At 42.0% G+C, this 57,671-nt stretch carries 45 protein-coding genes, 1 tRNA gene and 3 pseudogenes (1 of these 49 running past the window's edge); 21 read left to right on the forward strand and 28 right to left on the reverse strand.

The features are described 5' to 3' along the window. The first annotated feature begins 447 nt into the window (after positions 1-447). The 4 genes from HXY43_RS01170 (at position 448) to HXY43_RS01185 (ending at position 2,850) form a co-directional block, all read left to right on the forward strand. Positions 448-762 carry a 2Fe-2S iron-sulfur cluster-binding protein gene (locus tag HXY43_RS01170; protein WP_026734661.1) on the forward strand — a complete coding sequence of 105 codons (315 nt, stop codon included), beginning with the start codon at positions 448-450 and terminating at the stop codon, positions 760-762. Positions 763-853: 91 nt separating this feature from the next. Beyond that, positions 854-1,033 (forward strand): hypothetical protein, encoded by a 180-nt coding sequence (locus HXY43_RS01175; RefSeq protein ID WP_290878924.1) that lies wholly within the window; start codon positions 854-856, stop codon positions 1,031-1,033. Positions 1,034-1,112: 79 nt separating this feature from the next. Next, positions 1,113-2,174, forward strand: a complete 1,062-nt coding sequence (locus tag HXY43_RS01180) for a DUF3326 domain-containing protein (protein WP_290878925.1) — start codon at positions 1,113-1,115, stop codon at positions 2,172-2,174. 94 nt (positions 2,175-2,268) lie between these two features. After that, a complete protein-coding gene (locus tag HXY43_RS01185) occupies positions 2,269-2,850 on the forward strand; it encodes a CPBP family intramembrane glutamic endopeptidase (protein ID WP_290878928.1) in 582 nt (193 codons plus the stop codon). Between the two features lie 56 nt (positions 2,851-2,906). On the opposite strand, the gene HXY43_RS01190 is transcribed toward HXY43_RS01185, so the two are convergent. The 3 genes from HXY43_RS01190 to HXY43_RS01200 all read right to left on the reverse strand — a co-directional run bounded on the left by HXY43_RS01190 (position 2,907) and on the right by HXY43_RS01200 (position 6,640). Further along, positions 2,907-3,962, reverse strand: a complete 1,056-nt coding sequence (locus tag HXY43_RS01190) for a trypsin-like peptidase domain-containing protein (RefSeq protein ID WP_290878931.1) — start codon at positions 3,960-3,962, stop codon at positions 2,907-2,909. Between the two features lie 331 nt (positions 3,963-4,293). After that, on the reverse strand, positions 4,294-4,818 hold the full coding sequence (locus HXY43_RS01195; protein ID WP_290878934.1) for a DUF937 domain-containing protein: 525 nt from the start codon (positions 4,816-4,818) through the stop codon (positions 4,294-4,296). A gap of 97 nt (positions 4,819-4,915) precedes the next feature. Next, positions 4,916-6,640: an ATP-binding protein gene (locus HXY43_RS01200; RefSeq protein WP_290878937.1), complete on the reverse strand. Its 1,725-nt coding sequence runs from the start codon at positions 6,638-6,640 to the stop codon at positions 4,916-4,918. Positions 6,641-6,836: 196 nt separating this feature from the next. On the opposite strand from HXY43_RS01200, the gene HXY43_RS01205 reads away from it, so the two are divergent. Together HXY43_RS01205 and HXY43_RS01210 are read left to right on the forward strand one after the other, a co-directional pair. Then, complete coding sequence (locus tag HXY43_RS01205; protein ID WP_290878940.1) at positions 6,837-8,402, forward strand: YcjF family protein; 1,566 nt, start codon at positions 6,837-6,839, stop codon at positions 8,400-8,402. A gap of 441 nt (positions 8,403-8,843) precedes the next feature. Then, positions 8,844-10,622: a serine/threonine-protein kinase gene (locus HXY43_RS01210; protein ID WP_290878942.1), complete on the forward strand. Its 1,779-nt coding sequence runs from the start codon at positions 8,844-8,846 to the stop codon at positions 10,620-10,622. Positions 10,623-10,891: 269 nt separating this feature from the next. On the opposite strand, the gene HXY43_RS01215 is transcribed toward HXY43_RS01210, so the two are convergent. The 3 genes from HXY43_RS01215 to HXY43_RS01225 all read right to left on the reverse strand — a co-directional run bounded on the left by HXY43_RS01215 (position 10,892) and on the right by HXY43_RS01225 (position 14,633). Further along, positions 10,892-12,349, reverse strand: coding sequence for a YdiU family protein (locus tag HXY43_RS01215; protein ID WP_290878945.1), 1,458 nt, complete (start codon positions 12,347-12,349; stop codon positions 10,892-10,894). Positions 12,350-12,419: 70 nt separating this feature from the next. Beyond that, positions 12,420-12,989, reverse strand: coding sequence for a ribosomal protein S5-alanine N-acetyltransferase (gene rimJ, locus HXY43_RS01220; RefSeq protein ID WP_290878947.1), 570 nt, complete (start codon positions 12,987-12,989; stop codon positions 12,420-12,422). 69 nt (positions 12,990-13,058) lie between these two features. Next, on the reverse strand, positions 13,059-14,633 hold the full coding sequence (locus HXY43_RS01225) for a TAXI family TRAP transporter solute-binding subunit (protein WP_290878949.1): 1,575 nt from the start codon (positions 14,631-14,633) through the stop codon (positions 13,059-13,061). 278 nt (positions 14,634-14,911) lie between these two features. Between HXY43_RS01225 and bioB the strand changes: the two genes are divergently transcribed. Beyond that, positions 14,912-15,904, forward strand: coding sequence for a biotin synthase BioB (bioB, locus tag HXY43_RS01230; protein ID WP_290878951.1), 993 nt, complete (start codon positions 14,912-14,914; stop codon positions 15,902-15,904). Between the two features lie 57 nt (positions 15,905-15,961). Here bioB and petL read toward each other — a convergent pair whose 3' ends face one another. Continuing rightward, on the reverse strand, positions 15,962-16,057 hold the full coding sequence (gene petL, locus HXY43_RS01235; protein ID WP_072032410.1) for a cytochrome b6-f complex subunit PetL: 96 nt from the start codon (positions 16,055-16,057) through the stop codon (positions 15,962-15,964). Positions 16,058-16,321: 264 nt separating this feature from the next. On the opposite strand from petL, the gene aroB reads away from it, so the two are divergent. Beyond that, positions 16,322-17,482 carry a 3-dehydroquinate synthase gene (gene aroB, locus HXY43_RS01240; protein ID WP_290878954.1) on the forward strand — a complete coding sequence of 387 codons (1,161 nt, stop codon included), beginning with the start codon at positions 16,322-16,324 and terminating at the stop codon, positions 17,480-17,482. 689 nt (positions 17,483-18,171) lie between these two features. Here the strand turns inward: aroB and HXY43_RS01245 are convergent. Both HXY43_RS01245 and HXY43_RS01250 read right to left on the reverse strand, forming a co-directional pair. Next, a pseudogene (locus HXY43_RS01245) lies at positions 18,172-18,765 on the reverse strand (tyrosine-protein kinase family protein); the annotation flags it as partial. A 77-nt stretch (positions 18,766-18,842) separates the two neighbouring features. After that, a complete protein-coding gene (locus HXY43_RS01250) occupies positions 18,843-19,808 on the reverse strand; it encodes a ribonuclease Z (RefSeq protein WP_026734679.1) in 966 nt (321 codons plus the stop codon). A 714-nt stretch (positions 19,809-20,522) separates the two neighbouring features. Here HXY43_RS01250 and HXY43_RS01255 point away from each other — a divergent pair. Then, on the forward strand, positions 20,523-23,165 hold the full coding sequence (locus HXY43_RS01255; protein ID WP_290878957.1) for a CHAT domain-containing protein: 2,643 nt from the start codon (positions 20,523-20,525) through the stop codon (positions 23,163-23,165). Between the two features lie 184 nt (positions 23,166-23,349). Here the strand turns inward: HXY43_RS01255 and HXY43_RS01260 are convergent, their stop codons facing one another. The 10 genes from HXY43_RS01260 to cobU form a co-directional block, all read right to left on the reverse strand. Continuing rightward, the gene (locus HXY43_RS01260) at positions 23,350-24,090 is read right to left on the reverse strand and encodes a DUF928 domain-containing protein (protein WP_290878959.1); all 741 of its coding nucleotides are present in this window, start codon (positions 24,088-24,090) and stop codon (positions 23,350-23,352) included. 905 nt (positions 24,091-24,995) lie between these two features. After that, positions 24,996-26,882 carry a CHASE2 domain-containing protein gene (locus HXY43_RS01265; protein WP_290878962.1) on the reverse strand — a complete coding sequence of 629 codons (1,887 nt, stop codon included), beginning with the start codon at positions 26,880-26,882 and terminating at the stop codon, positions 24,996-24,998. A 136-nt stretch (positions 26,883-27,018) separates the two neighbouring features. Beyond that, entirely contained in the window at positions 27,019-27,696 is a 678-nt protein-coding gene (locus HXY43_RS01270; protein ID WP_026734683.1) for a response regulator transcription factor, read from the reverse strand. A gap of 142 nt (positions 27,697-27,838) precedes the next feature. Continuing rightward, complete coding sequence (locus tag HXY43_RS01275) at positions 27,839-28,546, reverse strand: hypothetical protein (RefSeq protein ID WP_290878967.1); 708 nt, start codon at positions 28,544-28,546, stop codon at positions 27,839-27,841. Between the two features lie 311 nt (positions 28,547-28,857). Beyond that, positions 28,858-30,270 (reverse strand): HlyD family efflux transporter periplasmic adaptor subunit, encoded by a 1,413-nt coding sequence (locus HXY43_RS01280; protein ID WP_290878969.1) that lies wholly within the window; start codon positions 30,268-30,270, stop codon positions 28,858-28,860. Between the two features lie 190 nt (positions 30,271-30,460). Then, the gene (locus HXY43_RS01285; RefSeq protein WP_290878972.1) at positions 30,461-32,611 is read right to left on the reverse strand and encodes a peptidase domain-containing ABC transporter; all 2,151 of its coding nucleotides are present in this window, start codon (positions 32,609-32,611) and stop codon (positions 30,461-30,463) included. A gap of 84 nt (positions 32,612-32,695) precedes the next feature. Then, positions 32,696-33,010 (reverse strand): hypothetical protein, encoded by a 315-nt coding sequence (locus HXY43_RS01290; RefSeq protein WP_290878974.1) that lies wholly within the window; start codon positions 33,008-33,010, stop codon positions 32,696-32,698. A 409-nt stretch (positions 33,011-33,419) separates the two neighbouring features. Then, on the reverse strand, positions 33,420-33,701 hold the full coding sequence (locus HXY43_RS01295; protein WP_290878977.1) for a CTB family bacteriocin: 282 nt from the start codon (positions 33,699-33,701) through the stop codon (positions 33,420-33,422). A 470-nt stretch (positions 33,702-34,171) separates the two neighbouring features. Beyond that, positions 34,172-34,603: a hypothetical protein gene (locus tag HXY43_RS01300; RefSeq protein WP_290878980.1), complete on the reverse strand. Its 432-nt coding sequence runs from the start codon at positions 34,601-34,603 to the stop codon at positions 34,172-34,174. Between the two features lie 203 nt (positions 34,604-34,806). Next, on the reverse strand, positions 34,807-35,373 hold the full coding sequence (gene cobU / locus HXY43_RS01305) for a bifunctional adenosylcobinamide kinase/adenosylcobinamide-phosphate guanylyltransferase (protein ID WP_290878982.1): 567 nt from the start codon (positions 35,371-35,373) through the stop codon (positions 34,807-34,809). Positions 35,374-35,716: 343 nt separating this feature from the next. Between cobU and HXY43_RS01310 the strand changes: the two genes are divergently transcribed. The 6 genes from HXY43_RS01310 (at position 35,717) to clpB (ending at position 44,909) form a co-directional block, all read left to right on the forward strand. Further along, complete coding sequence (locus HXY43_RS01310) at positions 35,717-36,484, forward strand: hypothetical protein (protein WP_026734690.1); 768 nt, start codon at positions 35,717-35,719, stop codon at positions 36,482-36,484. 405 nt (positions 36,485-36,889) lie between these two features. Continuing rightward, the gene (locus tag HXY43_RS01315; RefSeq protein WP_290878986.1) at positions 36,890-37,837 is read left to right on the forward strand and encodes a glycosyltransferase family 2 protein; all 948 of its coding nucleotides are present in this window, start codon (positions 36,890-36,892) and stop codon (positions 37,835-37,837) included. A 94-nt stretch (positions 37,838-37,931) separates the two neighbouring features. Further along, positions 37,932-38,876 (forward strand): glycosyltransferase family 2 protein, encoded by a 945-nt coding sequence (locus tag HXY43_RS01320; protein ID WP_290878988.1) that lies wholly within the window; start codon positions 37,932-37,934, stop codon positions 38,874-38,876. A 178-nt stretch (positions 38,877-39,054) separates the two neighbouring features. Beyond that, positions 39,055-39,645 (forward strand): hormogonium polysaccharide biosynthesis acetyltransferase HpsU, encoded by a 591-nt coding sequence (gene hpsU / locus HXY43_RS01325; RefSeq protein ID WP_290878990.1) that lies wholly within the window; start codon positions 39,055-39,057, stop codon positions 39,643-39,645. A 279-nt stretch (positions 39,646-39,924) separates the two neighbouring features. Then, complete coding sequence (gene ilvB, locus HXY43_RS01330; RefSeq protein WP_290878993.1) at positions 39,925-41,817, forward strand: biosynthetic-type acetolactate synthase large subunit; 1,893 nt, start codon at positions 39,925-39,927, stop codon at positions 41,815-41,817. Between the two features lie 473 nt (positions 41,818-42,290). Next, positions 42,291-44,909 carry an ATP-dependent chaperone ClpB gene (gene clpB / locus HXY43_RS01335; RefSeq protein ID WP_026734695.1) on the forward strand — a complete coding sequence of 873 codons (2,619 nt, stop codon included), beginning with the start codon at positions 42,291-42,293 and terminating at the stop codon, positions 44,907-44,909. A gap of 391 nt (positions 44,910-45,300) precedes the next feature. Here the strand turns inward: clpB and HXY43_RS01340 are convergent. The 3 genes and pseudogenes from HXY43_RS01340 to HXY43_RS01350 all read right to left on the reverse strand — a co-directional run. Next, positions 45,301-45,993, reverse strand: a pseudogene (locus tag HXY43_RS01340) (cyclase family protein); the annotation flags it as partial. 556 nt (positions 45,994-46,549) lie between these two features. Further along, positions 46,550-47,134 (reverse strand): annotated as a pseudogene (locus tag HXY43_RS01345) (sensor histidine kinase); the annotation flags it as partial. A 30-nt stretch (positions 47,135-47,164) separates the two neighbouring features. Continuing rightward, a complete protein-coding gene (locus HXY43_RS01350; RefSeq protein WP_290878996.1) occupies positions 47,165-48,046 on the reverse strand; it encodes a universal stress protein in 882 nt (293 codons plus the stop codon). Positions 48,047-48,170: 124 nt separating this feature from the next. Between HXY43_RS01350 and HXY43_RS01355 the strand changes: the two genes are divergently transcribed. Next, positions 48,171-48,698, forward strand: coding sequence for a hypothetical protein (locus HXY43_RS01355; RefSeq protein ID WP_290878999.1), 528 nt, complete (start codon positions 48,171-48,173; stop codon positions 48,696-48,698). A gap of 154 nt (positions 48,699-48,852) precedes the next feature. On the opposite strand, the gene ureG is transcribed toward HXY43_RS01355, so the two are convergent. Continuing rightward, the gene (ureG, locus tag HXY43_RS01360; RefSeq protein WP_290879000.1) at positions 48,853-49,449 is read right to left on the reverse strand and encodes an urease accessory protein UreG; all 597 of its coding nucleotides are present in this window, start codon (positions 49,447-49,449) and stop codon (positions 48,853-48,855) included. Between the two features lie 164 nt (positions 49,450-49,613). Here ureG and HXY43_RS01365 point away from each other — a divergent pair, with 164 nt between their 5' ends. The 3 genes from HXY43_RS01365 (at position 49,614) to HXY43_RS01375 (ending at position 52,959) form a co-directional block, all read left to right on the forward strand. Beyond that, positions 49,614-50,426 carry an inositol monophosphatase family protein gene (locus HXY43_RS01365; RefSeq protein ID WP_290879002.1) on the forward strand — a complete coding sequence of 271 codons (813 nt, stop codon included), beginning with the start codon at positions 49,614-49,616 and terminating at the stop codon, positions 50,424-50,426. 359 nt (positions 50,427-50,785) lie between these two features. Continuing rightward, positions 50,786-51,748, forward strand: coding sequence for a J domain-containing protein (locus HXY43_RS01370; RefSeq protein ID WP_290879004.1), 963 nt, complete (start codon positions 50,786-50,788; stop codon positions 51,746-51,748). Next, positions 51,748-52,959: an ATP phosphoribosyltransferase regulatory subunit gene (locus HXY43_RS01375; protein WP_290879006.1), complete on the forward strand. Its 1,212-nt coding sequence runs from the start codon at positions 51,748-51,750 to the stop codon at positions 52,957-52,959. The genes HXY43_RS01370 and HXY43_RS01375 overlap by 1 nt, the downstream gene beginning before the upstream one ends. Before the next feature lie 94 nt (positions 52,960-53,053). Here HXY43_RS01375 and HXY43_RS01380 read toward each other — a convergent pair whose 3' ends face one another. The 4 genes from HXY43_RS01380 to csaB all read right to left on the reverse strand — a co-directional run bounded on the left by HXY43_RS01380 (position 53,054) and on the right by csaB (position 56,763). Further along, positions 53,054-53,842 carry a YgcG family protein gene (locus tag HXY43_RS01380; protein ID WP_290879008.1) on the reverse strand — a complete coding sequence of 263 codons (789 nt, stop codon included), beginning with the start codon at positions 53,840-53,842 and terminating at the stop codon, positions 53,054-53,056. 396 nt (positions 53,843-54,238) lie between these two features. After that, positions 54,239-54,547, reverse strand: a complete 309-nt coding sequence (locus HXY43_RS01385) for a threonine dehydratase (RefSeq protein ID WP_290879010.1) — start codon at positions 54,545-54,547, stop codon at positions 54,239-54,241. A gap of 296 nt (positions 54,548-54,843) precedes the next feature. Next, the gene (locus tag HXY43_RS01390; protein ID WP_026734709.1) at positions 54,844-55,233 is read right to left on the reverse strand and encodes an SCO5389 family protein; all 390 of its coding nucleotides are present in this window, start codon (positions 55,231-55,233) and stop codon (positions 54,844-54,846) included. Positions 55,234-55,716: 483 nt separating this feature from the next. Beyond that, a complete protein-coding gene (csaB, locus tag HXY43_RS01395) occupies positions 55,717-56,763 on the reverse strand; it encodes a polysaccharide pyruvyl transferase CsaB (protein WP_290879026.1) in 1,047 nt (348 codons plus the stop codon). Between the two features lie 193 nt (positions 56,764-56,956). Here csaB and HXY43_RS01400 point away from each other — a divergent pair. Beyond that, positions 56,957-57,029 (forward strand) — tRNA-Ala (locus HXY43_RS01400). 9 nt (positions 57,030-57,038) lie between these two features. After that, positions 57,039-57,332: a hypothetical protein gene (locus tag HXY43_RS01405; protein ID WP_290879013.1), complete on the forward strand. Its 294-nt coding sequence runs from the start codon at positions 57,039-57,041 to the stop codon at positions 57,330-57,332. Between the two features lie 233 nt (positions 57,333-57,565). Here HXY43_RS01405 and HXY43_RS01410 read toward each other — a convergent pair whose 3' ends face one another. Continuing rightward, positions 57,566-57,671, reverse strand: the 3' portion of a protein-coding gene (locus tag HXY43_RS01410) for a hypothetical protein (RefSeq protein WP_290879015.1). It continues 95 nt past the right edge of the window; only the last 106 of its 201 coding nucleotides appear in the window; the start codon falls outside the window, past its right edge; the stop codon is at positions 57,566-57,568.

A 57,671-nucleotide genomic window follows, 5' to 3' on the forward strand; every position in this document is an offset into this window, starting at 1 on the left:
ATGAATTTACAATTCACGGGTATGTAGAGACGTAGCATTGCTACGTCTCTACAATGATTTGGCATCGAACTACAAAAATGTATGCACACATAATTCATGACCAAATTCAGCAACGCCAATTTTCTTGTGTTTGTTATCACTCCCCTAATCTCACAGACGGGGGAGGTGGGGAGGTTGGGAGGTGGAGAGAGTTTAATTCTACATTCTCCCCATCACCCTATCTCCCCATCACATAAACCCCATCCCCCACCAATCCCTCAAAGTTGAGGTGATATACTACTAGTTTTTGTCTGGTCAGGATTTATAATTATCCCTGTATAGTTACTATTGCATATATAATTCTGACTAGAGAATATTTATTTAGTTTGTGTTGATTGATTTGGAAGTTAGTCTATTTTTAATATAAAATATTTGATTTGTTTGTTGCATTACACCCCTTAATTGTATATGTCCAAAACATACACTGTTGAAATTCACCATCAAGGTAAAATTCATACCTTGCAGGTTCCCGAAAATGAAACAATCCTATCAGTTGCCGATGCTGCTGGTTTAGAATTACCGAGTTCCTGTCATGCAGGTGTTTGCACAACTTGTGCTGGTCAAATTAAGTCTGGGACAGTAGATCAAACGGATGGCATGGGCGTCAGCCCAGAACTGCAAAAACAAGGTTATGTATTGCTGTGTGTTGCCTATCCTCGCTCTGATTTAAAAATTGAAACAGAAAAAGAAGAGCTTGTTTATCAACTACAATTTGGTAAATAAGGTTAGTAGTTAATAGTTAGTAGTTATATGTTTTATACTATCCATTAACCACTAACAACTAACCACCAACAAACAACAAACAACAAATACAATGACAACTCATTTTATTACCGCAGAAATTAACCTCCAAGAAACCCCCACTGAACTACAAAAAACAATTGAGGCAGAACTCAAAAAACAGGGAGAACCATTGCGTTGGGCGATCGCTTCCGTGGACATTACACAACAAAAAGCAACCGTAGAAGCTGTTGTCACTAAACAAGAGAGTTAGTAGTTAGTGGTTAGTGGTTAGTGGGAAAAACTAACTATTATCTACTATCTACTATCTACTAACCAGAGTGAAGCGACTCATGCGTCCATACACAGCTATTTTAATTGTACCTACTGGCATTGGGGCAGCAATTGGAGGTTATGCAGGAGATGCATTGCCAGTTGCCAAAGCGATCGCCCAGGTTTGCGATCGCCTCATAACTCACCCCAATGTCCTTAATGGTGCTATTTTGTATTGGAATCTGCCCAACGCTTTCTATGTAGAAGGTTATGGGCTAGACAAATTTGCGGCTGGATGCTGGGGATTGCGCCCTGTACATCAAAATCGCATAGGTTTGATTTTAGACCAGGGAATTGAACCAGAACTGCGGCTGCGACAGTTGCAAGCAGCAGATGCAGCTAGAGCCACCTTGGGATTGTCTTTAACCGATTATGTAATTACGGATGCACCTTTAAACGTAGAATTGCGTACAACTGCATCCGGTACGAGTTGGGGAACGATAGGCAACCCAGATAGTTTACTGCGGGCAGCAGACGTATTAATTAACAAAGCAGGGGCGGAGGCGATCGCAGTTATTGCCCGTTTTCCCGATGATATCGATGAACAAGCAGATCAAAACTACCGCCACGGCAAAGGAGTCGATCCTATTGGTGGGGCAGAAGCTGTAATTAGTCATTTAGTAGTACGACAGTTTCAAGTACCCTGCGCCCATTCTCCCGCCTTTTTGCCTCCATCCCCAGATCCAGATTTATCTCCTCGTTCCGCTGCCGAAGAATTGGGCTATACTTTTTTACCAAGCGTACTTGTCGGTTTAAGTCGCGCACCCCAGTTTATTGTTGGGGAATCCCATGAAATGCCCGAACCCATCGATATTTGGTCAAATCAAGTAGATGCAGCGATCGTGCCGGCAACAGCTTGTGGCAGTAGTGCCTTACTGAGTTTAAGCCAAAAGCGATGCCTCATCGTTACAGTCAATGAAAATCAAACTCAAGTGCAAGTTCCTCCCCAGCCATTAGGGATAAAATCAATACAGGTCAACTCATATTTAGAGGCAGTAGGTGTATTGGTTGCTCACAAAGCAGGCATTAATCCATCTGCCCTCAGCCCCAATATCTCGTTGTTGCATTGTTTAGGTCAATAGTCATTAGTCATTAGTCATTAGTCATTAGTTATTTTTCTACTCTCCCACTCCCCACTCCCCCACTCTTCCTTTAAACCCTAACCTTCTAAACTCCGTGACTCAACAGCAAAAACAAGAGCCAGAAATGCCATATTTGACACGCACCCAAGTGCTGGTGGCGATGGCAGTTACTGCCGTAGTTTTGTGGATTATCGCCAAGCTGTGGTTGTATTTTGGCAATTTTTCCCTCATGCCTTTGCTTTGGAAAGAAAGAGATTTACTGTTGGGATTAGGTTTGGGGTTAAGTATCACTGGTTTGAGTGGTTTAGCTTATCAACTCTGTCCTCCCTATCGTAAAAGTGCTAATTATTACTTAGAAATAGTACTCAAGCCCTTGGCTTTACCAGACTTAATTTGGTTAGGATTACTACCAGGGTTGAGTGAAGAATTGTTATTTCGCGGTGTGATGCTACCAGCCTTTGGATTGGATGATGCTGCTGCGATCGTATCAAGTCTTTGCTTTGGTGTCTTGCATTTAAGCGGTTCTCAACAATGGCCTTATGTGATTTGGGCTGCTATTGTTGGTCTAATACTGGCATATAGCGCCCTTCTTAGCAGTAACTTGTTAGTGCCAATAGTTGCTCATGTGATTACGAATATGGTTTCTAGTTATTTGTGGAAAGTAGGGCGATATTGAAAAGGGGAATGGGGAATATGGAATAGGGAGATGGGGAGACTACTAACTACTAACCACTAACCACTTACTGAAGAACTTGATTCTTCTGGCACAATACCTACCACTAACTTGCGATTTTTACGCAAAATGGTTAGTTGCGATCGCACACCAATTGATTCAGGTGTTAGAAGTTTTTGCAAGTCTTCGATACTGCGAAGCGGTCGATTATTGAAACCAACAATCACATCTCCTTCTTGCAAACCTGCTTTTGCTGCGGGGCTGTTTGCTTCCACGTACATGACAAAAATTCCGGTATCCACAGCTAATTCATGGGATAACATAAGGCGGCGGGAAATCCGCACATTTTGTCCGCCGATACCGATGTAACCGCGCCGAATTTGACCATATCTCATCAACGCCGGAATCACCATTTTGGCAGTGTTAATGGGTACGGCAAAGCAGATTCCTTGTGCCGCCATGACAATGGCAGTATTAATGCCGATGACTTCCGCATGGGAAGTAACCAGCGGGCCGCCAGAATTGCCAGGATTCAAAGCAGCATCAGTTTGGATAATATTTTCAATCACCTTACCAGAACGAGATTGAAAAGAACGTCCTAAGGCACTAATTACCCCAGTTGTAACTGTAGTTTGAAAGCCGTAGGGATGACCAATCGCGATCGCCAACTGACCGACTCGCAATGACTGCGAATCTCCCAAACGTGCCGCGATCAAATTTGGCGCATGAATTCTAATCACTGCCAAATCTGTATCTGGATCGTCGCCGATCATTTCTGCATCATAACTGCGACCATCTGAGAGTGTCACCTGAATTTTGGACGCATCGTGCACCACATGGCTATTTGTAAGGATGTAACCATCCTGTGTGAAAATAAATCCAGAACCATTACCACGTACTTCTTGAGCAAGAGGCAGATAATTGCGGCTACGTCCTGTTAAGAATTTTTGTACGTCGATATTAACAACCGTAGGGCTGACTTTTTCCACTACATTGATAACAGCTTGGGAATAAGCATCAAGCAATTGTTCATCAGTTTTTGGGTTGTTTTTGGGCATTCCTGCATTCTTAGAAGCGAAATTATCGTTTGATACCCAGCCCAAATTTATTTTCATGTCTGCTTTCCTATCGTCTCACGGCGAGGGGATATAAGGGGGAGATGGGGAGAACCGAAGGTGGGGGGAGTGGGGGAGTAGGGGGAGTGTGGGGAGAGGGGGAATGAGGAATAAGGAAATTATCAACAACCACCAACCACCAACCAACAACTAACAACCAACAACCACTAACCACTAACCACTAACCACTAACCCTTCCCATTCCCTTATTTCCCGATTCTGACAAAAATTCCGCGATTTCGACAAGTAGGCACTTAATGTCTGTTTGTTATTTGCTGAAGATTAGCAATTATTCCAACCACCAACCATCAAACAACAAACAACAAATTCATCACCTTCCCAAATACCGACTTGCCATCTGTATGGCATCAACAATATCAATATCGCCGTCGCGATCGCTATCAAGGAAGGAATTCAGCACGGAATTTCCACCAGCTTGAGAATTTTGGGCATTCGCACCGGTTCGCAGTAAATTCAGTACCAAAGGAACCAATATTGGTAGCAGTTGTTGAATCATACCAGCATTCAAACCTGTGCGTTGGGCAACAGCCTCAGCTACCTGCTGTTGCATCCCGTAAGAGAACAAGGAGTTTACAGCTTGGGGATTAGGAGAAGTGCCGCTATATTGATTGACTACAGCTTGCGCTTCTTGATTGCCATAGTTAGCTTGCTTTTCTTGTAAGGCAGAACGCACATAGTTACCCACGATACCTACAACTGATTGCATAGTTGCAGGATTTGTACCCGTGCTATTGCTCAGTTGCTGTACAGTATTGAGGATATCACCCAACTGTCCTGTACTGCCTTGTTGGCTGGGATTGTCGATCGCATTAATAATTTGGTCAAAGAGTCCCATAAGCTTTTTTCCTTTATATTAATACCAACAAAACCAACATTGTTACATTTTGGTTGCTAATTGCCTCTAGCTATTAATAACAAATAAAGTTTTTTCATTAATCAGCGCTTCTAGCAATTGGTAGAGCGATCGCAAACTCTGTGCCTAAATCTAATTCTGAGTTACAAGTAATTTTGCCGCCGTGTTTGTCGACTATAATTTGGTGGGAAATTGCTAGTCCTAAACCAGTACCAATACCTCGCGGTTTTGTAGTGAAGAAAGTTTCAAATATTCTATCTTGATTTTCTTTTGCAATACCTGGCCCATTGTCGGCAATTCGTACCATTACCCAATCATCGTCACTGTGTGCTGTGCTGATGGTAATTGCAGGTGAAAAGTCAGGATTGCTGGCAGATTTTTCCTCTAAAGCATCAATGGCATTGATTAACAGGTTCATAAACACCTGATAGAGTAAGCCTGTATAACCAGCAATGGTTGGAATATCTCCATAATTGCAGACAACATTTATGCCATGTTTCAAACGATTTTGCAGAATCAATAGCGTGCTGTCAATACAAGCGTGTAAACTTACTGATTGAGCTTCACATCCATCTAGACGGGAGAAATCTTTTAAACTCCGGACAATTTCTCGCGTCCGTTCAGCCCCAAATTCCATTGATTTTAAGAGTTTTGGCAAATCCTCTTCAATAAACTTTAAGTCTATCTCTTCTTCTTTTGCTTGTATTGCTGCGGAAGAATTGGGAAATTCGGCTTTATATGTTTGCAGTAAGTCAAACAGGTCGTTAATGTAGGTTTTCGCGCTGCCTATGTTGCCATAGATAAAATTGACAGGATTATTAATTTCATGGGCAATACCGGCAATCATCCTTCCTAAGCTAGATAGTTTTTCGCTTTGAATGAGTCTTGCTTGGACTTCGGTTTGTTGTTCTGCTAAAAGATACTTTACTTGGTGGATTAGTTGGTTCAGGGAATCAGCTAAAGTACCAACTTCATCTGTTGTCGTTACGGGTGCTTGGAGGTCAAAATTACCTTCTTTGGTAACTTTTTGGGCAACATGCGTGAGCGTCTGGAGTGGACGGACAATTAAAGTACTGGTGTAAATAGCGAGGATAGCAGCGATCGCAGTCGATAGCAGAATGCTACTAATAATAATTAGAGCTTGCAGTGCTGCGGCCCGACTTTGAGCCTCATCAGCTTCCTCTTGGCGATCGCGAACTGTTTTCGCCAATTTGGTTAACTCATGGTTAAATTTATAAAAATCCAGTGCTGTTGGACTTTGGCTAAATTGCTGCGTTAATACCTGAGTCTTTGGCACTTCCTGTGGCTTTGAGGTCAGTGACGAAATCTGCTCTAAAATAGTGTTGAGTTGCTCAAAATAGACCCTGATTGTACTGTCATACTTTTTGAATAGCACTTGTAAATCTGCTTGCGATGTACCTTGACTAAATTCTTGCAACTCGGCAATCAATGCTTTGGCTTCTGCTTGATTTGTCTTTAACTTAGAAGTGTACTGTTGCAACTGTTGCGGTTGATTCAATAAAGACACAATTTCTTGCTGATTGGACTGAATTTCCAATAGTTCTCCTTGGAGACTGCTAAACAAGTGACTTTCTTCATCTGCCATCATCATCTGATGTCTGGCTTGTTGGAAGTATTTATTGCCAATTACCAAACCAGTCGCTGTTCCTAAAACTGCAACTCCCAACGACAGGCCGTATCCCAAGATAATTTTTTGTCGAATACTCAGCCGATGGAAGACTCGTTTAACAAAGTTTTTATAGTAATACTCTGGCAATTGTTTTAATTCAGATGGCGGGGTCATGATTTAGTTAGGTGTTGCAGTTTTCCATCTGGTAGGTTTTCAGCAAGAACAATCCAACCAGCAGCGAAACCATGAATGCAATGCAAAAATTGTTCTCAGTTTATCAAAACATACTTCTTTCTACCCTGGTCAATAACACTGAAACTATTAATATTAGAAGCATGTGCGTAAGTAATACCACTATCCTGTGCCATCCATGCCTCTGTCGCGCATTGTTACGCTAATTATTGGTCTGATTCTGATTTTGGGACTAAGCCTTTGGCTGATTGACTCTCTGTCACGGCTGTACTGGCAATTGTCCTACTCTCCCCTATTGGGCAATTTGCTGCTGTTGTTGTTAGTTGTCCTGATTGGTGCTTTAATTGCCGCCTTTGTCTATTACGTACTGGTAATTCGGTCTGGCGAACAGCGATCGCGCCGCAAGAGACAACAACGCAAACAAGTGCAAATCCCAGCTGTTAAATCAGAAGCAGCTTCTTCTACCCTGCAAGCTGTTAAGCAACAAGTCGCGCAAATTCAAGATGAAGTTGCCCGACAAGCTTTACTGAGTAAATCGCGGGAAATAGAAGCTAACCTAGCACGTGGCGAAATTCAAGTTGTGATCTTTGGCACCGGGAGTGCTGGCAAAACCTCTTTGGTGAATGCGATTATGGGACGCATGGTCGGCAGGGTAGATGCGCCGATGGGAACCACCACAGTAGGAGAAACCTATTGTATGCGTTTGAAGGGCTTAGAGCGCAAGATTTTAATTACCGATACGCCAGGAATTTTAGAAGCGGGGATAGCCGGAACCGAGAGAGAACAACTAGCACGAGAACTAGCAACATCCGCAGATCTACTGTTGTTTGTGGTCGATAATGACTTAAGGCAGTCAGAATACGAGCCATTGCGGGCATTGGCAGAAATCGGTAAGCGCTCTTTGCTTGTGTTAAATAAAACAGACCTATATACAGAAGAGGATAAAGAGGCGATTTTAGCCAGATTGCGGCAAAGAGTGCGAGGATTTATTGCTGCTAGTGATGTGGTGGCAGTTTCTGCCAATCCCCAATCTGTACAACTAGAAAATAGCGAAATTTTCCAACCAGAACCGGAGATTATACCATTACTGCGACGGATGGCGGCAATTTTGCGGGCAGAAGGTGAAGATTTGGTAGCAGATAACATTCTCCTGCAATCGCTGCGACTGGGAGAAGAAGCGCGAAAACTCATCGATGCCCAGCGTCGCCGTCAAGCTGACAAAATTGTGGAACGGTTTCAATGGATTGGTGCGGGTGTGGTGTCGGTAACGCCACTGCCAATGGTCGATTTACTGGCAACAGCTGCTGTTAACGCCCAAATGGTCGTAGAAATTGGCAGAGTTTATGGCTGTGAATTAAATATGGAACGGGGGCGCGAACTAGCGCTATCTTTAGCAAAGACAATTGCTGGTTTGGGGATTGTTAAAGGCGCGTTGCAGTTACTTTCTACCGCTTTGCAACTGAATGTAGGTACTTTTATTATTGGTAGGGCAATTCAAGGTGTGACAGCTGCGTATCTGACACGCATTGCTGGTAAAAGCTTTATCGAGTATTTTCGTAATGACCAAGATTGGGGCGATGGTGGGATGACAGAAGTAGTACAGCGTCAGTTTCAATTAAATCGCCGCGATGAATTTATCAAGGACTTTGTTCAGGAAGCGATCGCACGGGTAGTTAGGCCGTTAACAGAAAGAGCTGAATTAGTGGAAGAAGACCAGGAAAGGAGACTAGGGACTGGGGATTAGGGTGTTAGTCTTGTTCAACGCACATAGACGCTCGTAGGGCAAATTCCTGCAATGTAAATACTAGGTAAGAATATTTTTAATTTTTTAAAAAATAAAAACAAAATTAAGCCGTAAAATAAATTTTTGGCTGTTGTTTAGAGACGTGTGCGCTGCAGGTGTGCTCACAGGGTGATTTTGCCTCTCTACAGCAAATAGCTAGCTTTTAGCTTTTAGCTTACTCCAACTTTCGTTGAGACTAGATAATTATGCTCACAATGTATAATACCTATACTTTTTTTAGTCATCTAGTGTGCTATATGTTAATCTGAAGCATCCGTAAATTTCACTATATCCGAGTGATTGGTGAATAGCAGTTTATACTATCTTGCTCAGTCAAGAATTCCGGAAACAGGGGGCATTTTCCGAAAAACTAAATATAGCGAGTGACCAAGTAACCAGCTAATGACCCACCAAATGATCGGTAAAGTATTACAAGGGCGTTACCAAATCGTTCAACATTTGGGTGCAGGTGTGTTTGGACAAACATACATTGCTATAGATATAGAACAACCAGATCACCCAAAATGCGTTATTAAAAAGCTAAAGGTTTCCTGTTCCCAACCTAGCTACTTACAAACCCTGAGGTTACACTTTCTCACTGAAACCGAAACCCTCAGATATTTGGGACACCATGACCAAATTCCTCAACTCATTGCCTGTTTTGAAGAAAACGAACGCTTTTTCTTGGTGCAAGAGTTTATTGAAGGACATGCGCTGACTGCTGAATTACCAATCAATCAACGTCGCAGCTATCTCTGGAGTGAAAGCGAAGTTGTCAGTTTTTTATATGATGTATTAGGTATTCTCGAATTTATTCACTCTCAAGGTGTAATTCACTGCGATCTTAAGCCAGAAAACTTAATTAGACGGGCTTATGATGGCAAGTTAGTCCTCATTGATTTTGGTTCCATCCAACCGATTGATTTTGGCACAGATTCAGTATTGCCAATCTACAAAGTCCCCGTCACTTCATTGGGGTATATTCCGCCAGAACAATTTATCGATCAAACACAAGCCAACAGTGATATTTATGCTTTAGGCATGATTGCCATTCAAGCACTAACTGGGCTTTCTCCATTGCAATTAGAAATAGATCCTAGTAGCAATGAATTTATTTGGCGTTCTCCACAAACCCTAGTTAGTGATTATCTTGCTGCGATCCTCAGCCAAATGATCCGCTACGACTACAAAGATCGTTTTAAGTCAGCGAGTGAGGTACTGCGGGCACTTAAGCAAATGCCTGTAGATAATTGGCATCCGCAAACAATACAACCAGAGTATAGCGTAGTAGATTCTGCCGAAAATAGTGATGATTTTGCTCAGCATTTTGCATCCCCCAAATCACCTCCTCTATTGACAGGAATGAGATTAGGTTTGGCGGCTAATTCCTTGGTGATGGGATTTGGAGTATATTCTTTAATGAATAGTTCTCCAGCTTACTCAGAAACAGAGACTTTATATAAAGCAACAGAAGAATATCAATCTGGAGATTTAGAAGAGGCGATCGCGCTGGCTAAATCTATTCCCTCAAACAGCAATGTTTATCCAGAAGCTCAAGCGACGGTTGAAGAATGGCAAAACCAATGGCAAGTTGCAACTGAACAATATTTAGTTGCTCAAACAGCTTTGCGTGAAGGTCGATTGTCAGAGGTACTGCATGCAGCTTCTCAAGTTCCTGATATTTTGTATTGGCAGTTAAAAACAGACAAAATAGTTGAGAAAGCAAAAGCCAAAATCGAGACGCAGACAAGCGATTTATTAACAAAAGCCTATGAAAAAGCCGCAGCTAAAGATTTCAGCACTGCTTTAACTTATCTCGATCAAATTCCTAAAGAAACTTCTGCCAACGCTGTAGTGAAACAGAAGTTAGATGAGTACAAAAAAAAGCAGCAAGTTCGGGCGATTTATTTGTTACAGCAAGCTTACAATCAGGCAGCAGTAGGCGAATTTAATACTGCTGTGAATTTTCTCCAACAGGTTCCCAAAAATACTACTGTATATAAAGTCGCTCAAGACAAGTTAATAGAATACACTCAAAAGCAGCGTATACAAGCTGAAGGTCGCAAGATACCGACATCCAAAGTAGCTACTGCAACTCATGAAGAGACATCGAAGCGGCACTCTTTTGAGCCAGGAAACCAGATGCAAGAGGTAAATATTACACCCATTTCAAATTTATAACAACTTTTTGTTCTAGTGAATTTCAAATTTAGCGACTGCTTAACAGATTTCAGGACACGGTACAAACGTGTCCTTAATAATTTTATCTGCTTTCGGTTGTTGGAACTGATTGAGCACAAATCCTGCACGATTGTGCCTCACCAAAAGTATTCTAGTAAGTAGAAAGGCATAAATAAGCTAAAAACGGGGTGGGCATCCTGCCCGCCCGTATCAAATACAAGATATTTTACGTTTAATTATGTTGACCCACTTAGCTGCGATCGCATTAACTAATTCCCAGACTGAATCTGTTGAATTAATTCATAAAAAGGTTGCCAATTATCTTCTTGAACTATTGGTTCCCAAATCGATTCAATTACAGGTCTTAATATCATGGTTTTGGGATTATGTCGAGCTAGGGTTTGGGCTACTTTTTCTATTTCTTCCGGTGTCAAATCACTTAAAATCCGATGATATATTCCCGACCAGTTTAAAAATAATTCAGATGTCCCTAAAGATTGCCCAATTTCTGAGTCTCTCAAAATCGAACTAGCATCATCTCTCCATTTACTTGAAAAGGTAGTTGCCATGTCTGCAAAAAAGTGGTGATAGCTAACTGGATAATGTTTTAAAAATTCAATAGTTGCTTTTAAAAGCTCATCTGCTTGTGGTTGTGATAGTTGCTCAAAACCTAATTTTTTCAACATTAAAGAGCGATACTCAGCCAGATAATATTCATCAAAACTGGCTAATCCAGCTTCCATATCAGTTTGAGGAATAACAGCTTTTAATGCTTCCTGAAGTGCTTCTAAATTCCACTTGCAAATCTCTGGCTGATGGATGTAACTATAGCGTCTATAGTAGTCGAAATATGCGGCGGTAAAGTAGGGATCGTAATTAGGAATAAAAGCATAGGGTCCGTAATCAAAACTCTCCCCTGTGATTGACATATTGTCAGTGTTTAACACTGCATGACAAAAACCAGCCGCCATCCACTGCGCTACTAATTCTGCTACCCTTTGGACTAATTCTGCATAAAATAGAGCATACTTATCTTGTTCACTATCTAAGTGTTGATAGTACTGCTCAATGACATGGTCTAATAGCTTTTTGGTTAAGTCAGGACGCCGGAAATAGTGCAGTCGCTCAAAAGTACCAAAGCGAATATGCGATTGGCTCAACCGTACCATTACTGAGGAACGAGTAGGAGAAGGTTCATCACCCCGCCAGAGTGATAAACCTGTTTCCACCATGCTGAGACAGCGTGAAGTACGTACGCCCATAGCGTGCAGCATTTCCGCAGCTAAAACTTCGCGGACGCCGCCTTTAAGTGTTAACATACCATCGCCACCGCGAGAGTAGGGCGTTCTACCAGAACCTTTCGTACCGAAGTCGTAAAGTTCACCATCGACACCACGCACTTGTCCGTAGAGAAAACCTCTACCATCACCTAAGAAAGGATTGTATTCACCAAATTGATAGCCGTGGTAACGCAGCGCTAGCAAGGGTTTGCGTCCCTCAAATTTGCCAAAGGCGGTGATAAAATCTTCGTCTGTCACTGCTTTGGCGTCCAGTCCCAACAGGGGTAGTAGTGCGTCGTTGCGCCAGCGTAGAGCGTGTAGGGGAAATTCCGCTGCTGCTACTTCGTCGTAGTAGTCTTCGCCCAGAGATTCTAAGGCGGGTTCGTAATTAAGGATGAGAAAGGGATTTGTAGAATTTGTGTTGTTGGGAACTTCTGCCAGAGTCATTACGAGTACAACTTAGTTCATCTTCTCTTAATAGTACCTCTGGTGGAAGGGTGGGCGATCGCGATGATGACTACTTAGCTTGCCAACTAGGATTGGTGAGACTCGTCAGAATATGATCCTGCCATTGCCCATTAATTAATAAATAATCTCTAGCATACCCTTCTACAACAAATCCTAGCCTTTTGAGTAAATTTCCACTGCGCTGATTGTGAGGCATATAATTTGCCATGATGCGGTGCATTTTTAATTCTTGAAATACATACTCAATAGCTGTTTGCAAGGCTTCTGTCATAAAACCTTTGCCTTGCTCAGTTTCTGCAATACTGTACCCAACATTACAATATTGTGCTACTCCCCGGACAAAATTAGTAAAATTGATAACTCCAATGATTTTTTTGGGATTATTTTTGAGAAACATAAATAGTCTCAAAGAACAATCATTAACAAATTCATGTAAATTCAACTCTAACTGCAACTGCCAATATTCTTCTGTGAAAAAACCCTCAGACCAACGAGGATAAAATGGAGTCAGATAAGTTTTGTTATCAGCAAAATATTGGATAATTAAGGGTATATCCTCTTTGGTCGCCATTCGTAATAATAAACGTTCAGTTACGATTAGCGGTGTTTCAAATTTCATAACCTACTATTAATTAGTGCAAGATTTTTAGTGCGAGCCATCTAAATAATGTCGAGTTAAATTACGGTTTTAAAAAGCTTGCGGAAAGTCGTTTTTTCTTGGCACGAGGGTCATGATTGAAATTAAAGTTAACTCCATCAGTTCTATATATGCCTCAATATCCACTTGATCGGCTAGCAGCATATCTCGATAGTGCTGCTTTAGTTGACCCAAATTCTGCAAAGCAACCTCCGGATTAGTTTGCAAGGTTGCTTGCCATTCGTCCACTAGCAATAGGGTATCCATCACAAATTTTTTGCGCTGTTGTTCCAACTGTAAACGACACTCGTTAGCAAAAGTCTGTGTTTTTTGTTGCAGTTGCTCGTATACTTCTGTTGTCACTATGCCATCAATAAATATCAGTCGATGCTCTTGGCTTAAGTCTTCAATTGCTCTTAATGCTTGTTGGGGACTTTCTGCCAACAAATTCTTGAGTTGACTAATACGGCTATTAGTGATGTTAAGCATCTTCTGAGACGATCGCCTGCGCCACTGTTGTATCATTAACCCTAGAAAGCTCGTTGTCACCAGAATGAATACCCCAGATTGCAAGTCTGTATTATTTTTCCAATAACGAATGATGACTCCACTGGGATCGCCTTCCTCAAACACTTCCTCTGCTGCGGGGTGTACGTAAAATAGCCCTTTTCGCAGTAGTTCGTTAGCTTTGCCGTTCTGAAGTTCTGGGTAAAACTGAGAGTAGGTTCGTGCAGTAGAGAGAATTGACCAAGTTACTTGTTTTACCTTCTCCTGATCGGTATCGGGACGAGTCACCAAAACTGTAGCTGTAGACAGAGTAGGTATCTGTTTGTCTGGAATTGGTGGACGTGATGTGTAAGTACCAATTGGCAGAATCGCACGTTGGTAGGAATCAGGGTTAAGAATAGTCAGGTTGTTGATCAACTCTGGTTCAATGGGGAGAATTTTTAAATTTGGGTTATTGACAAAATTTTGACGTATATTTTTACTCGCGATCAAACTTCCCACGTAAGCGAGTGCATCTACTTGTCCAGCATTGAGTTTCCGAAATGCTGCGTTCAAGTCGGAATCATCTTTTTGAATTGTCAACTTATCTGCATTGATAAGTTGGCTAGTAGTGAAGCGAATTCCACTACCGGGTGTACCGACAGCTACTCGCTTTCCCTGAATATCGGCAAAGGTTTGCAATCCTGATTTTTTGATGGTGATAATTTGCACATACTCATTTGCTACCACTGCCACTGCTTGGACTTTTCCCTGTTGCATTGCCTGATTAGCAACGTCCAACTGTACCAGAGCAAAGTCAACTTGACGTTTGAACAAACGTTCCAAGTTTTCTTCTGAACCCCGAGAATCGAGGTTGCGAATCTTTATTCCAACTGTAGTCTCAGTAGAATTACTAATTTGTTCAGCCATGCGGTTGTAATATCCACCAGCAGGGCCGCTAGAAAGAGTCACACTGGTCGGCTGGAAACTGCAACTGCTCAGAATCGGGACAAGAATACTACTTGCTAAACAGCTAAAAGTAAGAAAAATTCCTCTAGGACGACGGATTGATTTCACAAATACTACTGGCAAGTCAAATAATCGCTTTGCCCTGACTTGCCTACCAGACACTTCAGACATCTTTTACCTGCCAGTTCATAAGCGGCTGCTTTCTTTGCTGAAACCAAATTCTGAGTAACATTACAGAGCAGCAAATAGATTCGTATGCTGTGCATCTGTGCTTTTGCTTTAATTAAGTCTAGTGTAAATACCTAATGATAATTTAAAGGATTAACAATTTACAATAGTTGCCTTGATCAAATTCTTGATAACCTGATTTCTGAGCAAAATTAAAACAGATGTAAACCTAGGAAGGCAGTACGCTACGTAACTTAATTCATTAAAAGGAAGGCACATCCGTGGGAATACGCTACGATTGGCAAGAAGCAGAAATCAGAGCCATATACAATACAGCATTGCTAGAGCTAATTTATCAAGCTGCTAGCGTGCATCGTCAGTATCACAACCCTAAACAAATCCAAGTTTGTAAGCTCATCTCCATTAAAACAGGAGCTTGTCCAGAAGATTGTAGCTACTGCGCTCAATCTTCTCGCTACAAAACAGAAGTCAAACCACAAGCACTCTTGGATAAAGAAACAGTAGTTAATATTGCTCAGCAAGCAAAACAAAGCGGTGTCAGTCGCGTCTGTATGGGTGCTGCTTGGCGAGAAGTAAGGGATAACTCACAATTTGACCAAGTGCTGGACATGGTTAAGGAAGTGACAGCATTGGGGTTAGAGGTATGCTGCACTTTAGGAATGCTGACAGAACTACAGGCCAAGCGTTTGGAAGAGGCGGGACTTTACGCCTACAACCATAATTTGGATACTTCACGGGACTATTACAGCACAATCATTACTACCAGAACTTATGACGATCGCTTGAACACAATTAAAAATGTTCGGCAGACAAACGTCACCGTCTGTTCTGGCGGTATCCTAGGCTTGGGTGAAAGTGTCGAAGACCGGATCGGGATGCTGCACACTCTGGCAAACCTGCATCCGCATCCAGAATCCGTACCAATTAACATTCTCTCCCAAGTTAAAGGTACACCCTTAGAAAGTCAACCAGATGTTCCTATTTGGGATGTCGTGCGGATGATAGCCACTGCACGCATAATTATGCCAGCTTCTGATGTGCGCTTGAGTGCAGGCAGGGCAAAACTTTCTCACGTTGAGCAAGCTTTATGCTTCTTAGCAGGAGCAAATTCTATTTTTTCCAGCGATGACGGACATATGTTAACCGTCACTACTCCCTGTCCTGGCTATAACACTGACCAGGAAATGCTGGATCTACTTGGTTTAGAGATGCGTCCGGCGTTTGTTGGTCAGGAGAAGCTGACAGCTTTATAAGATGGTGGGGAGATAGGGAGAGTATATGTTCATCCCATCTCCCTGTTTCCCTATCTTTTAAAGAATCTTGGCAGCACGCAAACCAAACAGCAAACCGACAGCGATGCCCAAGAATATAGCCAAGAAGACGACATAAGATACTACAGCGAACATTTACGTTTCTCCACAATTATTTACTAAATCTATTGAATCATTAGTCAATCGTCATTGGTCATTAGTCATTGGTTAGTGGTTAGTGGTTAGTAGTTAGTGGTTATTCTCCCTATCACCCCATCTCCCCTTCGGGGAATTAAAAATGTAAAATTAAAAATTTTGAATTTTGAATTTTGAATTTTGAATTTTTAATTGACTACTCTCCATCTCCCCATTCCCCACATTGCGGTAGAATACCGACACGTGCTTGCAAAGGGGTTGGTGATGGTTTCTGCGATCAAAGTAAATCTACCGCAGCAGTCTTATGATATTGCGATCGCACCTGGTAGCTTAGATCAACTGGGCGATCGCATGGCGACTTTGAAGCTAGGTAAGAAGGTACTGCTGGTTTCTAACCCAAATGTTTTTCAATTTTATGGCGAAAGAGCGATCGCATCACTAAAAGCCGCTGGTTTTGAAGTTGCTAGCTACATCCTGCCTGATGGGGAAAACTACAAAACCTTGGAATCTGTACAAAAAATCTACGATGCAGCCCTAGAAAATCGCTTAGAACGCTCCGCCACGATGGTAGCTTTGGGAGGTGGAGTCATTGGCGATATGACGGGTTTTGCAGCGGCGACTTGGCTGCGTGGGATCAACTTTGTGCAAGTACCCACCACCTTGTTAGCGATGATAGATGCAGCAATTGGTGGCAAAACAGGCGTGAACCATCCCCAAGGCAAAAACTTGATTGGGGCATTTAATCAACCGCGACTGGTATTAATTGACCCAGAAGTGTTGAAAACGCTACCCGTCCGAGAGTTTCGTGCTGGCATGGCGGAGGTGATCAAGTACGGCGTCATTTGGGATGCCCAGTTGTTTGACGAGTTAGAAGCGAGTCAGCGCCTGGATGAAATGGAATATTTGATCCCCCCAACCCCCCTTAATAAGGAGGGCTATAACTCTCCTACCCCCCTTGGAAAGGGGGGCGAGGGGGGATCTTCACTCATGGACAGCATATTAACTCGCTCGTGTCAAGCTAAAGCCGATGTCGTCAGCAAAGATGAAAAAGAAGCGGGACAGCGGGCGATACTCAACTACGGACACACCATTGGTCATGCCGTGGAAAGTTTGACGGGTTATACACAAGTGCTACACGGTGAAGCCGTTGCCATTGGCATGGTAGCAGCAGGACAGATAGCTGTGGAACTGGGGATGTGGACGCAGGAAGAGACACAACGGCAAGATGCCCTCATTGAAAAAGCAGGTTTACCGACTCAGTTACCCAGTGGTTTAGACATAGAAGCAATTATTGAGGCGTTAAAAATAGATAAGAAGGTGAAAGCAGGCAAAGTTAGGTTTGTATTGCCAACGCAAATCGGTGTAGTGACAGTGACAGACCAAGTACCAGCAGATATCATCCGGCAGGTGTTGCGAGGAATGTAATTTTATTCCCTATTTCTCATTAGACATCGACCGAATTTAATTATGCGTTACCCAAAATCCTTGTAGAGACCGTAAATTTACGGTCTCTACATTATTTTTCACGCCTAGGTCTATTCCCTACTTCTTCAACTTAACAATAGTGGAGCGATGAAGTTTAGAAAGGAAAACGAAAGCATCAGGAAAAAGGCGGAAAAAAGTATCTTTGCAGGCTGCAACAAAAGAGTAATGGGAAGCAAGATAGTCAATTGACTCATCGGTAAATTGGATGTTCGGATGAAGAACATGGTTTTCAAATTCTGCTTCACATCCTTTGTTAAATTTCAATGGTTCTCCTAAATCAGTACTATACAAACCAAGCTTGCAGGCTAAAGTCTGGAGCTATAGCCTGCAAGCTTGGTGATAAGATAATTTACCCATCTATGAAATTTGTAGAGACGTTGCAATGCAACGTCTCTACACCTAGAGAACTAGCATAGACTTTAGGCTATTTTTGAGATATTACTCGTTAAATATGAGGAAAATGTGAGGAAATTGGGAATTCAGTTCAAGTCAAGTTTGCGACCTTGTCTGAACTGTAGTGGTTTATTGCCGATTATGATGTGCAAGTTTACAGAGAATTAGTATTAGTGGTCTGTGGCAAGTAACCAAAAACTGGACTTTTTGCAAAAGATGCTTTTGCAGGAAGTCTACTATGTATTATTGGTAGCATTAGCGATGATGCCAATTACATTCAAGTGGCTCAAAATCTCTGTTGCTTGAATGAGATCGGCTTGGGTGACTTTACCGATGCGTGCCACCATGACAATGCGATCGCAAAACGTGGCTAAAATTCTGGCATCGACCGTGTTAAGAATAGCAGGAGCATCTATCAACACTAGGTCATAAGTTTGCTCAAAGGACTCCAACAGTTCTTTCATGCGCTGAGAACTCAGCAGTTTCACCGTATCTTCTGGAGTAGAACCAGCAGTCAAAACATCAATGGAAGGGTGAATAGGTTGGATATAATCTTGAGTAAAAGTATTTGCCTCATCTACCAATAACAGGCATAGTCCCCAGTCATTAGAGAGTTCCAAGATTTTGTGTAGACTAGGCTCCCGCAAATTGGCATCAATCACTAGTACTCGTCGATGCATTCGCGCAGCACTCACCGCCAGTCCCAAGGCTAAAGTAGTCTTGCCTTCCTTCGGTAATGCTGATGTTAACATCAGGGACTTGCTGGACAACGGAGATTTAAGGATTTGAATATTTTGGTAAGCCATATCCAGCGTTTCGTGGGCAGGCCACAACGCGTAGACTGGTAAGGATTTTTCGTCAGAGATTTCTTATGAGAATCTCTGACAACAGCAGATCAACACAAACGTTATTTTGAGGCACTTGTTTGGGTTAATTCCACTTCTCGTCGCCTAGGTACTTCATAAGTCATAAAATCATAAGCCATATCTGTATGAGGGAAAATAGCACGGGCTTCTTTAAGCAAATCTTTTAACTCGATGGAATTTCCAGGAGCATAGCGGGGACTAAAATGAGTCATAATCAGGCGATGTGCCCCAGCAGCTAAAGCTGTTTGCGCTGCCATTGTGGAGGTGGAGTGCAACCGCTGAAAAGCCATATCTGCATCTTGGTGAGCAAAGGTTGCTTCGTGAATTAGCACATCTGCATCCCGTGCTAATTCCACTGCACTGTCACTATAAATTGTGTCTGTACAATAGGTTATCTTGCGTCCAATTTCTGTCGGCCCGCAAAAATCTGTGCCATCAAACACTCTTCCATCAGGTAAAGTCACGGTTTCACCACGTTTAAGTTGACCGTAAACTCGGCCGGGTGGAATCTGCATGGCTTTGGCCTTTTCAATATCAAAACGTCCGGCTCGGTCTTTTTCTGCTACACGGTAGCCGAAGGTAGTGACGCGGTGATGCAAGAAATCGCAGGTGACGCTAAATTCATCGTCTTCGTAAATTACACCTGGACGATTGGTATGAACTTTAACAGGATAAGAAAAGTGTGTATGGGAGTAGCGCAAGGCTGATTGCAGGTATTCGTTTAATCCGGGTGGGCCGTAGATATCAATGCGTTCGACATTACCTGCCAAACCACAACTGGCAAGAAGACCCATTAATCCAAAGATATGATCGCCGTGCATGTGGGTAATAAAAATTCGGGAGAGTTGACTGCTTTTGAGGTCACTGCGTAAAAGTTGGTGCTGAGTGCCTTCGCCACAGTCAAATAACCACAACTCTGCTCGTTGCGGTAATCTCAGAGCGACACTGGATACATTGCGCGATCGCGTCGGTACACCGGAACTCGTCCCTAAGAATGTTATCTGCACAGCTTTATATCTGCCTTCCTCTACTGAATTTGGCGCTCTATTCTATATGGTGGCACGGAACTCAGAAAAATATCTTCTTTAACATCAATAAGCTAGCAAAGTAAAATTACTTAGTGCAATGTCAAAAGTCATCAAGTTCTACCCTGCGAGAAGGGGAGAGGGGAAAGACAAGGGAGAAAAATTGCTTCCTTTGCCCCTTTTTTGACCCTACCCTACACCGAAACCGCCCACTCTCCGCCGATAAGTCAGGCTAAGCCTGTCTACCAGGTGTCTACGCTACGCCCCTTGGGGTTAAATCCCCTTCCATAATTTTTCGTTTGATTACCACTACCACAATCCCTAATCGCCAATCCCCAATCGCCTTTAATTACAGTACTTAAGTAAGTGGACATCAATAGTTGGACATAAATATTTTTTGTTTGAAAAAGCTGCTCTGAAAGCGTCTGAGGTTAATTTATGTGGACGTACTTACCAAAAGTAAAGTCTAATTTCTTTCATCAAAAAAATCTTTATATTATTATTTAAACATATAAATATTTTAACAAATACCAAAACTTTGCAATTAAATATGATTTATTTACAGAATATTCATAAATAACAAGTTTTTGTTTGTGAGCAAAACGTTAAATTTAAAAAGTAATTTAACCAGAACTTAAAGTAAATTATCAGTACGTAGAGCAGACATATTTGTAATAATTTACATTAATTGTTCTTATGCTAAGCAGACATCGGACATCGAGTGTCGGTCGCTTATTGCAATTTTTATTTGTGTGCAGTTTTACTTGTAGCTTGTTTATAGGACATTTGCCATTATCACCTTGGCAAAGAATATTTAGAGGAAATGTAACCGCACAAACAATAGTAAAAAATAGCCACAACCCTAGCCGATTGGTTTCGTCTGATGACACTAATCAACGACTAGAGCAAGGTATTAAAAAATACAAAAAAGGAGATTTCACAAATGCGATCGCTCCCTGGCAAACAACTTTGAATACATCTAAACAAAATGACAATAACGTCAGCAAGACGAGTATAATTGAGAACTTGACGAGATTATATCAAGAGATAGGCAAGACAGAGGAAGAGATCGCCTATTGGGAAGAAGCGATCGCCTACTATCGTCAAGCCCATGAGTGGCTAAATGTGGGTCAAATGCTTACCCAACAAGCGCAAGCATACAACAGTTTGGGCAAACCCAATCAGGCAATGCTACTTTCACAAAGCGCTTTGCAGATTGCCCGTACTTACAATGATGATGGTTTAGAAGCGGCTGCTTTGGTGAGTAGAGGAGAGGCTTATCGACTGGAAGGCAACTACAAGCAAGCTATTACTGACTTACAATCTAGTATCAAAATAGCTGTAGAAATTCACGACTTAACATATCACGCTTCTGCTTTAAATAAACTTGGAAATACCTACATCAATCTAGCTCAACTCGGTTATAGTCGTGCCAAATCAACTGCGGATGCAGGCGACCATGACGAAGCTGAAATTTGGAAAAAACAAGCTTTAGAAAATGATTTACTAGCTTTGCAATATTTCCAAAAAAGTTTGGAAATTGCGCGTCAACGCCAAGATAAACTAAGCGAAATTCGTCTACTAATCTCTTCTATTCCGCCTGCACATCGCACCAAAAAATCACACTTAGCCACAACCAAATTGCAACTAGCTTTATTACTACTAGAACGTTTACCAAATTCTCCCTCAAAAGTCTATGCAGCTATTCAATTAGCTCATTTTTTACAATCTTTGCCTTCTAAAGCAACTTTCTCCTTAACTGAATGTCCAACACCTCAAAGAGAATCACAAGCTTTAGATTTACTCAATCGGGCAGTCTCCATCGCTCAAGACTTGCAAGACGATCGCGCCTTATCTTTTGCTTTTGGTTATCTTGGTCATATTTATGAGTGTCGTCAAGATTATAAACAAGCACTAAAATTAACTCACCAAGCGCAACAGGCTGCTGAAAAACAATTGAAGGCTCAAGATAGCTTGTATTTGTGGGATTGGCAAGTTGGAAGAATTTTGAGAGCACAAAATCGTGTTGATGAGGCGATCGCAGCTTATGAGCAAGCAGTTGCTAACCTAGAAAATATCCATGCTCAGATTGTGGTTGCTAATCCAGACTTGCAACCTGACCCTCGCGATACTTTAGAACGTATTTATCGCGAGTTAATAGCCCTAAAGTTAAGTGTGGACAATCCTGAAACTGCATCCAGTCATCTTAATTCTGCGATCGCTAGCCTTGATGCTCTAAAACTTGCAGAACTGCGAAATTACTTCCGTAACGATTCTGTTTTTAGAACAGTTAATCAAGCCAAAGCTAATTTATTAGGCTCTAACACACTAACAGCAGTATTTTGGTCAATTATCTTTGAAGACCGTACTGCCATAATTGTTTGTCTTCCTAATGGCGAAGTTAAACTGAAGTGGATAAACCTTGATCGTCAAAGCTTGAAAGATGAAATTAACAAATTTCGCATCGGACTGGAGAGACGTAGTGACATCATTTACAATCGCCGGGAAGCACAGAAGCTATACGACTGGATTGTTCGTCCTTTCACAGATGATTTAGATTCATTGCAGGTCAAAACCCTGGTTTTCATTCCAGATGGTATTCTCCGTAGTGTACCAATGGCGGCACTACATGATGGGAAACGCTTTTTAATCGAGAAATATGCGATCGCATCTACTCCTAGTATGAGTTTGACAGATCCATTCAAAGCCAAGCCTGAAAAGTTACGAGCGCTAGCTGTAGGATTAACTGAAGATGCGATGGTAGATGGTCGGGAATATCAGGCTTTAACCAACGTCAAACAGGAAATTAATCAAGTTTTGACGCTCATCCCTGGTAGCAAACAATTGTTAGATAGAGATTTTACCCGCGATCGCCTGCAAGCAGAACTCCAGCAGACTGTTTATCCGATTATTCACATCGCCACTCACGGTGAATTTGGCATTGTTCCCGAAGATACCTTTCTCGTTACTGGCAATAATCACAAACTCACGATTAACGACTTGTATAGTATTGTTAACAATGCAGTTAGCAATGTGAATTCAGTTGATTTACTCTCACTGACTGCTTGTGAAACTGCCCGTGGAGATGACCGCGCTACTCTTGGTCTAGCTAGTGTAGCGGTAGTAGCTGGCGTGAAAAGTACTCTTGCTTCTTTATGGTCGGTTAACGATGCAGCAACCGTCATTCTAGTTACGAAATTTTATGAATATTGGCACAATCAGGGAGCCAGTAAAGCTGAGGCTTTGCAAAGGGCACAGCAGGAATTAATTGCTTTAGGAAAAAAATATGCTCATCCTTATTACTGGGCACCGTTCATTGTTTTGGGTAATTGGCTTTAGTGGATAGTGGTTAGTGGATAGTGGATAGTGGTTAGTAGGACAACAAACAACTATCTACTATCTACTATCTACTAACTACTATCTACTAACTACTATCTACTATCTACTATCTACTATCTACTAACTACTATCTACTATCTACTATCTACTATCTACTATCTACTAACTACTAACCACCAACATATTAATTTTCACCCAAAGCAATTTGAGATAAATCCCCACTGTTCGGTGATTGTTCCAAGTTAGCCAGGTCTTGTATCAAATTAGCCGCTGCTTTTCCCAATTCTCCTGTGTTACTGGGATTTAATGCTTCACTCAGGGCATCGTACCACATACCAGCCTCAGCATAGAGAGTAGCTCTTTGAGTGCGGTCTTGCTCATGATTGAGTGCATCTTTTAAACTCGCTGGCATTGCCACAACTTCAATTTCTGTCCTTGCCAGTAAATTACGCGATGGGCGGTTACGGTTACATAAAATTTCTACTTGCCATAAATATTTTTGACCAACGCTTAAACCAGGTTGCTCCTGTGGTAAGGATAATTTCATAATCCCTGGTGAACTCTGCAACTGTGACTTGTAAATTAGCTTGTGGGGTTGATCGTTGTTATCAAACTCATAGAGAGAGAATTCCATCGGCACCCTTTGGTGGTGGGCTACAAACCAAGCAAAGGTGGGATGAACTGAAGTAGTTTGCCCAACGTGTGTAACAGGGGCAAGTAGGGTTAACGAACCAGTACCAATGGTTTTGCATCTGCCTCTAATTCCTGATGAGTCTGTATAGCCACTTGGTGGTTTTTGATCGCTGGGTGGCTTATATGCGGCTAACGTCGCCTGAGTTAATGAGAGCGTAATGGTCAAAGCACAAATTGTTAAAATCTTAGGATTAAAAATTTTGTGCAAGAGCCACTTTTGGCGAGTCATCATCTTTCCCCTCTGGCATTGCACTAAGAAAATCATAGTAAATGTTTATAAATTGACCCTCTTTTTTCACTCTAATTGGACAAAAACCAGAGTCATCTCTCGCAAGTATTATGTCATCTATGATTTTGGTTGTCTAAGGCAATAATTGTCTCTAAATCTCTGTATTTTGAGGTGATTAACAAAATTCTTGCATGGAGAAGCGCAGAATTTAACTTGGTAGGAGTAACAACAGAGGGTTGATTGGACTAAGTAACTAGGCATTAAGAAACATAAATCAGAGGGTTGTTGGTGCTTGGTTGCTGAAGTTGGTTGTTCCATAGACGAGGCAGTGCAGTCTTTTTGGTTCCCAAAATGAGCACCTGCCGTGTGCTAGCAGCTTTGCGCAGGGTACAACAAACGATACACAATAAACGACAATTACCAATCACGAACAGTCGCCACAAGAAATATGCTGATTTATGCCAACTTACTTATCCACTCTAATTGTATTACTAAAAATGACTAAATTCATTTTAAATTTTAGTAATTTGCCTTACCGAAGGGTAGATTTATTGTTGATATATATTTAGATATTTATCACATTATTTTAAGAGTTTGATTTTACAAGTAGAAACCATGTTTTACTGTTTGCAAAGATGATATATTTTTAACTGATTTTTGGTTTAACCATTTTGCTAATATTAGCCCAAATAACCAAATGCTAGGGTTTATAGCTGATTTGAGTTATTATTATGGATGTATATATTTAATGCTAGATAAAAATCCCAAGGTATAAAATTTGTATTATTTATTGAGCTGATTTTTTCTTTATAGTCTCTTTAATTATTATCTATGTATTTTCACTTGTTTTTCATGAAAAAATGTAAATTATTAATGGCTAAATTTTGGATAAAGATAAGAAAAAAAAATTACCAAAAACCGAATTTTGATATAGGCCAAGACAGTTCACAAAGAGTACCTCTAGGAGAAAGAGACGATCGCGCAAATTTTCCTTTTAGTTGTCTGGCTAAATTTCTAAACTGCTGTGTTCCTCTACCTTCGCGGGTGGAGATGCTGCCTGAACCGTCATCAATAATTCTGAGAGTGTACCACCCTTCGTTTTGAGTGCAACTTACTTCTAGACGGGTTACACCAGTGGCGTGTTTACCAACATTACACAAAGCTTCTTCTAAAAATCGGCAGAGTCCGCGTTTTTGTTCAATACTCAGATGGCGATCGTCAATCGGATCAAATGTAACTATTTTCACTCTGAGAGTGCTAAAGCATGGAAATTCTCGCTCTAATGTATGGTCATAAACTTGATAAAGCACTGTATGAATAGGATCGTGCAAATTCAGCAGTAGACCACTTCCTAAATAAAGACTTCTATCTTGAGTTAGAGGTTCTCGTTGTAAAAATTCATATATTCCCCGTAGTTCATGATTCAATTTTTCCAGTTCTTTTTCTAAAGCTGGCAGTAATTCTTCTGACGGCCTATCCTGTTCTCGAACCCGCTTCAATGCTTTTGCCAGAGTTTGCAAGGGTCCGTTATGAATTGTTTCAAAGGTACGTTCAATCAGGGCTTGACGAGCTTCAATTCTAGAACGCAGTGCTTGGTCATATTGATATAAAGCAGTCATCCCAACACCATTTAACACCAACACAAGCATTGCTGGCACTAATGGCACCCACCAACCCCAAAACAACAGAAGTAAATAGCTAGCGACTATTAAAATTGTGCTGGCAGTAGCAACAGCGAAAAGATTCCGAAATGGAGAGTTGGTGAGTCTGGCGAAAATAATTCCCAACAGGCCCCAGCCTACGATCCATACGTATTCCCATTCGTCTGCCCAAGTGTTTAAAAGTGGTCTGGAGTCAAGTACAGCACTGACAATCGCTGAAACTGCGTGTGCTTGAACTTCCACTCCATAAATGCGCCCGCTGGCAGGTTTAGTAGATATAACTGCGGAAGTAGTGATAAAATCTTTGACGCTGGGCGCAGTTACCCCCACAATCACAATGCGATCGCGTATCCACTCCGGCTGAAATTTCCCAGTTTTAATTTGATTTAAAGATAAAATCCTGAATCTTTCTTGACCACTACGAAAATTAAGTAGTACCTGTACCCCACCAGCATCGGTTCTGACATACCCTCCAGAGTTAGGTAAAAACCGAGGTAGTTCAGTATTGCCGAACCTCATCGCCTCAGGGTCGCGAATACCATTTTCTAAGCTAAAACCTTGATTAGCTAAGTAAGCCTTTGCCAAACAAATAGACAAAGATAACTTGTATTCTCTTTTTGTAGGCGTTGCTAACAAGCTACGCCGCAATTTCCCGTCAGCATCGATAATTTGGTCTGCAAAACAAACTTGTTCGGAAGGTAGTGCTGGTGGGGGAGCGATTTCTTCAGGTAAAACTTTTTCAATAGCAATTAAATTTTTGATGTCCTCAAACGCACCGACAAGTTCAGCATGACCAGGTTCAACAGGTAAATCTCTAATAATATCAAGACCAATAACTCTGGGGGCGAGAGAATTTAATTTCCTCAGCAGTGCTGCAATTTCTCGGTCTGGTATGGGATACTTTCCCACACTGCGGATATCTTCTTCATTGATTCCCACAACCACAATGCGTTCGTCAATCGTTTCGGTGGGACGCAGACGCAGCAAATTATCAAAGGTTAGCCATTCTAGAGGCTGCATGGAACCACTTAAACGAGTAACTATTACCAGTCCAATCACCGCTATACCTGGTAATCCACCCACACGCCAAATGGCTAATTCCTCTTTGACTCTTCCCCAAAATTCAGCCTGCATTTGTTTGTTGTTTGTTGTTTGTTGTTTGGTGTTTGTTGTTTGGTGTTAACTTCAACCAACTACCAACTACCAACCGCCAACCACTAACTAATGACTAATGACTAATGACTAATGACTAATGACTAATGACTAATGACTAATCAATTAACCCTTCTTCTCTAGCTCGCATTTCCGTTTGAATTCGCATATTTTTTCCATCTTCAGGATAAACGTCTAAAGCGTCTTGTAGCTTGCTCCAGTAATGGCGCACCATGCGTTCGCCAACACACATTCGCTCCGCAATTGCCTTATCTGTTAACCCCTCTTCAAATGCAAGAGTTAACACCCTCAACCACTCTGGTTTTACCTCTAATCCAGAATGAATTCCCTTGATATCTTTTGTATGAGTTAATCCTTGTAATGCCCAATCTACTCTGGTCAACATTTCCTGACTAGAAAGACTTTTATCCGCAACTGTAAAACCTCCTTTATGAACATCAATATCAGGTCTAAGCCGCACTAATGTTCTGACATGAGCACTTTGGACTACAATGTTGAGAGTTGGATGGTTTTTCATTAAATTTCTGAGTAATTTAACACCCGTGTCAGGTCGTGCCATTTTTCCAAGGCTCTCTGGTAGAGACAGATCCATAACCACAAGTTCAGGCTGCATACTCGCTACTTGATTGAGAGCTTGCTGGGCTGTGACAGCTGTAATAAATTCAGCATCTGCATATTTTTTTCGCAGTACTTCTATCGTTCCACCTAAAACTGATTCATGGTCATCAATTACCAAAATTTTTAACAATGCTTTTCCTGATAAAACTTGTTTCATAATTTACACCCCAAAAATTAAGTAGATAACTATCTGCTCCGTTTATTAATCTACACGAAGAAAATAGTTTGTGTATAGAAACGTAAAATTTAAATTATTTAATGATATTTATATAATATAAGCTATTTTACGTAATTATTACCTACCAATAGAAATAGCAAGTAACGCTCAGATTCTTACTATGACAAAAACATTTACCTGATGTTAAAAATTTAAAAGCTTCACAAAGGAATTGAAAATCAGGTAAATTTTTGTAAAATATAAGAGTGGAAATATCAGGGTAAGTAATTTGCACCATCAGCTTACTGATATCTGCCTGTTGTTCTAATCTGACGTAGATTGAAATTTGGGTCAAAACCTCTGGCAAACTAATTCTAAGTAACTCTTCTAAAGTTCTTAAAACAATCAGGCTACGTTCTGCTGGTTCATGTCGCCAAGAGGTAGGCAGATCAACATGAAAATATATGTGGGGATAGGATGTTACCCAAGGTTCTAATAAATACTGAATTGCTAGAGGTAAGCTGTCTTGAAGATACGCCGGAAATAAGCGATCGCTCAAGTGCGCCAAGGATTGATGAAAATTATCAATTTTTCTTAAGCATTCTTGAGTTTTGTTTATCGATAGTTCCAAATTATTTTCTGGTAATAATTCCAAACTGCGGCGAATTGTGAAAGATTCTTGCAATAATTCGTCCCGGATTTTTTCTGCTTCCAGGAAGAGTTTTAGAGATTGTCTACCAGACCACCATTGCAATGCTTGTTGGGTTTTATGATATGTTATGACAAACAAAGTCAGTGTAATAATGTAGACAATCAGAACTATAATTTGTATAGCCAATTGGTAATTCACAGGACATTGGTAGCTTAGTTAATTGCCTAGTGAAAGGGAGTAGTATTAAGTAGGATATGGCATTTTTATGCCAAAAAAATCGTTTGAAACAGACAATATTGTTGCCAGAATAAGCTGTTTTTATTGCCGAAAACTGCATAATTGATAACCGAAGTTTTAAATTTTATGATTAGTAGATTATCTAAAGTATATACACGATGACATTCCCAGGCAAAGCCAGGGAATCAGCTACAAAATATTTATTTTTTTCATTTAGACAGAGGGGTAAGTAGGAGAAGCGAGGGCGTGAGAAGTGCAAGAGTGGAGGTTGCTTATAAATCTGTACTTAGCCTTGCTTTTCTAAGCAGGAATTGCAGTGCGGTTTCTTGTTTAGAAATAATGTCAGCAGAAGCATTCATTCCTGCTTGGATATTGCAGGTACGATTGTAATCACCAAAACTTTGTTTTTCGGGTTGAATGGTAGCTTCAAAGAAGCCAGCATTAGGAGTAGTGTTACCTGCTGCGATCGCGGCTTGATTATTGATTGCAGGTGCGATCGCATCTGGAGAAATAGCACTGACAACACCTTTAAGAGTACCGTAATCAGGGTAGGGACAAGCATCAACTCGTAATTGCACTTGTTGACCAATTTCAACTTTTTTAATTTCAGCAGCAGGAATCATGGCTTTAACAACTAAAGGCGCATTATAAGGCACAATTTCTGCTACAGGTTCTGAGGGACGCACTACTTGACCTGGGTTGCGTAAATTTAGCTTGAGGATAATTCCATCACTGGTAGCGCGAATGACGCTACTTTCCATTTGGATGAGAATTTTTTGTCGTTCTTTTCGATATTGTTGGATTTGATTTCTAACTTCAATTTTTCTTTGAATTAAAGTATTTCTCTCTCTAAGCAAAGCAGCAAGGCTTGATTCTCCTTTTGCTTGTTCTTGAGCTATACGTTCTTGAGCAATCTCCACCGTTGCTGCACTAGGATTAAGACCTGCTCTAGCTGTTTGTAGATTAGCTCTAGCGATATCAACAGCTTTTTGTTCCGTTTCAACTTCTAATAATGCTTGCTCAACAGCTAGTTTTCTCTGCTCGTAATCACGCTTACCAATTGCCCCATATTCAGCTAGTTCTCGAAAGCGATCGCGATCCTGTTTAGCAAACTTTAAATCCGCTAAAGCTTTTTTTAAACCAGCTTCAGCTTTTTGGAAATTTGCTTGGGCTGCTAGCAATTCATTTTGAGTTTTGACTTGCTCGTTTTGATAGTCTCGTTGATTGCGTGCTAAGTCTGCTTGGGCAGAAACAACAGTTCGTTCAATAAGTCTTTTTTCTGCCTCAATTTGAATATCTAAAGTTTGAATTTGGGCTTGAATTTGAGTTAATTGGAGAATGGCTTCTTGAATACTATTTTGCAATTGGCTGTGCTTGATCTGCAATTCCGTATCATCAAGACGGGCGATAATATCTCCTTGTTTGACTATTTCATTTTCTTTAAAAAAAATACCTTTAATAGTTCCTTCTATTTCTGGTTGAACTACCCGAATATCTCCCGCTGGACGAACGATCGCACTTGTTCTGACTGTAACATTGTATTTGATATATGAAGCCAGAGCGATCGCTATACCAAAATTTGCGATCAGAAACAGACCAGCTAACGATGTCCAACGGCCAATTGGTGGCAGAAATTCGTCAGTATTAACTGAGGGAAGAAGTTTTTGATTATGAGTGTAGAGCATGTTAGTAGTTAGTAGTTAGTGGTTAGTAGTTAGTAGGGGCGGGTTTAGCTACAAATTTATAGGCTTCAATCACAAAAGATCTATCAAAACCCGCCCTTACAGTGGTTATTAGTTAGTGGTTAATAGTTAGTAGCTGATTATTATTCTTTACTACTATCTACTATCTACTAACCACTATCCATTACCAACTTCAAGGAATTAAAAAGTCTAAATGGTCGCCACTTAGGGAGCTTAACTCTTCCACAGAACCTTGAAGTTTTAACTTGCCCTGCTCTAAATACACAATCCAATCAGCACGATTAATTACTCGAGGGCGGTGGCTGATCAAAATCGTCGTTTTACCACGACGATGCTCTAATAATCTATCTAAAACTTGTGCTTCACTGACTGGATCGAGTCCAGCAGTAGATTCATCTAAAATGAGGACTGCTGGATCTGTAACAATAGCTCGTGCTATTGCTAGTCGTTGACGTTGTCCGCCAGAAATATTTGCACCAAATTCACCCAAAACAGTTTGATATTTGTCAGGAAGTTTACTGATAAATTCATCAGCTTCAGCAATTTGGCAAGCTTTGACAATTTGCTCAAATGAAACGTGGGGTGTTCCTAAGCGGAAATTCTCGACAATAGAACGGCTCCAAAAGTGAGCGTCTTGAGGAACTAGAATTACCTGTTGGCGCAGACAATCAAGAGAAAGGTCATCTAGATTATAAATTCCAATCCGAATATTGCCCGATTGCAATGGATATAAACCTGCGATTAGTTTAGCAAGGGTACTTTTACCACAGCCAGATTTGCCAATAAAAGCAATTGCTTTACCACCTGGAATTGTCAATGAAAAATCTTCTAGTAAGTCTATTCGACCAGCGTAGTGAAAATTAACATTGTTACAAACAATGTCAGCTTCTCCAGGTATTGCGACAAATTGTTTCTTGGCATCTTTATTATCTTCTGGAGTGGAATCTATAACTTCTGTTAGACGCTGAACAGCCGTTCTCGCGCGAGTATATTCATCTATAAAACCAATGACACTACCAATTAAGCCAAGAAAATTGGCATTCATGGCATTAAATGCTAGTAGTTGCCCGATACTTAGGTTTTCCTGCGGTTGAATTACCAAATTACCACCAAACCACAACAAAGCAACGCTACCAATCGCAGCGATAAAGCCAGAGAAGGTGCTATTGACAATGGCGATCTGAATTGTGTTTAAGGTGAGGGTAGCAAGACGACCAAATCGGCTTTGAAATTCATCCCAAAATTGCGGTGCTGCTGTGGTAGTTTTGAGTGTAAGTGCGCCTTTAAAGGTTTCTACTAAAACGCCTTGAGCTTCTGCTTCTTGAACTAATAATTCACGTGTTTTTATTCGTAAAGTTGGCTGGAAGACAATTGTAGAAAGAGTCATAACCACGGCGACAACTACAGCCACTGTGGTCAATTTCCAGCTATAAAAAATCATGAAACCAAAAGAAACCAGCGCAATAAAAAATTGGCTGGGCAAACCGACAATTACTTGAGCAACTAATTGATTAATTTGGTCTATGTCTCGCAAGCGGCTAACAATTTCACCACTACGACGAGCTTCGTAGTAAGAAAGAGGCAATCGCAAAATTTGTCGCCCAAATTCTAAGACTAAACCCAATTGTAGACGTTGAGCAAAATGAGCAATTAAGTTAGACTGTACAAATGAAAGACTAGTGGAAACAAATTGCATTACGACCACAGCGATCGCCACTGTAGTGAGCAGCCTTGTATCCCCTCTCACCAATACATCATCAGTCAGAATTTGCAGCAAAAACGGCGAAGCTAAAGATAGCAAACCCAAAACTAAATTTAAAGGTAAGGCTTGTGCCAGTATGCCGCGAAACATCCAAACACGCTTGAAAAAACGCCAAAAGCCGCCAACCTTGTCGTCTTCTTGAGCATAAAAGCGAATTGGATCTGGCTGCAATAACAGCATCAACCAATCTGTCCAATTTTCTGCTAAATCTTTTTTAGACAGATAACGGATGCCAACTGCCGGATCGGCAACTACACATTTTTTACCTTGCTTACCATATAAAACAACCCAATGATTCCCCTGCCAGTGAATAATAGCTGGTAGAGGTGCTTCCTTCATTCGACTTAAAAGTTCTGGTGAAGTTTTCACTGGGCGAGCATTAAACCCTAGTGTTTCTGCACCTCGCTTTAATCCCAATAAAGAGGTTCCAAACTGTCCAGTACCTACCGCTTCACGAATGTGATTGAGAGTAAAACTACGTCCATAATATTTAGAAATGGAAGCCAGGCAAGCAGCCCCACAGTCTTCTTCACTATGCTGTCGAATAACTTTGTATTTCATTAGTAATTCACCCCAAACATTGAGACCCAGAATCCGGAGGTATTATCAATTCTGTTTGCCTGTTTTTGATATTTATTTTTACGTCTAATAAAATAAGTAAAAAATTATTCTACGAATGAAACTTAAGGGGCTGAAACCATATTCACGCATCCTACGCATACTATCTCCAAATACCGAATTCATATTAAATCCAAAACTAATTAGCGAAGAGTTATATGCAGATGTTTGCTTGGAAGAAATACTACGTTGATTTTCATCTACGTTGAATTCATTACTTGCAAAAGAGTTTATATCATGCCTTTGAATGACAAAATCAAATCCTCCTGATACGGTTTCCTGTTCTGACTCAGATAACTCCGTAAATAAATCGGATTGTGTCAATTTGTTATCATCAGCCACAGTATCACCTCTTTTGAAATCAAAGTAATTTTAGAAATTTGACAGCAAAATTAAGTATTCAAGCAATTTTTGGCGTTATTAGGATTCCCTGATTTAGTACCGCTAACTAATTTTTATTTTCTATATGCAGTCAGCTACCAGCTGTAAGGGATAGAGATTTGATGAATAACCATCGCATCTATGCAATTACCCGATTAGCTGATAGCTGACTGAACTATAGAAAAAACCTATATAGCAAAGATGCAGGACGAAATTGAGGATTCCAGAGTCATAAATTATTAAGCCTTATCACACACACCAAACTAGAGCGTTCAAAAGCGTTCAGTTGTTGTATAATCAAAGGGAGGAAAACTTTCTGGAATCCGGATTAGGCAATTAATGCACAACTTAATTGCCTAATTGTAATTTTTTAGTAATGCCAGGGGTAAATGTGAATTTTTTCTAGAGCAGAGGCATCAACTTTCGCTTGTTCAGTGCTCAATTCCTTCATTGTGCCTGCACCTTTAGCATCGGCAAATGTGGCAGTCTTTAAGGTAAAGCTCTTGAATGCTTGAGAGAAGTCAGACCTTGCAACTTCCTTAAATCCTGGGAAATACTTTCCGTAGTCATAGTCGCCACCACCAGCAACCATCTGCTGTTGTTCTTCGGTTACATCAACGAACATATCAGATGCGAAAATTTCGTTAGACATAGTTGAAAACTCCTTGGTTGTAATCTTGGTGTTAATTTTGAGGCTTTAGTTGATTGCCCTTTGTTTGGCGATTCAACTCTTTGCTTGTTTATTACGATATACGGTCGCCAATAGATATAGCATTAGAAATTCGTGCAAACTTAATTGCCAGGTTGAGAATCACAAATTGCAGGATAATGCTAGTGTCATTTCCGAAAAATACATTTAAATCCAATCAACTTGGGATTATTCTCGTAGACCAATAAAAAATCCAGTTTCTACAAGAAACTGGATTTATTTGGACAGGCTCTCAAAATAGAGATTACGATCAATTGTTATGAATGCTTCAGTTAATCAATCAAATAAAATATAAGACTTTCGTAGCTGTATATTATGCTATCTCTAATCCACCCAGAAAAAGCATAACACCACGCTACGTGTATTGCTCAACATAAAGTACTCTAGATTGTTTACATTTAACAAATTAAGAATCAACCATTAGATGAATGCTCATTCTCTAGAAGTCGATCGCGAATCGTCTTCAGTTGCCCTTGACTGCTAACAGGATTTCGCGGCAGCGGTACTTCCATATTAGGCCAGCCGGATAGATCGTTGCATGGGCATAACTCAGCTGGCATACCTACATTTCGCACTGGTACTGGCATAGTACAACGGGCACAGGGGAACATCTCCCAACTGGGTGTTAAGAGTTCAGCGATAGTTTCGTGTGTACCTTCTAAGTAACAATCGCCTGAATTTTGCGAGGTAATCTTTCGCCAGCATTCCTCAAACTCGTCGCTGTAGCGATCGCCTACTATGACAGACTTAGGCAACAATGCTTCTGCACTATTGCCAACTATTACCCTTTTTCCTAACTGAAACCAGTAAGCGAGATATCGTTTTACTTCTTTTTGAGATGCCATACTCTCAATCTTATAGTTTAGATTTTGGATTGTGGCTCGCGAATTCGGAATAAATAATTAAGAATAGTCAATAGTCATTAGTCATTGGTCATTGGTCAATAGTTATTTGTTGGTGGTTGGTGGTTGGTGGTTGGTGGGCAAGGGGCAATGGGTATCGGTAAGAAAACCAATGCTCAATGCCCAATGCCCAATTCCCCATCTCCCTATCTCCCTATCTCCCCCTCTCTTCCCCAGGTTGGCAATGGGGAACCAAGCAGACTCAGATTGAGAACGTGACCACCAGTAACTAAATAGACTAATGCAGAGATTGCACTCAACTGACGCACCAAAGCACCCAAGCGATCGCGAAAAGTACGACCGATAGGATAAGCTGGCACCACACCCCATCCTGTTTCTTCGGCAACAAAAATCATATCGGCTGCGACTAATTCCACTGTCTCTAATAACTCTTGCACAGTCTTTTCCCAGATTGCTTCCTCCTGAGAGAGGAGATTAGCTACCCAAGTTCCTAAAGAATCAATCAAAATACAGGTGTTTGGTTTCGCTTCAGCAAGGGTAGCAGATAATTCCACAGGCACTTCCAGTGTTACCCAGTTTTGAGGACGGCGTTGTTGATGTTTTTGAATGCGTTGTTGCCACTCATGATCTGCATCGTTACAAGTTGCTGTTGCCACGTAAATCACTGCTTTTTGTGACTGCACTGCCAAAGCTTCTGCCCATTCACTTTTACCAGAACGTGCAGGCCCAGTTACCAAAATGATTTTATTCATTAAACTTTATCCTCCTGCCTTTTGCTTCCTGCCGGGGTTTCCACAAATTCACGCGAAGCGGCGAGTTTGTGGGGTGTTCCTCCTGACTCTGCCTTTTGTCTTTTGTTTTCTTCTTTGTGACTTTACTCTAAGCAGTTTAGTTAGTATCTTTAATTAACTAGGGTTGTAACTTAGATACCATAATTTTTCACATTCAGGATGAGATTTTTGACCCCAATTAACTTTTAAGAGATAAAATTAACACTCAGCATCTTTTATGCAATTTTGGGAAAAGTCAAAAATCCCAACAGACGAATCAGCATCATTAAATACCACAAGTCACAGCAAAGCTAGAGATATCCTTATGAAAGCAGGTTTAAAACGTATTGAGGCTACACTGCACGATTTAGGAAATCGCGGTACTGCTGCCGCTGAATCAGAAGATACAAGCAAGCAGTCTTTATCGTTTCGGATCAGCACTGGTGTATCAGAACAGGCAGCTAATAATAATATCTCGTCCCAGAATGAGCATACTCAGCAACAAGAAGAGTATCTAGAGCCTCATCAAACAACCGTGCAAACCTTTTCGGTAGAAGAGAACGCCTGCAAAACGCCAAGCCTCCCCAAATTCAAAACACCTAGCTTTACCAGTCATCGCAATGGGCCTAATCCGGCATTAGCAATGAACCTGTTGGAAGAAATACAGGAAATCGTTGCTGGTTGGCAAGCAGAATTGCAAAAAATCGTGCGGCAAATACAAGACCTTTATTTAGAAGGACCTATTGTTAATGGTTGGTTAGAGTCTTACACAGGCGAAGAACCGACAGGAAACGCCACACTACGCCATGCAGAAGTCGATCGCTTGATGGACTATGTAGAAGAAATTTGCGCTCAACAAGAAAAAATATCTTATCAATCATCCTGTGCCGGCTACCGTTTGTGTGGTTTGGATGCTTCTGGTACAGTCTGGTCACGTCCCTGTCCACCCGATCAGGTTGCCAGCGTCAGTATGGCGATCGCCCGCTACCAAAAATTACGCCAATTGTTAGCACGCAAGCAATACTTAGAAACTCGTCTCACACAATTGGCTGAAACTTTAGTGGTTTTACACGGTCACATTCAATGCCAGTAAAGAAGGCTGTTATACGATTGGCAGGAGACAAAACAAGTCAAAAGTCAAAAGTCAAAAGTCAAAAGTAAAGATTCTAACGCGTGACTTTTGACTTGATACTTTTGACTTCCCGAAGGGTGTCTTTCCCCATTTCCCTGGTCTTACTGCACTAAGAATTCATAAACACTGAATCGATGCTCTAGGGTGGCGAATTTCGCAACGGCCATTTTGCGTGAAGATTTTAAGATGATTTCCGAAAAAACTCGGTGGTGAGTCAGGATTTTTTGGTATAGATTAGCTCCAGAGCAGTGTCCTTTGGATTTTGTCAGTAGTTGTTGTTTGTTGTTTGTTGGTTGGAACAAGCAACAACCAACTACCAACAACTAACATTATCCAAAATCTTAAATCCAAAATCTTAAATTCTCTATGCCAGACACGCAAATCTCTGCCATCATTTGTACTCACAATCGAGATACCTATTTAGGTTCTGCCATAGATAGCCTTCTGTCGCAGAATTTTGCCGCTGGCTTTGAAGTGGTAGTGGTGGATAATGCCTCTAGCGATCGCACCCGTGCTGTTGTAGAAGAAAGGGCTAGTAACCCCCGCCTTAAGTATATTTTTGAACCTGTTGTTGGTCTATCTGTCGCCCGCAATACAGGTGCTCAATTTGCCAGCGGTGAAATATTAGCATACCTTGATGATGATGCGGTAGCGAGCGAGAGTTGGCTGCAAGTTTTGTACACTGCCTATCAAAATCACCCGAAATTAGCGATCGCTGGTGGCAAAGTAAGCTTGTTATGGCCTGAGGGAATGCAAGCACCACAGTGGCTATCGAGAGGATTAGCCACTAATTTGGGCGCATACGACTTAGGCAACACCATAGTCTACATCGACAAACCTGGTTTAACCCCCAGAGGCTTAAATTACTCTATCCGCCGCAGTTTCCTAGAAGAAATTGGCGGTTTTGATCCTCACCTTGGTCGTGTAGGTAAAAAACTATTATCTAACGAAGAACTGCAAATGACCGAACTTGCTCTCCAACGGGGTTGGCAAGTCGCTTATCTTCCTGACGCCCACGTGCTTCATAATGTTGATCCCGAACGCTTGAAGCGTTCCTGGTTTTTAAATAGAGGCTGGTGGCAAGGTATTAGTGAGTGTTATCGAGAACAACTAGCAGGCACAGCTGGTGTTGGTCAATTGCGACGCGGTAGCAAACGATTTTTACGTGGTTTATATAAGGCAATACAATATTTTGCCGATCCCGCAGAAAGATTTGACAAATTTGTATATGCCTATGGTCAGATTGGTTATTTGAATGCCGCTATTGCGGGTCTTCTAACTTCATCAAAACAAAATAAACAAGTTAGTAGTTAGTAGTTAGTAGGCATTATTGATGAGATAAAACCAGCCACTAACCACCAACCATCAACCACTAACCACTAACCACTAACCACTAACAAAAACATATATGTCTTTATCTAAAATACCAGTTTCTGTACTAATCCCAGCAAAAAACGAAGAAGCAAACTTGCCAGCCTGCCTTGCTAGCGTGCAAAGAGCAGACGAAATATTTGTGGTAGACTCGCAAAGTAGCGACAAAAGTGTCGAAATTATTAAAAATTACGGTGCAAATGTCGTGCAATTTCATTTCAACGGGCGCTGGCCAAAAAAGAAAAATTGGTCTTTAGAAAATTTACCTTTTCGCAATGAGTGGGTTCTAATAGTTGATTGCGATGAGCGTATCACCCCCGAATTGTGGGAGGAAATTGCCCAAGCAATTGAAAATCCAGAATACAATGGTTACTACCTTAACCGTCGCGTATTTTTCTTAGGTAAATGGATTCGCCACGGCGGCAAATATCCTGATTGGAACTTGCGTTTATTTAAGCATAAAAAAGGGCGCTACGAAAACCTCAACACAGAAGATATTCCCAATACGGGTGATAACGAAGTTCACGAACATGTCATCTTAGATGGGAAAGTAGGATATCTGAAAAATGACATGCTTCATGAAGATTTTCGTGATTTGTTTCACTGGTTAGAAAGACATAATCGTTATTCTAATTGGGAAGCCCGTGTTTACTACAATTTACTCACAGCTAACCACGACAGCGGAACTATTGGCGCGAAACTATTTGGTGATGCAGTACAACGCAAACGCTTTTTGAAACAGATTTGGGTGCGGCTACCATTTAAACCATTTTTGCGATTTATTTTGTTCTACATTATCCAGCGTGGTTTTTTAGATGGTAGGGCTGGATATATTTATGGGCGGCTTCTCAGCCAATATGAGTATCAAATAGGTGTGAAACTTTACGAGTTACGCCACTGCGGCGGTAAGCTCAATACTAAATCTACCCCTATAGCAACACAATCATCTCTTCCTCAAGAAGTTAGGCAGACAGTTAGCTAGGAGTGAGGGAGTGGGAGAGTGGGAGAGTGGGGGAGAAAATAATTCAAAATTCAAAATTCAAAATTCAAAATTCAAAACTAAGAATCTTTTTGAATGCGTGAATGCGTGAATGCGTGACTTGTTACGCCACTAACCACTAACTACTAACCACTAACCACTAACTATTGACTCTTGACTAATGACTAATGACCAACCATTTATAGATTTACGCAAATATGACCAATCCTGGTTTGATCGTGGACGTCCTGGCTGGTATGTTTTGCTGTGGTGGTTTGTGCAGGCGATCGCTTTTCCTCTCACTCCTCATCCGTTAAACAGTCTGCGTTGTGCCTTGTTACGCTGGTTTGGCGCTCAGATCGGTAAAGGTGTACTAATTCGACCTACAGCTCGTTTCACCTACCCTTGGAAAATTACTATCGGTGATTACAGTTGGATAGGGGATGATGTGGTTTTATACAGTTTAGACTACATCCATATCGGTGAACACTGCGTAATTTCACAGAAAAGTTATTTGTGTACTGGTAGTCATGACATGTATGACTCGGCTTTCGGATTGAAAACAGCAAGTATCTGTGTTAATGATGGGGTATGGGTGGCTGCTGATTGCTTCATTGGGGCAGGAGTAAAAATTGGGGCAAACGCCGTAATTGGTGCGCGCAGCAGTGTTTTTAGCGATATACCTTCTGGGCAAGTATGTTGGGGAACACCATGTCGTCCCCGGTATCCCAGGACTGAGAAGCATCAACCCAATTCGGAATTGACAGTTTAGAATTCGGAATTACCTTACAAGCAAATAGGGCAAAGGGCATAAAAATTATGAATTATGAATTATGAATTATGAAATTTTCAGCATTCAGCATTCATAAATTTTTACTTATTCCCAATCCCCGCGAAATTCCTTAGACAAGAGGAGTAGGATTTTCTTTCATATGCCTGCCTTATGTCAGGAATAGCTAATAATTTCAATGAATGATGAGAGTTTTAAATTAAAATGAAAACTTAACTACAGAATTTTTGCGTTATCTTAGCTTATACGTGAGGTTTGACTGTGCGATCGCGTTCCTCAATAAATGCCCCACAAACTGAAAATCAAACCCAGTCTAATGTTTCTCTATCGCCAGTCGTGACGCCCAGACGTGCATCTGGTGGTTTTGCGTTACTTGACAGTCTCAAACGCCACGGCGTCGAATGTATTTTTGGTTATCCTGGTGGTGCGATTCTGCCAATTTATGATGAACTTTATTTTGAGCAAGCTACTGGTGGTATTAAGCACATCCTGGTAAGGCACGAACAAGGCGCAGCTCATGCTGCTGATGGTTATGCTCGTGCTACAGGGAAAGTGGGAGTATGTTTTGGTACTTCTGGGCCAGGGGCCACTAACTTGGTGACAGGTATTGCCACCGCCTACATGGACTCGATCCCGATGGTGATTGTCACGGGACAAGTGCCCCGGAAAATGATTGGTACGGATGCGTTTCAAGAAACTGATATTTATGGAATTACGCTGCCGATAGTCAAGCACTCCTACGTAGTGCGCGATCCCAGAGACATGGCGCGAATTGTTGCCGAAGCCTTCCACATTGCCAGTACGGGACGACCAGGGCCAGTTTTAATCGATGTCCCCAAGGATGTAGCTTTTGAAGAATTTGACTATGTGCCTGTAGAACCAGGTTCGGTGAGATTACCAGGATATCGCCCCACTGTCAAGGGAAATCCACGGCAAATTAACGCAGCGATTCAATTAATTCGCCAAAGTCGCCGTCCTTTGCTGTATGTGGGTGGAGGTGCGATCGCCTCTAATGCTTACGCAGAAATTCAAGAACTAGCTGAATTATTTAATATTCCCGTCACCACAACATTGATGGGTTTGGGTGCATTTGACGAACATCATCCTCTCTCGGTGGGAATGTTGGGAATGCACGGCACCGCCTACGCCAACTTTGCTGTCACCGACTGTGACTTACTCATTTGTGTTGGTGCTAGATTTGATGACCGTGTTACTGGCAAGTTAGACGAATTCGCTTCCCGTGCTCAAGTCATTCACATTGACATCGATCCCGCAGAAGTTGGTAAAAACCGCGTTCCCGAAGTACCCATCGTCGGCGATGTCAAGAACGTGTTGCAAGACATCTTGCGTCGATGCCAAGAACTAGGTATTAAGAGTACGCCCAACCAAACTCAAGAGTGGTTGAGATTAATCAACCGCTGGAAAGAAGAGTATCCGTTGGTAGTGCCACAGTATCCCGATAGTATGTCACCACAAGAGGTGATTGCAGAAGTCGGCCGCCAAGCACCCCACGCCTACTATACAACCGATGTGGGTCAACACCAGATGTGGTCAGCCCAATTTCTTAAGGCAGGGCCAAGACGCTGGATTTCTAGTGGTGGCTTGGGAACGATGGGCTTTGGTTTGCCTGCTGCTATGGGTGCGAAAGTGGCATTCCCGAATGCAGAAGTTATCTGTATCAGCGGTGATGCTAGCTTCCAGATGTGTTTGCAAGAGCTTGGGACGCTTGCACAGTATGGCATAAATGTCAAGACTGTGATTGTCAATAATGGCTGGCAGGGAATGGTGCGTCAGTGGCAGCAAGCCTTCCACGGAGAGCGTTACTCATGCTCGAATATGGAAGTTGGGATGCCAGATCTTGAGTTGCTTTGTAAAGCTTACGGTATTAAGGGCATAGTGGTTAAGAGCCGGGAAGAACTTAAAGACGCGATCGCCGAAATGTTAGCTCATGATGGCCCGGTAATTATCGATGCTCACGTCACCAAAGATGAGAACTGCTACCCAATGGTAGCCCCAGGAAAGAGCAACGCTCAGATGATCGGCTTACCCAAACAGCTACCAAAAACTGATGTCGAACCTGTTTATTGCAGTAACTGCGGAGCTAAAAATCTTCCCAATAACAACTTCTGTCCTGAGTGTGGAACTAAGTTGTAGAGCGATCGCAATTTGTCAATAATTATGTAGGGTGGGTCAGTAACCCACCCTTTGTGTTAATTACATGCTTGCCGAAGAACTAATATCATGTCCGTTTCTCGCAGAGTACCCGTAAGGGTAATTGGGGTATTACCTAATAGTTGCGATGGTCAAAGACCGCTCCTTCGGAGCATCGCAGTAGGAACATAAATTGATTATCCGGACTTGATATTATGCCTAAAATCCAAGAAGCTTTAACAACGATTAAAGTGGGTGATGTGGTTTTGATTGCTCCATAAAATATTAATTATTAATAAATCACTCAAGTTTATCTCCGCGTCACCGCGTCTGTTCATCTCCCGGCAAACAGACGGTAATACTACTTTAAAAAGACGTGAAGACCGATCCAGCTAGTTACCCACCTCTTTTTACAATGACCATATAAGAACAAAACTTATATTTGCGCGTGTTGTAGTTCGTTCCTCAAAAAGCCTATGCAACCAACTAATCCAAACCAATTTACAGAAAAAGCGTGGGAAGCGATCGCGCATACTCCTGATATTGCCAAACAAAACCAGCATCAGCAAATCGAAAGCGAACACCTGATGAAAGCGTTGTTAGAACAGGAAGGCCTAGCAGGGCCGATTTTGACGAAAGCTGGTGTGAATCTGCAAAAACTGCGCGATCGCACTGACCAATTTATTCAACGTCAGCCAAAAGTTTCTGGTAGTATTAGTTCCGTATACTTGGGACGCAGCTTGGATTCACTTCTAGACCGAGCTGAAGGTTATCGTAAGGAGTTTGGTGACGAGTACATCTCAATTGAACACCTATTACTTGCTTACGCCAAAGATGACCGCTTTGGTAAAAGTTTATTCCAAGAATTTGGATTAGACGAAAGAAAATTAAAGGATACTATTAAACAAGTTCGAGGGAGCCAGAAAGTGACCGACCAAAATCCAGAAGGCAAATACCAAGCACTGGAGAAATATGGGCGTGACCTCACCGAAGCTGCCCGTCAAGGTAAACTTGATCCGGTGATCGGACGCGATGATGAAATTCGCCGTACTATTCAAATTCTCTCTCGCCGTACCAAGAATAACCCCGTGTTGATTGGGGAACCGGGTGTAGGTAAAACTGCAATTGTCGAAGGTTTAGCCCAGCGCATCGTTGCTGGTGATGTACCCCAGTCCCTTAAAGACCGCAAACTGATGGCTTTGGACATGGGTGCTTTGATTGCGGGGGCAAAATTCCGGGGTGAATTTGAAGAACGCCTGAAAGCAGTATTAAAAGAAGTTACCGAGTCCGGCGGCAATATAATTCTGTTTATTGATGAAATTCACACCGTTGTTGGTGCGGGTGCAACCCAAGGCGCAATGGATGCTAGTAACTTGCTCAAACCAATGTTGGCGCGGGGTGAATTACGCTGTATCGGTGCGACAACCTTAGATGAGTACCGCAAGTATATTGAAAAAGATGCCGCTCTAGAAAGACGCTTCCAGCAAGTTTATGTAGACCAGCCGAGTGTAGAAGATACTATCTCGATTCTGCGCGGGTTGAAAGAGCGGTATGAACTGCACCACGGGGTGAAAATTTCCGATAATGCTTTAGTGGCGGCGGCGACATTGTCAAGTCGATATATTTCTGACCGCTTCTTACCAGACAAAGCCATTGACTTGGTAGACGAAGCAGCGGCGAGACTGAAAATGGAGATTACCTCCAAACCAGAAGAACTTGACGAAATCGATCGCAAGATTCTGCAATTAGAAATGGAGAAGCTATCGCTGCAAAAAGAAAGCAATGCAGCTTCTCGAGAACGTCTGGAAAAACTAGAAAAAGAACTTGCGGATCTCAAAGAAGAACAAAGGGCGTTGAATGCTCAATGGCAGTCTGAAAAAGACATTATCACTAAAATCCAGTCTGTCAAAGAAGAAATAGACCGCGTTAACTTAGAAATTCAACAAGCCGAACGCGATTACGACCTCAACCGCGCTGCGGAGTTAAAATACGGCAAATTAACCGATTTGCACCGCAAATTAGAAACCGCAGAATCTGAGTTAGCTCAAACTCAACGCACTGGCAAATCTCTGTTACGGGAGGAAGTCACCGAGTCTGACATTGCAGAAGTAATTTCCAAGTGGACGGGTATTCCCATCAGCAAGTTGGTGGAATCTGAGAAAGAGAAACTGCTGCACTTGGAAGATGAACTGCATCGCCGCGTCGTTGGACAAGAAGAAGCAGTTACAGCCGTTGCTGACGCCATTCAGCGATCGCGTGCTGGTTTAGCAGATCCAAATCGTCCCATTGCTAGCTTTATTTTCCTCGGCCCAACGGGTGTAGGTAAGACCGAATTAGCGAAAGCCTTGGCTGCATACCTGTTTGACACCGAAGAAGCGCTAGTACGGATTGATATGTCCGAGTACATGGAGAAACACGCTGTTTCTCGTTTAATTGGTGCGCCTCCGGGATATGTAGGTTACGAAGAAGGCGGACAGTTGACCGAATCAATTCGCCGTCGTCCCTATGCGGTGATTCTCTTCGACGAAATCGAAAAAGCACACCCGGAAGTGTTCAACATCTTGCTGCAAATTCTTGATGATGGACGTGTCACCGATGCTCAAGGTCATACGGTCGATTTCAAGAACACGATTATTATCATGACCAGCAACATCGGTTCGCAGTTTATCCTTGATGTGGCGGGAGATGAAGCCAGGTATGACGAAATGCGCCATCGAGTAATGGAGGCGATGCGAAATAGCTTCCGTCCGGAGTTCCTCAACCGCATTGACGAACTCATCATCTTCCACAGCTTGCAAAAAGACCAATTGCGCGAAATTGTGCAGTTGCAAGTCGAAAGATTGCGGCAAAGATTGGGCGATCGCAAAATGTCTCTCAAACTCTCGGATGCGGCTCTTGACTTTTTAGCTGAAGTAGGATATGACCCAGTTTTTGGTGCACGTCCGCTGAAGCGAGCTATTCAACGGGAGTTAGAAACACCAATCGCTAAAGCTATCCTGCGGGGCGAATTTAACGATGGCGATACCATCTTTGTAGATATTGAGAATGAGCGCCTTTCCTTCAAGCGCTTACCCGCAGAATTACTGACGACCTGATTGATATTGTAGTGGCGCGACACAGCTAATTTTGTGCATTAGAAAAATCTTGTGGGACGGGCTAGAAGCCCGTCCTCATAGGCGGGCAGGATGCCCGCACCACAAAACAATTTATTGGATTTAAAATCTCTCCGCGTCCCGGTGTCCCTGCGTCAGTCCTAACTATCGGTCTTCAACCGAATATGATATTACAGGCTTTTGTTTTCATCCTACACGGCAATAAATAATATTACGCAAAGACTGAACAAGAGCGTCTTTACGTTTTTTTATGAAAGTAGCTGCGGTTAGTAGTTAGTGGTTATTCTCCCACAGCCCCCAACCCCAGAGGGGGCCCCTAGCCCCCACTCTCCCACTCCCTCACTCCCCCATCTCCCCATCTCCCTGATAGCGACTAGATTAACGCCAACACCCCAGCAGGAGAACCAGAACCACCACGCAATCTCAAAACCCCGATCGCCAGGGTAGTTCCTTTGGGTGGTAGTTGATCCAAATTAGTGAGATTCTCTAGAACAATACGCGGTTTCTCTAAAACCAAGCGGTTGGTGGCAAAAGTCGTATCTTGCCCACAATCTACACCGTGAGTATCAATTCCAACTCCAGCTATTTGACGTTTATTGAGTAGAAACTGAGTTGCATCGCTGCCAAATCCAGGAAAATGCATACTTCCTTGATTATCCTGGTTCATAAATGCAGTGCGATCGCTCCATTTTTCTTGCCAACCTGTATACAACAATACAATATTATCCGTGGAAATCTCCCCGTTTTGCTCCTCCCACGCCAGAATATCGGCAACAGTGAGGGCATAATCTGGATTGTTTGCTACTTGTTCCCGGATATCAATTACTACCGCAGGTAAAACTAGCGACTCGGCGGGATATTGGTCAATTGCGACACCAGAATTGTAAAAACCGATCGGGGCGTTAATATGGGTAGCGCTATGTTCTCCCAAGGAAAAGCGCCGCAGATAATAGCCATCTTTTTCTAGTTTTGCTACTGTTTCAAATTCTACAGGAGGATCGCCTTGCCAATGAGGAATATCAGTGTCAATCACATGACTCAGATGGATAACCCGGGAGTAGGTGATATTTTTTAGGTTTTGTGGTGTGGGCATCTTGCCCGCAACCATTGATTTAACGGAAACACTTGGCGATCGCAATCCATAAGCTTTCGCTAGCTTACCAAATTTAGAAGGGGAAAGGGAAAAGGTTAAGGGGCAAGGGTTTTTTCTCTTTCCCCTTTCTCCTCTTAAAAAAGAATCCCCCCAAACTCTGTAAACCACAGATTCTGGAGGGTTCAAATGTTGCAGCAAAAAGTGAATTAATAATAGGTTAACAGCCAATATGTTAATTTTTGACTAAGCTTTAATTAAATTTACGTAAAACAAGTTAAGTTTTTGCGTACTCAGTGATTACACACGAGAAAAATATAATACTTTCAACTATGTAAAATCCTGTACAAATTTGGTCTAGCTTGATCTGAACAATGTATATGAAGGGACAAAACCCTTATGCCATCTGGAATTATGACTTTTAGGTAGAAAAGGCTTTATTTTACATAGATTCTATGATTTTCAGCCTATTCCATTCTCTGTGTTTTTAGATGTAAATAACGGATTAACTGCTTATGGATGGGCGGATTGTTTAATATTCTAGCTGTTTCAACGGAATAGCAACTACAAACTCGGCTCCTTTCCCAGGTGCTGAAATACACTGAAGTTTGCCCATGTGTTTTTCAACAATAATCTTGTAGCTAATTGATAAACCCATACCCGTATCTTTACCTACGGGTTTAGTTGTGAAGAAGGGATCAAATAGCTTTTGCCGTACTTCCTCCGTCATACCAGAACCATTGTCGGCAATACGGATAAACACGAAATTGTCTTGAATTTCAGTGCGAATGTGAATCTGTGGTTTAGTCAAGAGTCCATAGTCCATAGTCAATAGTTCGGGATTTTTGACTATTGACTCTTCTAAAGCATCAATCGCATTTGCCAACAGATTCATAAACACCTGATTGAGCTGTCCGGCATAGCAATCTACCAATGGCAAGTCGCCGTACTCTTTAATGATCTGAATTTCCTGATGTTCTGGCTTCGCTTTGAGGCGATTTTGTAGCAGTAGTAAAGTATTATCAATACCTTCATGGATATCAACCGCTTTCATGTCGGCTTCATCCAAGCGGGAGAAGTTGCGTAAAGACAGAACAATCTGACGAATGCGATCGGTTAAATAGCAAGCTTGGCCACCTTCTCAGGTTTAGCCACGTTCGGGTGGAAAAAAGAGTACGGGATACCAGCTATGACGCAATAATTCCGCCGCAAAACTAGAAACCAACCATTCTTGGGGTTTACCTATCGTTTCAGAAGACACGGCGATCGCACTAATATCAGCCATTGCAGCCGTCTCTAAAATCTGGCTGACAGGATAGCCTTCCCGAACTTCTGTCTCCACTTGTAAATTTACCCCTTCCAAATCAGCTTTAATCTGAGATAGGGTTTGCTGAGCCTGCTGTGGTAGGATTTTCCTTGGTATTTCTCGACGACCAATATTTTCTAAAACCCAGCAAAGCCTACACTGTTGGAGAAGTCTACCAGACTGTTGTTGAGCTAGGTGCTTGATCTGTTGCACCAAATAATTTGCTGCTTGACTATCGTTGTAGGGAAGTAGCAAACAGCGCAAAAGGTGCTGACAACGGAGTGTTAATTCCTCACAAGTATAAGCTGAGATTAATTGAGGACGCAGTACCAGTAGAGGAATCATTGTTCGGCGAGATAAGTCAGCCATCGTACTACCCACTAGTTTTTCCGTGAGTAAGCTGCGACTTTGAGAACCCAGTACAATCAATTGGGACTCATAGGTTTGGGCAACCTTAAGTATTGTCTCAACAGGCTTTCCTGATTGAACTTCTATTTTAACTTCTACATCGGTAGGACTTTCGCCAACAGCTGCTATCAATCTGGTTTGAGCTTGTTCTATTTTCTCACTATCGACTTGTGGAATAATGCCTTTTTCCCACAAGGGAACAACGTGCAGAAAAACAATTTGCTTTATTCCTGCAAGTGCAAAACTGGAAACAAAATTGGCTAGACGATGTAAGCTGTCAGAAAAATCTGTGCAAATTAAAATTCGTTCAAACATATATAACTAGTAAAAGAGAGTTAATAAAAATATTCTACTTTAACTGCAAAAGCTATCATTAGCATAAAGCCAAATTTATTCACTCACATCCCTAATTAATTGCTTTGAGAATAATTGAATTAGAATGAGTAAGCAGAGATTAATCATCATTAAAAGGAAGAATAAGCGGATTTTACTTTGTTTAGGAACAGCTATTTTTGCTTTTTTCCCAATAATTTCAGCCCAAGCAGCCCAGGTAGAATTAGGCGTTTTCAAATCTGTAGATGCACCCGAAGCAAACTGTCCTCAAAAAGTTATGGTGACAGAACAGCACGCGCCTTACTATGAAGGGGGATACACGCTGAATGGTCAAGCAAAATTAAGCTCTTTTGCAGGGCCGTTTGCGATCGCCACCTCAGATTTGTTTAGCGTCACCTGGGTAGCAAACCTCAAACCAGCCTACCGTAAATGTGTGGCAGCTGGTGGAATTGTCAAATATGGTAACGAAACTTATGATTCCCATTCTTACTTGCGGATCAGATTCAATGGCGGTAAGGTATTTTTGATTTTGGATATGACAGGTAAACGAGATGTAAACGGCTTCACTCCTGCTATTACCAAAAAAAGTGTTAACAAGGGAAACCCAACTTGGAGTTGGTCTGGCACGGATTGAAAGTGGGAGATGGGGAGATGGGGAGTAGTCAATTAAAAATTCAAAATTCAAAATTCAAAATTTTTAATTTTTAATTTTACATTTTTAATTCCCCGAAGGGGAGATGGGGAGACAACCAACAACTAACCACTAACCACTAACCACTAACAAAAAATTAGCAAATATTTTTAGTCACAAACTCAATCACATCTGTCAGACCTGCTTTTGTTTTTAAATTGGTAAAAATAAAGGGTTTATCGCCGCGCATTTTTTTGGCATCTCGTTCCATTACACTTAAATCTGCACCTACATAGGGAGCTAAATCAATTTTATTAATCACTAATAAATCAGATTTAGTAATGCCGGGGCCACCTTTGCGAGGAATTTTATCACCAGCGGCAACATCGATAACGTAAATTGTTAAATCTACCAATTCAGGGCTAAAAGTAGCAGCTAAATTATCGCCGCCACTTTCTAAAAAGACTAAATCTAAATCAGGAAAACGCGCCTCTAGTTGTTCAACTGCGGCTAAATTCATGGAAGCATCTTCTCGAATAGCAGTGTGAGGACAACCACCAGTCTCTACACCTAAAATGCGATCGCTAGTTAAGGCTTGAGAACGCACCAAAAACTGTGCATCTTCCTGGGTATAAATATCATTCGTCACCACTGCAATATGATAGCGATCGCGCATTGCTTTACATAAAGCATCCACCAAAGCAGTTTTTCCCGATCCCACAGGCCCAGCGACTCCGACTCGAAAAGCACTCATAATTTTGTTGGTTGTTGGTTGTTGGTTGTTAATAGTTAGTAGTTAGTGGTTGGTGGTTAGTGGTTAGTAGTTAGTGGTTAGTGGTTAGTGGTTGTTGGTTGTTGACTGTTGACCATTGACTATGGACTAATGACTAATGACCAATGACCAATGACTAATGACTGATGACTAATCTACAAATTTTTCTAGATATTGCCACAGAAGCGGCGCTAGCTGCTGGTGGAGTTTTGCAAGCTTACTTAGGCAAGGTAGAAGACGCAATTACTGAAAAAGGACGTCCTGGCGATCTAGTCACTGTTGCTGATAAAGCTTCAGAAGAAGTAGTATTGCAAATTTTGGCACGTCACTTTCCCGATCACGGCATTCTCGCAGAAGAATCTGGGAAACTGGGAAATCAAGAAAATGAATTCCTCTGGGCAATCGACCCTTTAGATGGTACAACCAACTTCGCCCATCAATACCCATTTTTTGCTGTTTCCATCGGGTTGCTTATTAACGGTGTTCCGCAAGTAGGTGTTATTTATGACCCTTTTCACGATGAGCTATTCCGTGCAGCCCAAGACCTAGGTGCAACACGTAACCGTCGCCCTATGCAAGTTTCGGAAACTTCAGAACTAAGTAAGAGTCTGCTGGTAACGGGATTTGCCTATGACCGTCGTGAAACTTCTGACAACAACTACGCAGAATTTTGTCATCTCACTCACCTGACCCAAGGAGTACGACGCAGCGGTGCAGCATCTGTTGATTTAGCTCACGTTGCCTGTGGGCGTCTCGATGGCTACTGGGAACGAGGCCTTTCTCCTTGGGATATTGCCGCAGGCATTATTATATTACGTGAAGCCGGAGGTAAAGTGACTGCATACGATGGCACTCCTATAAACCTGGAGTCAGGCAGGATTCTGGCAACAAATGGTTATATTCACGACAGTCTAAGTTGTGAACTGCAACAAGTTCCACCCTTGTCTGCTTGGAAGTAGGAAATGGGGAGATAAAGAGTCTGATAGGTAGGATGGCAATACAATTCAGTTAAGAATTTTTGTGAGACAGACCTGTGGAGACGCGAAATTTCGCGTCTCTATACCACCTTCTAAATAAGGGTTTTAGTCTGATCTGAACTGTATTGCTTTATGTCCACCCCAGGGATGTATAAGAAGGTAGAGAAATGGGGAACAATCACTAACTACTGACCGTAATTCCTCCATATTACAAGCCCCACAGCTTTATCTGTCAAACTAATCTAAAATCCAAAATCCAAAATCGGATAACTACTGACAGATCCCCAATAGAGCGAAGTAAACTAGTAGGAATCACTTAATGTTTAGTATAAAAAGGCTCTATGTCTTTCAAAATAGAACGTGGACTTTTTAAATATGATTTCATAGACCATCACGCAATTTTATGTGTTCCAGTTGATGCAGATGTGAAGGAAATCCGCAAACGCTATCTGAAAATCGCCCGTCATCTACACCCTGATAGCTGTGCTGCGGCTAGTAATGCTGAAAAACAGCTAGCTAGCGATTTATTGTCAAAGTTGGTGAACCCAGCCTATGAAAAGCTTTCCCAAGAAAAAAATCGCACCGAATACATGATAGTTCTGTCGCAAATGGGCAAGCGCTTAGTACAAGAATCTGCTTCGCTGGAACTAAACACCGATGTAGCAAAACAGCTAACGGCTACGCCTAATGTGGAAAACGCCTATAAAATTGCGATCGCTAAAATAGCAGAAACTCAATACAATTCTTTACAGCAAGCGGTGCAAATCATCGGTTTAATCAGCGAGTTGAATTTAGTTTACTTAATGCGGAGCGCTGGTAAATCAATCGCTGCACCGCCACCAGTAGCGCAGGCAAAACCTAACACAGGTACACCACAGACGGCTAATAAAGCTGCTGCACCCCCTCCTCCTCCAGCGCCACCGAAGGAAGACTCAGCCGTAGTTCAACAATATATCCGCCGTTCCCAAGAGTTGATTGCCAAAAATCAACTCGCATCAGCGGAGGTAGAATTACGAGATGCTCTGAAACTACAGCCAAATAATAGTCATTGCCATAGCTTGATCGGAATGGTCTATTTGAGGCAAAATCGAACCACGATGGCAAAAGTTCATTTTGACCGCGCCCTGCAATTAGACCCCAATGACGAAACAGCGTTAGCGGGGAAACGCAAAATTGAACAGATTTCGGGGCAAAAACCCGGTAGTGCGAAGTCTACGACGACGTCAACTACTACGGCTAAGCAACCAGATAAATCTGAGGGTGGCGGTTTGTTTGGTGGTTTGTTTGGTGGAAAGAAAAAGTAATGGTTTATCAACCACCAGCGGGAGCCAGGGATTTATTACCCTTAGATGTAGCTCAAAAACGCTGGATAGAAGAAAGGTTACAGCAGGTATTTCACCGTTGGGGATACCACAGAATTATCACCTCAACGCTAGAGCGGATGGATACGCTGATGGCGGGGGGTGCAATTCCGCGCTCAGCAGTGCTTCAATTGCAAAATGCTGAAGATGAAGAATTAGGTCTGCGTCCGGAACTAACGGCGTCTATTGCACGTACGGCTGTAACTCGCATGGCAGGGGTTACTTATCCGCAACGCCTGTATTACAATACTAATGTTTTCCAGCGCATGCCCGATTATCGACGCAATCAACCGCAGGAATTCTATCAAGCTGGGGTAGAGTTATTAGGCGGTGGTGGCTTAGCTGCCGATGCAGAAGTGCTGCTTCTAGTTGCAGACTGTTTGCAAGCACTCTCGCTCGATCGCTGGCATTTAATTTTGGGCGAGGCGGGAATCACCCGATCGCTGTTAGAAGCGTTTCCTGGTAACATCCGCAATCAAGTCCGGAATGCGATCGCCCATCTCGACCGAATTACCATAGATAATTTACCCCTAACTGAAGAATTGCGCTCCCGCGCTATAACCATTCTAGATTTGCGTGGCAACAGCGCTGATGTGTTGGAAAAAGTCAGCAGCCTGGGTTTAGATACCCCCCAGCAAGAAGCGGTAAATAACCTCAAATCTTTAATAGAATTACTGGAAAATCAGGAAAATTTCCCACTCATCCTTGACCTCAGCTTGATCCAAACCTTTGACTACTACACTGGAATCTCTTTTGAAGTAGTCAGTGATACTGAAGCCGGAGCGCGAGTATTAGGGCGGGGTGGTCGTTATGACCAACTTTTAGGGCTGTATCATCCCCAAGGTGAGAATATACCTGGAATCGGGTTTACTTTTTTTATTGAAGATTTATACCAATCTATCTCGTCTTCTCAGCAATTACCGCAAAATACACCAGCTAGTAACTGGTTGGTTGTCGCAGAAAGCAATAGTGCATACACTGCTGCTTTTGCCTACGCTCAAAAACTCCGCAACTCTACCCAGATGGTGCGGGTAGAAATGGATTTGGAAAGACGGGACGCTGAAGCAATCCGGCAATATGCACGCGATCGCCACATCGCCCAAATTGCTTGGGTTAAAGCTGATGGCTCCACAAACATTGAGTCAGTAACATAGTAAAATCCCCACTGTGGCAGTTATCAAAATAACTGCCATATCCGCCTGAAGAAGTGACAAAGAGGACATGGGAGACAAGGAAGGTGGGGAAACATCACCCCATCTCCCTTTCCATCGGCTGTTGGCAATCAGCACACAAAAAAATGCGATCGCCACCACTGATGCGCGTACGTCCTTCCGGTGCAATGAAAATTTTACCAGGACGTATCAGGTAAACAGCACCGCCTAGCACTAGCACCAATATTCCCCCTCCGGCTGCTAGCAATCCCCAAGGGACAGTACCATCTTGAGATGTTTCTACGTTCGGAGTTGCTACTTGATTTGGAGTTTTTACCCTGTTTGCAGAAACTGCCCGATCGGACTCTAGAATAACTACCAGCGCTTTCGTTCCCGCTAGCGTGCCACCTTCAAAATCTCCTTTTTTAAATCGCGGGATAATTTGGGTATCAATAATGTTGCCTACCTTGGCATCGGGCAAAATCGCTTCCACGCCGTAACCCGTCTCAATTTCCACTCGGCGATCGCCTACTGAAATCAAAAACAGTACGCCATTATCTTGTCCTTTCTTGCCAATCCCCCAGTAATTAAAAAGTTCCGTTGCGAATTGTTTCGGAGAGTCAGCAGGGGCTGTTTTTGGCACAGTTACCACCGCCATTTCTGTACCATATTTAGCCTCTAACTGCGAAATCATCTGATTTATTTGGGTTTCTGTCTGTTCTGTAAGAATTCCTGCCATATCAGTTACCCAACCGCCATTATTTTGCCGGGGATTGGGAACTTCTTGGACAGTCAAGGCTAAACTGGGAAAAGGAAACAGAAAAACGACAGAACCTAATAAACTAACCCAAAAAGTAGGTTTTGGTTTTAGTAAATTCAACTTCATTATTTCAGCCTCTAGCAGACAAATGTCTGGAGCATGTGAAAGTAAAAATTTGCTTCTGTTCTAGGCTTGTTCTTTGGGAGCCGATCTTACTGACTGAACCAATCATTTATCCCTTACCAAGCACTCTCAGAGGTTTTTGAAATACCCTTCTATTTCTATTGTGCTTAAAAAATCTAGAAGCGGTTATCAAGCATACATACAGATATATTGGTGATTGGTAATTGGTAGTTTTATTTCCCATTACCCATTACCCATTCCATCTGTGTTTATCTTCTGCAAAAAAACAACACCCAAGCTTTGAGGGGAAATGTCTGCTTCTACTTGGGTGTTACTGATGGGCATACAGATGGCGATCGCGTTACCAAAGAAGAGCTATGCTTCTAGTTTGAATTAAACCTAGCTCTTATTCAGGTCTTGAGCCATTTTGCGAAAGTAGTCCATCTTAGGATCGGGACGACGACGAATAGTGGTAGGGGCTTCTGGAGTAGTTTTTGGCTCTATTTTAGTTGGTTGCTGTATATTAGATGGCTTTGTGCTTGTTGCTTCATTGTTTTCTAAAAAATATCCAGACTTGGAGAAACCGAATATCTTAGCCAAAAAACCAAATATCTGAGAAAAAAGGCTTTTGATAAAACCAAATAGCTGATATAAAAACCCTTCAAGGCGAATAAACGAGTTCCGAATAATTTGAATTACACCAGACATGGCAGTGCCTCCTGATCGCGGCTGATTATTATTTTGACTTACTGCCTTGACGATGTGTAATATCTCTTAAATAAGTTTAAAAAACTGACATCTCTACGCCGCTCATACCAAAAATATATGACTTATCTATATATCTTTTAATAATTCTAAACATAATTTAGTATAAACAATCATTAACAGAGGGACGCAAATATTGCGCCCCTCTGTTGCGATCGCACTTATTCAACCTCGATCCTCGTTACCAGGTTCAACCTGGCAGGTGAGAATTAGAGCCTCTGGCTCTGATTGAGAGTAAATTAGCAGTCTACTAATTCGGGTGTTTGGTTGAGAATTTGGCTTTCAATTGAAATGAAATTTAGGTAGGCAGAAGAGTCTAGATTTTCTGGGCGAAAAGCAGCAACGTTATGGCAATTTTGAAATGCCAATTTTATTCCAAAATAACGTTCAACTGCTCCACGAATTGCATCTCCACCCATCATACGTAATAGTTGCGCTCTGTGTTTTTCTGTTGGCGGTGCAACGCAATGATTAGCCCATTCTTCTCCTCTTGCTAGACGCTCTGCAAGGCTTTCTACAATTCCCCAGGCATAAGGTAATGATTCTCTAATTGTGTCAACAAACTCTGCTTCGTTAACTTTACCTGCTTTCGCTTGGTCAATGAGATGCACGTTAACATTCAGTGACATATTACTTTCCTTACTTATGTTTTGGGTCGAAAGTAACCGAATTTCTCCGTATAATCATAATCATTTTCATTCAATGTTTTTACTCGATTGCAAGAAAAAGTAATATTTAACATTTTCTCAATCTTTCTTTAAGTAACATATGTATATTTTTTGTTTCATCAATGAGTCATGCGGTTACACTTGCTCATTTGTGATTTAATTACTAAGTACAGCTTTGCATAAAATCGTAGCTTTTTTAAACGCACGCCTGTAGCGGAGTAATACTAAGTTGCAGTCAAAGATAGTACTTCCCTCACCCCCAGCCCCTCTCCCAATTTGGGAGAGGGGAAGGGGGGAGAGGGCACGAATTACTATTGCTATATCTGAACGCAACTTGGTATAAGCGCACCAGGGGCGCAGAGTCTTTCTATATTTAATTCGTGACGAATTTGTGCAACATTATACTAAGTTATGACCTACTCAAGCGTGATTGGTACATTAGAACTATCTATTTTCACCCAGTGCTTGGTACAACACCTCACGATGGATCAACGCCCGATCCACGAAAAACTGAATTTTTTCTGATGAAAGCGGATCGCCATTAGCATAATGCTCAATCCAAGCTTTACTAATAACATTGGCATCATCTGGTAAATTCGCCAAATCCCATCCTGGCATATCCAAATCTTCCATCAACCTATTCACCTTGGGATCGTAACTGAGGGCAAAACAGCGACACCCTTCACTTGCTGCCATAATCAAACTGTGCAGGCGCATGCCTATGGTCATTTCAATACCGCGAAATACACCTTTTAAAAGTTGCGGTTCTTCTAGAGATAGAATTTTGCTAACATCTTTAAGGGCTGGTTGAATTGCTTGGGCTATACTCAAATCTTGGCGTTGCTGGAATGGCAGCAAGATAATAAAAGTTTGCGTAGCTTTTTGAAAATCTACTAATGCGCGAGTTAGGTTACTAAGGCGAGTCGGTGTCAATTGGGGATGCGATCGCAATGTTAGCGCTACCCTCGGCGCAGGTAAATCCCAAAGCCCGGGTACTGGTTTAGGCTCTAACGCCCAAACCGGATCGGGTGCTAGGAGATGGGGAATTTGCCAATCTGAAAGTAAACTTGCAGAAGCGCGATCGCGTACACTGACTTTTGTGCAACCCGCAAAAGTTTGCCGTGCTAACCAACGAGTCACTGAACGTCTCAAAGGGCCAATTCCCTGTGCCCAAGCAACAGTTTTCAATCCCATTTTTTGGGCTAATGTCATCATGCCCCCATAATAAAATGGGCTGATGGCACTGGTAGCATCTTGGATTAGACTACCACCACCCCAGATTAAAGCATCACAAGAACGCAAAGCTTGTATGAGGGGTAAAAAAGCCATGCGTTCGTAGGTTTCCACACCATAACGTCTCTGGGTTTCTTCTAGATTGCCAGAAAGAACCACAGGCGTAACATCAGGTGGCAACATTTGCAGTAGCGTTGCCAACAAAGCTTCATCGCCACCATTTCCTTGACCGTAATACCCAGATAATAGCGCCCGCATCTTAGCCATTTGAGATTTTGGATTTCTGATTGTTTAACTGAATATTTTGCCGTGGAATAGCCTTAGACAGGAATTGATGAATTAAGAGATATTAACAATTCTCATAAGTAAAAATGGCATAAATTGGTGTATAATAACAAAAGTGGCAACTTCAGATAAATCATCTGAAAGCATCACAAAAGAAGTAAAGTATGGGGTTATAGCTCAGTTGGTAGAGCACCTCAATGGCATTGAGGGGGTCAGCGGTTCGAATCCGCTTAGCTCCATTATGTTAGGTGGAGATTGTCAAAGAGGCGCAACTTGATTCAAATATTAATGTTCAGCTCATCTGGTATCCATTTGAGTTGAATCCCGAAATGCCTGTTGCAGGTATGGATCGTAAAACCTACCGCACCAACAAATTTGGCAGTTGGGAATACTCGCAAATGTTGGATGCAGAAACGGTGCAGGCTACTGTTGCAGATGGCATTCAGTTTCGCTATGACCTGATACAGGTTACACCCAACACGTTGAACGCCGATCGCTTCGAGTACAGCGCGGGGCTTATAGCTCCCCAAACCCCCTCATAAGCTAAATGCGATCGCTACCCTGAATTTTGACCCTGTTTCTATGTCCTTTGAGGTGCAGAGCTAAAAAAGATTATTGGCATTTGAAACCGGGATTGACCGGATTTCAAATGCCGTACCTATCCTTTGCGGTGCAAGGGATGCGGTTTCTCAGTGAATCTTATGAAACAGCCCTGCTTTAATTAAGGGGGTAGAGTAGATATAACAAGATAACTTATACTTCAAAAGACTTTCTTTTACGGAGTAGGTGCTCCCATTTCCCTAATTTCTGTAAGATTGCTATCTGTTTGGTTGCTGCGATCATCACCTTCTTTTTGAATCCATAAAAATAATATGGCAAAC

Origin of the sequence: Fischerella sp., from assembly GCF_013388695.1 — a bacterium.
Taxonomy (GTDB): Bacteria; Cyanobacteriota; Cyanobacteriia; order Cyanobacteriales; family Nostocaceae; genus PCC9605.

What these genes read in the sequence shown, in the direction of transcription:
- HXY43_RS01170 (WP_026734661.1), top strand. Translation starts at nt 448, where the DNA reads ATGTCCAAAACATACACTGTTGAAATTCACCATCAAGGTAAAATTCAT.
- HXY43_RS01175 (WP_290878924.1), top strand. Translation starts at nt 854, where the DNA reads ATGACAACTCATTTTATTACCGCAGAAATTAACCTCCAAGAAACCCCC.
- HXY43_RS01180 (WP_290878925.1), top strand. Translation starts at nt 1,113, where the DNA reads ATGCGTCCATACACAGCTATTTTAATTGTACCTACTGGCATTGGGGCA.
- HXY43_RS01190 (WP_290878931.1), bottom strand. Translation starts at nt 3,962, where the DNA reads ATGAAAATAAATTTGGGCTGGGTATCAAACGATAATTTCGCTTCTAAG.
- HXY43_RS01195 (WP_290878934.1), bottom strand. Translation starts at nt 4,818, where the DNA reads ATGGGACTCTTTGACCAAATTATTAATGCGATCGACAATCCCAGCCAA.
- HXY43_RS01200 (WP_290878937.1), bottom strand. Translation starts at nt 6,640, where the DNA reads ATGACCCCGCCATCTGAATTAAAACAATTGCCAGAGTATTACTATAAA.
- HXY43_RS01205 (WP_290878940.1), top strand. Translation starts at nt 6,837, where the DNA reads ATGCCTCTGTCGCGCATTGTTACGCTAATTATTGGTCTGATTCTGATT.
- HXY43_RS01210 (WP_290878942.1), top strand. Translation starts at nt 8,844, where the DNA reads ATGACCCACCAAATGATCGGTAAAGTATTACAAGGGCGTTACCAAATC.
- HXY43_RS01215 (WP_290878945.1), bottom strand. Translation starts at nt 12,349, where the DNA reads ATGACTCTGGCAGAAGTTCCCAACAACACAAATTCTACAAATCCCTTT.
- rimJ (WP_290878947.1), bottom strand. Translation starts at nt 12,989, where the DNA reads ATGAAATTTGAAACACCGCTAATCGTAACTGAACGTTTATTATTACGA.
- HXY43_RS01225 (WP_290878949.1), bottom strand. Translation starts at nt 14,633, where the DNA reads ATGTCTGAAGTGTCTGGTAGGCAAGTCAGGGCAAAGCGATTATTTGAC.
- petL (WP_072032410.1), bottom strand. Translation starts at nt 16,057, where the DNA reads ATGTTCGCTGTAGTATCTTATGTCGTCTTCTTGGCTATATTCTTGGGC.
- aroB (WP_290878954.1), top strand. Translation starts at nt 16,322, where the DNA reads ATGGTTTCTGCGATCAAAGTAAATCTACCGCAGCAGTCTTATGATATT.
- HXY43_RS01255 (WP_290878957.1), top strand. Translation starts at nt 20,523, where the DNA reads ATGCTAAGCAGACATCGGACATCGAGTGTCGGTCGCTTATTGCAATTT.
- HXY43_RS01260 (WP_290878959.1), bottom strand. Translation starts at nt 24,090, where the DNA reads ATGATGACTCGCCAAAAGTGGCTCTTGCACAAAATTTTTAATCCTAAG.
- HXY43_RS01265 (WP_290878962.1), bottom strand. Translation starts at nt 26,882, where the DNA reads ATGCAGGCTGAATTTTGGGGAAGAGTCAAAGAGGAATTAGCCATTTGG.
- HXY43_RS01270 (WP_026734683.1), bottom strand. Translation starts at nt 27,696, where the DNA reads ATGAAACAAGTTTTATCAGGAAAAGCATTGTTAAAAATTTTGGTAATT.
- HXY43_RS01280 (WP_290878969.1), bottom strand. Translation starts at nt 30,270, where the DNA reads ATGCTCTACACTCATAATCAAAAACTTCTTCCCTCAGTTAATACTGAC.
- HXY43_RS01285 (WP_290878972.1), bottom strand. Translation starts at nt 32,611, where the DNA reads ATGAAATACAAAGTTATTCGACAGCATAGTGAAGAAGACTGTGGGGCT.
- HXY43_RS01295 (WP_290878977.1), bottom strand. Translation starts at nt 33,701, where the DNA reads ATGTCTAACGAAATTTTCGCATCTGATATGTTCGTTGATGTAACCGAA.
- HXY43_RS01300 (WP_290878980.1), bottom strand. Translation starts at nt 34,603, where the DNA reads ATGGCATCTCAAAAAGAAGTAAAACGATATCTCGCTTACTGGTTTCAG.
- cobU (WP_290878982.1), bottom strand. Translation starts at nt 35,373, where the DNA reads ATGAATAAAATCATTTTGGTAACTGGGCCTGCACGTTCTGGTAAAAGT.
- HXY43_RS01310 (WP_026734690.1), top strand. Translation starts at nt 35,717, where the DNA reads ATGAAAGCAGGTTTAAAACGTATTGAGGCTACACTGCACGATTTAGGA.
- HXY43_RS01315 (WP_290878986.1), top strand. Translation starts at nt 36,890, where the DNA reads ATGCCAGACACGCAAATCTCTGCCATCATTTGTACTCACAATCGAGAT.
- HXY43_RS01320 (WP_290878988.1), top strand. Translation starts at nt 37,932, where the DNA reads ATGTCTTTATCTAAAATACCAGTTTCTGTACTAATCCCAGCAAAAAAC.
- hpsU (WP_290878990.1), top strand. Translation starts at nt 39,055, where the DNA reads ATGACTAATGACCAACCATTTATAGATTTACGCAAATATGACCAATCC.
- clpB (WP_026734695.1), top strand. Translation starts at nt 42,291, where the DNA reads ATGCAACCAACTAATCCAAACCAATTTACAGAAAAAGCGTGGGAAGCG.
- HXY43_RS01350 (WP_290878996.1), bottom strand. Translation starts at nt 48,046, where the DNA reads ATGTTTGAACGAATTTTAATTTGCACAGATTTTTCTGACAGCTTACAT.
- HXY43_RS01355 (WP_290878999.1), top strand. Translation starts at nt 48,171, where the DNA reads ATGAGTAAGCAGAGATTAATCATCATTAAAAGGAAGAATAAGCGGATT.
- ureG (WP_290879000.1), bottom strand. Translation starts at nt 49,449, where the DNA reads ATGAGTGCTTTTCGAGTCGGAGTCGCTGGGCCTGTGGGATCGGGAAAA.
- HXY43_RS01365 (WP_290879002.1), top strand. Translation starts at nt 49,614, where the DNA reads ATGACTAATCTACAAATTTTTCTAGATATTGCCACAGAAGCGGCGCTA.
- HXY43_RS01370 (WP_290879004.1), top strand. Translation starts at nt 50,786, where the DNA reads ATGTCTTTCAAAATAGAACGTGGACTTTTTAAATATGATTTCATAGAC.
- HXY43_RS01375 (WP_290879006.1), top strand. Translation starts at nt 51,748, where the DNA reads ATGGTTTATCAACCACCAGCGGGAGCCAGGGATTTATTACCCTTAGAT.
- HXY43_RS01380 (WP_290879008.1), bottom strand. Translation starts at nt 53,842, where the DNA reads ATGAAGTTGAATTTACTAAAACCAAAACCTACTTTTTGGGTTAGTTTA.
- HXY43_RS01385 (WP_290879010.1), bottom strand. Translation starts at nt 54,547, where the DNA reads ATGTCTGGTGTAATTCAAATTATTCGGAACTCGTTTATTCGCCTTGAA.
- HXY43_RS01390 (WP_026734709.1), bottom strand. Translation starts at nt 55,233, where the DNA reads ATGTCACTGAATGTTAACGTGCATCTCATTGACCAAGCGAAAGCAGGT.
- csaB (WP_290879026.1), bottom strand. Translation starts at nt 56,763, where the DNA reads ATGCGGGCGCTATTATCTGGGTATTACGGTCAAGGAAATGGTGGCGAT.